General features: G+C 57.7%; 56 protein-coding genes and 1 riboswitch. Of the genes, 19 read left to right on the forward strand and 37 right to left on the reverse strand.

What is annotated here, in order from left to right; genetic code table 11:
* Positions 1 to 416 precede the first annotated feature (416 nt).
* The 5 genes from EV586_RS08345 to EV586_RS08365 form a co-directional block, all read right to left on the reverse strand.
* A complete protein-coding gene (locus tag EV586_RS08345) occupies positions 417 to 725 on the reverse strand; it encodes a hypothetical protein (protein ID WP_132944645.1) in 309 nt (102 codons plus the stop codon).
* 12 nt (positions 726 to 737) lie between these two features.
* Positions 738 to 1763 (reverse strand): spore photoproduct lyase, encoded by a 1026-nt coding sequence (gene splB / locus EV586_RS08350; protein WP_132944646.1) that lies wholly within the window; start codon positions 1761 to 1763, stop codon positions 738 to 740.
* Positions 1764 to 1781: 18 nt separating this feature from the next.
* Entirely contained in the window at positions 1782 to 2261 is a 480-nt protein-coding gene (locus EV586_RS08355; RefSeq protein WP_132945269.1) for a divergent PAP2 family protein, read from the reverse strand.
* A gap of 88 nt (positions 2262 to 2349) precedes the next feature.
* On the reverse strand, positions 2350 to 3426 hold the full coding sequence (locus EV586_RS08360) for a M42 family metallopeptidase (RefSeq protein ID WP_132944647.1): 1077 nt from the start codon (positions 3424 to 3426) through the stop codon (positions 2350 to 2352).
* A 156-nt stretch (positions 3427 to 3582) separates the two neighbouring features.
* Positions 3583 to 3816 carry a helix-turn-helix transcriptional regulator gene (locus tag EV586_RS08365; protein WP_132944648.1) on the reverse strand — a complete coding sequence of 78 codons (234 nt, stop codon included), beginning with the start codon at positions 3814 to 3816 and terminating at the stop codon, positions 3583 to 3585.
* A 172-nt stretch (positions 3817 to 3988) separates the two neighbouring features.
* Here EV586_RS08365 and EV586_RS08370 point away from each other — a divergent pair, with 172 nt between their 5' ends.
* Positions 3989 to 4399 carry a helix-turn-helix domain-containing protein gene (locus tag EV586_RS08370; protein WP_132944649.1) on the forward strand — a complete coding sequence of 137 codons (411 nt, stop codon included), beginning with the start codon at positions 3989 to 3991 and terminating at the stop codon, positions 4397 to 4399.
* Positions 4400 to 4421: 22 nt separating this feature from the next.
* On the opposite strand, the gene EV586_RS08375 is transcribed toward EV586_RS08370, so the two are convergent.
* Positions 4422 to 5057: a DUF2306 domain-containing protein gene (locus EV586_RS08375; protein WP_132944650.1), complete on the reverse strand. Its 636-nt coding sequence runs from the start codon at positions 5055 to 5057 to the stop codon at positions 4422 to 4424.
* Between the two features lie 89 nt (positions 5058 to 5146).
* Positions 5147 to 6931: a B12-binding domain-containing radical SAM protein gene (locus EV586_RS08380; RefSeq protein WP_132944651.1), complete on the reverse strand. Its 1785-nt coding sequence runs from the start codon at positions 6929 to 6931 to the stop codon at positions 5147 to 5149.
* Between the two features lie 81 nt (positions 6932 to 7012).
* Here EV586_RS08380 and EV586_RS08385 point away from each other — a divergent pair, with 81 nt between their 5' ends.
* Complete coding sequence (locus EV586_RS08385; RefSeq protein ID WP_132944652.1) at positions 7013 to 7345, forward strand: YunC family protein; 333 nt, start codon at positions 7013 to 7015, stop codon at positions 7343 to 7345.
* Positions 7346 to 7408: 63 nt separating this feature from the next.
* Here the strand turns inward: EV586_RS08385 and EV586_RS08390 are convergent, their stop codons facing one another.
* Entirely contained in the window at positions 7409 to 8656 is a 1248-nt protein-coding gene (locus EV586_RS08390) for a glycosyltransferase family 2 protein (RefSeq protein WP_132944653.1), read from the reverse strand.
* Between the two features lie 201 nt (positions 8657 to 8857).
* On the opposite strand from EV586_RS08390, the gene EV586_RS08395 reads away from it, so the two are divergent.
* Both EV586_RS08395 and EV586_RS08400 read left to right on the forward strand, forming a co-directional pair.
* Complete coding sequence (locus EV586_RS08395) at positions 8858 to 9856, forward strand: CotS family spore coat protein (protein ID WP_165898436.1); 999 nt, start codon at positions 8858 to 8860, stop codon at positions 9854 to 9856.
* 36 nt (positions 9857 to 9892) lie between these two features.
* Positions 9893 to 10513 carry a DedA family protein gene (locus EV586_RS08400; RefSeq protein ID WP_132944655.1) on the forward strand — a complete coding sequence of 207 codons (621 nt, stop codon included), beginning with the start codon at positions 9893 to 9895 and terminating at the stop codon, positions 10511 to 10513.
* Between the two features lie 55 nt (positions 10514 to 10568).
* Here EV586_RS08400 and EV586_RS08405 read toward each other — a convergent pair whose 3' ends face one another.
* From EV586_RS08405 to phnC, 5 genes are all read right to left on the reverse strand, one after another.
* A complete protein-coding gene (locus EV586_RS08405; RefSeq protein ID WP_132945270.1) occupies positions 10569 to 11702 on the reverse strand; it encodes an MFS transporter in 1134 nt (377 codons plus the stop codon).
* A 68-nt stretch (positions 11703 to 11770) separates the two neighbouring features.
* Positions 11771 to 12049 (reverse strand): hypothetical protein, encoded by a 279-nt coding sequence (locus EV586_RS08410; RefSeq protein ID WP_132944656.1) that lies wholly within the window; start codon positions 12047 to 12049, stop codon positions 11771 to 11773.
* A gap of 120 nt (positions 12050 to 12169) precedes the next feature.
* The gene (gene phnE / locus EV586_RS08415) at positions 12170 to 12982 is read right to left on the reverse strand and encodes a phosphonate ABC transporter, permease protein PhnE (RefSeq protein ID WP_132944657.1); all 813 of its coding nucleotides are present in this window, start codon (positions 12980 to 12982) and stop codon (positions 12170 to 12172) included.
* Positions 12979 to 13761, reverse strand: coding sequence for a phosphonate ABC transporter, permease protein PhnE (gene phnE, locus EV586_RS08420; RefSeq protein ID WP_132944658.1), 783 nt, complete (start codon positions 13759 to 13761; stop codon positions 12979 to 12981). Before phnE (EV586_RS08420) ends, phnE (EV586_RS08415) begins: the two co-directional genes overlap by 4 nt.
* Entirely contained in the window at positions 13758 to 14537 is a 780-nt protein-coding gene (phnC, locus tag EV586_RS08425) for a phosphonate ABC transporter ATP-binding protein (RefSeq protein WP_132944659.1), read from the reverse strand. The genes phnE (EV586_RS08420) and phnC overlap by 4 nt, the downstream gene beginning before the upstream one ends.
* Before the next feature lie 230 nt (positions 14538 to 14767).
* Here phnC and EV586_RS08430 point away from each other — a divergent pair, with 230 nt between their 5' ends.
* Positions 14768 to 15610: an HAD family hydrolase gene (locus EV586_RS08430; RefSeq protein ID WP_132944660.1), complete on the forward strand. Its 843-nt coding sequence runs from the start codon at positions 14768 to 14770 to the stop codon at positions 15608 to 15610.
* Between the two features lie 107 nt (positions 15611 to 15717).
* Here the strand turns inward: EV586_RS08430 and EV586_RS08435 are convergent, their stop codons facing one another.
* The 3 genes from EV586_RS08435 to EV586_RS08445 all read right to left on the reverse strand — a co-directional run bounded on the left by EV586_RS08435 (position 15718) and on the right by EV586_RS08445 (position 19905).
* A complete protein-coding gene (locus EV586_RS08435; RefSeq protein WP_132944661.1) occupies positions 15718 to 17700 on the reverse strand; it encodes a methyl-accepting chemotaxis protein in 1983 nt (660 codons plus the stop codon).
* Positions 17701 to 17792: 92 nt separating this feature from the next.
* Positions 17793 to 18620 carry a Cof-type HAD-IIB family hydrolase gene (locus tag EV586_RS08440; RefSeq protein ID WP_132944662.1) on the reverse strand — a complete coding sequence of 276 codons (828 nt, stop codon included), beginning with the start codon at positions 18618 to 18620 and terminating at the stop codon, positions 17793 to 17795.
* Between the two features lie 16 nt (positions 18621 to 18636).
* Positions 18637 to 19905: an HD domain-containing protein gene (locus tag EV586_RS08445; protein WP_132944663.1), complete on the reverse strand. Its 1269-nt coding sequence runs from the start codon at positions 19903 to 19905 to the stop codon at positions 18637 to 18639.
* 185 nt (positions 19906 to 20090) lie between these two features.
* Here EV586_RS08445 and EV586_RS08450 point away from each other — a divergent pair, with 185 nt between their 5' ends.
* Both EV586_RS08450 and bcp read left to right on the forward strand, forming a co-directional pair.
* A complete protein-coding gene (locus tag EV586_RS08450; protein WP_132944664.1) occupies positions 20091 to 20510 on the forward strand; it encodes a hypothetical protein in 420 nt (139 codons plus the stop codon).
* Between the two features lie 22 nt (positions 20511 to 20532).
* The gene (gene bcp, locus EV586_RS08455) at positions 20533 to 21003 is read left to right on the forward strand and encodes a thioredoxin-dependent thiol peroxidase (protein WP_132944665.1); all 471 of its coding nucleotides are present in this window, start codon (positions 20533 to 20535) and stop codon (positions 21001 to 21003) included.
* Between the two features lie 34 nt (positions 21004 to 21037).
* On the opposite strand, the gene EV586_RS21300 is transcribed toward bcp, so the two are convergent.
* Entirely contained in the window at positions 21038 to 21151 is a 114-nt protein-coding gene (locus EV586_RS21300) for an FDLD family class I lanthipeptide (RefSeq protein ID WP_207893875.1), read from the reverse strand.
* A 194-nt stretch (positions 21152 to 21345) separates the two neighbouring features.
* On the opposite strand from EV586_RS21300, the gene ytvI (EV586_RS08460) reads away from it, so the two are divergent.
* From ytvI (EV586_RS08460) to EV586_RS08470, 3 genes are all read left to right on the forward strand, one after another.
* A complete protein-coding gene (gene ytvI, locus EV586_RS08460; protein WP_132944666.1) occupies positions 21346 to 22440 on the forward strand; it encodes a sporulation integral membrane protein YtvI in 1095 nt (364 codons plus the stop codon).
* A 57-nt stretch (positions 22441 to 22497) separates the two neighbouring features.
* A complete protein-coding gene (gene ytvI, locus EV586_RS08465; protein ID WP_165898437.1) occupies positions 22498 to 23520 on the forward strand; it encodes a sporulation integral membrane protein YtvI in 1023 nt (340 codons plus the stop codon).
* Between the two features lie 88 nt (positions 23521 to 23608).
* Complete coding sequence (locus EV586_RS08470; protein ID WP_132944668.1) at positions 23609 to 24151, forward strand: hypothetical protein; 543 nt, start codon at positions 23609 to 23611, stop codon at positions 24149 to 24151.
* A gap of 15 nt (positions 24152 to 24166) precedes the next feature.
* Here the strand turns inward: EV586_RS08470 and EV586_RS08475 are convergent, their stop codons facing one another.
* Complete coding sequence (locus EV586_RS08475) at positions 24167 to 25393, reverse strand: MDR family MFS transporter (RefSeq protein ID WP_132944669.1); 1227 nt, start codon at positions 25391 to 25393, stop codon at positions 24167 to 24169.
* A 120-nt stretch (positions 25394 to 25513) separates the two neighbouring features.
* Between EV586_RS08475 and EV586_RS08480 the strand changes: the two genes are divergently transcribed.
* Both EV586_RS08480 and EV586_RS08485 read left to right on the forward strand, forming a co-directional pair.
* The gene (locus EV586_RS08480) at positions 25514 to 26380 is read left to right on the forward strand and encodes a LysR family transcriptional regulator (protein ID WP_132944670.1); all 867 of its coding nucleotides are present in this window, start codon (positions 25514 to 25516) and stop codon (positions 26378 to 26380) included.
* Between the two features lie 212 nt (positions 26381 to 26592).
* Positions 26593 to 27171 carry a C39 family peptidase gene (locus EV586_RS08485; RefSeq protein WP_165898438.1) on the forward strand — a complete coding sequence of 193 codons (579 nt, stop codon included), beginning with the start codon at positions 26593 to 26595 and terminating at the stop codon, positions 27169 to 27171.
* A gap of 107 nt (positions 27172 to 27278) precedes the next feature.
* Here the strand turns inward: EV586_RS08485 and EV586_RS08490 are convergent, their stop codons facing one another.
* From EV586_RS08490 to EV586_RS08530, 9 genes are all read right to left on the reverse strand, one after another.
* A complete protein-coding gene (locus EV586_RS08490; RefSeq protein WP_132944672.1) occupies positions 27279 to 28139 on the reverse strand; it encodes a 2-oxoacid:ferredoxin oxidoreductase subunit beta in 861 nt (286 codons plus the stop codon).
* 7 nt (positions 28140 to 28146) lie between these two features.
* Positions 28147 to 29877, reverse strand: a complete 1731-nt coding sequence (locus EV586_RS08495; protein WP_165898439.1) for a 2-oxoacid:acceptor oxidoreductase subunit alpha — start codon at positions 29875 to 29877, stop codon at positions 28147 to 28149.
* A gap of 5 nt (positions 29878 to 29882) precedes the next feature.
* The gene (locus EV586_RS08500; RefSeq protein WP_132944674.1) at positions 29883 to 32060 is read right to left on the reverse strand and encodes a hypothetical protein; all 2178 of its coding nucleotides are present in this window, start codon (positions 32058 to 32060) and stop codon (positions 29883 to 29885) included.
* Positions 32057 to 33193 (reverse strand): glycosyltransferase family 4 protein, encoded by a 1137-nt coding sequence (locus tag EV586_RS08505; RefSeq protein ID WP_132944675.1) that lies wholly within the window; start codon positions 33191 to 33193, stop codon positions 32057 to 32059. Before EV586_RS08505 ends, EV586_RS08500 begins: the two co-directional genes overlap by 4 nt.
* A gap of 103 nt (positions 33194 to 33296) precedes the next feature.
* Complete coding sequence (locus tag EV586_RS08510) at positions 33297 to 34214, reverse strand: LysM peptidoglycan-binding domain-containing protein (protein WP_132944676.1); 918 nt, start codon at positions 34212 to 34214, stop codon at positions 33297 to 33299.
* A gap of 7 nt (positions 34215 to 34221) precedes the next feature.
* A riboswitch (cyclic di-AMP (ydaO/yuaA leader) is annotated at positions 34222 to 34356 on the reverse strand.
* 193 nt (positions 34357 to 34549) lie between these two features.
* Positions 34550 to 36004, reverse strand: coding sequence for an aminotransferase class I/II-fold pyridoxal phosphate-dependent enzyme (locus tag EV586_RS08515; RefSeq protein WP_132944677.1), 1455 nt, complete (start codon positions 36002 to 36004; stop codon positions 34550 to 34552).
* Positions 36005 to 36181: 177 nt separating this feature from the next.
* On the reverse strand, positions 36182 to 36643 hold the full coding sequence (locus EV586_RS08520) for a YwhD family protein (protein ID WP_132944678.1): 462 nt from the start codon (positions 36641 to 36643) through the stop codon (positions 36182 to 36184).
* 60 nt (positions 36644 to 36703) lie between these two features.
* Positions 36704 to 37918 (reverse strand): MFS transporter, encoded by a 1215-nt coding sequence (locus EV586_RS08525; RefSeq protein ID WP_243652988.1) that lies wholly within the window; start codon positions 37916 to 37918, stop codon positions 36704 to 36706.
* Between the two features lie 365 nt (positions 37919 to 38283).
* A complete protein-coding gene (locus EV586_RS08530; protein ID WP_132944679.1) occupies positions 38284 to 38859 on the reverse strand; it encodes a dihydrofolate reductase family protein in 576 nt (191 codons plus the stop codon).
* A 168-nt stretch (positions 38860 to 39027) separates the two neighbouring features.
* Between EV586_RS08530 and EV586_RS08535 the strand changes: the two genes are divergently transcribed.
* Complete coding sequence (locus EV586_RS08535) at positions 39028 to 39453, forward strand: hypothetical protein (RefSeq protein ID WP_132944680.1); 426 nt, start codon at positions 39028 to 39030, stop codon at positions 39451 to 39453.
* A gap of 95 nt (positions 39454 to 39548) precedes the next feature.
* On the opposite strand, the gene EV586_RS08540 is transcribed toward EV586_RS08535, so the two are convergent.
* From EV586_RS08540 to EV586_RS08555, 4 genes are read right to left on the reverse strand one after another with little or no spacing between them, the layout of a single operon-like run.
* Positions 39549 to 40298 carry a cyanophycinase gene (locus EV586_RS08540; RefSeq protein ID WP_132944681.1) on the reverse strand — a complete coding sequence of 250 codons (750 nt, stop codon included), beginning with the start codon at positions 40296 to 40298 and terminating at the stop codon, positions 39549 to 39551.
* Positions 40299 to 40350: 52 nt separating this feature from the next.
* The gene (locus EV586_RS08545) at positions 40351 to 41076 is read right to left on the reverse strand and encodes an amino acid ABC transporter ATP-binding protein (protein WP_132944682.1); all 726 of its coding nucleotides are present in this window, start codon (positions 41074 to 41076) and stop codon (positions 40351 to 40353) included.
* Positions 41069 to 41728, reverse strand: a complete 660-nt coding sequence (locus EV586_RS08550) for an amino acid ABC transporter permease (protein ID WP_132944683.1) — start codon at positions 41726 to 41728, stop codon at positions 41069 to 41071. The genes EV586_RS08545 and EV586_RS08550 overlap by 8 nt, the downstream gene beginning before the upstream one ends.
* A 20-nt stretch (positions 41729 to 41748) precedes the next feature.
* Positions 41749 to 42528 carry a transporter substrate-binding domain-containing protein gene (locus tag EV586_RS08555; protein ID WP_132944684.1) on the reverse strand — a complete coding sequence of 260 codons (780 nt, stop codon included), beginning with the start codon at positions 42526 to 42528 and terminating at the stop codon, positions 41749 to 41751.
* Between the two features lie 192 nt (positions 42529 to 42720).
* Between EV586_RS08555 and EV586_RS08560 the strand changes: the two genes are divergently transcribed.
* Together EV586_RS08560 and EV586_RS08565 are read left to right on the forward strand one after the other, a co-directional pair.
* Positions 42721 to 43851, forward strand: coding sequence for a M20 family metallopeptidase (locus tag EV586_RS08560; RefSeq protein ID WP_132944685.1), 1131 nt, complete (start codon positions 42721 to 42723; stop codon positions 43849 to 43851).
* Between the two features lies 1 nt (position 43852).
* Entirely contained in the window at positions 43853 to 44389 is a 537-nt protein-coding gene (locus EV586_RS08565) for a hypothetical protein (RefSeq protein WP_132944686.1), read from the forward strand.
* A gap of 32 nt (positions 44390 to 44421) precedes the next feature.
* Here EV586_RS08565 and EV586_RS08570 read toward each other — a convergent pair whose 3' ends face one another.
* The 4 genes from EV586_RS08570 to EV586_RS08585 form a co-directional block, all read right to left on the reverse strand.
* Positions 44422 to 46233 (reverse strand): LTA synthase family protein, encoded by a 1812-nt coding sequence (locus EV586_RS08570; RefSeq protein ID WP_132944687.1) that lies wholly within the window; start codon positions 46231 to 46233, stop codon positions 44422 to 44424.
* 57 nt (positions 46234 to 46290) lie between these two features.
* Entirely contained in the window at positions 46291 to 47232 is a 942-nt protein-coding gene (locus EV586_RS08575; protein WP_132944688.1) for a DMT family transporter, read from the reverse strand.
* Between the two features lie 410 nt (positions 47233 to 47642).
* Complete coding sequence (locus tag EV586_RS08580; RefSeq protein ID WP_132944689.1) at positions 47643 to 48863, reverse strand: M16 family metallopeptidase; 1221 nt, start codon at positions 48861 to 48863, stop codon at positions 47643 to 47645.
* 15 nt (positions 48864 to 48878) lie between these two features.
* On the reverse strand, positions 48879 to 49238 hold the full coding sequence (locus EV586_RS08585; protein ID WP_132944690.1) for an arsenate reductase family protein: 360 nt from the start codon (positions 49236 to 49238) through the stop codon (positions 48879 to 48881).
* Between the two features lie 168 nt (positions 49239 to 49406).
* Here EV586_RS08585 and EV586_RS08590 point away from each other — a divergent pair, with 168 nt between their 5' ends.
* The 3 genes from EV586_RS08590 (at position 49407) to EV586_RS08600 (ending at position 51353) form a co-directional block, all read left to right on the forward strand.
* A complete protein-coding gene (locus tag EV586_RS08590) occupies positions 49407 to 49829 on the forward strand; it encodes a CoA-binding protein (RefSeq protein WP_132944691.1) in 423 nt (140 codons plus the stop codon).
* A complete protein-coding gene (locus EV586_RS08595) occupies positions 49829 to 50407 on the forward strand; it encodes a DsbA family oxidoreductase (RefSeq protein WP_165898441.1) in 579 nt (192 codons plus the stop codon). The genes EV586_RS08590 and EV586_RS08595 overlap by 1 nt, the downstream gene beginning before the upstream one ends.
* 211 nt (positions 50408 to 50618) lie before the next feature.
* Complete coding sequence (locus EV586_RS08600; RefSeq protein WP_132944693.1) at positions 50619 to 51353, forward strand: S1 RNA-binding domain-containing protein; 735 nt, start codon at positions 50619 to 50621, stop codon at positions 51351 to 51353.
* A gap of 22 nt (positions 51354 to 51375) precedes the next feature.
* Here EV586_RS08600 and EV586_RS08605 read toward each other — a convergent pair whose 3' ends face one another.
* Entirely contained in the window at positions 51376 to 52212 is an 837-nt protein-coding gene (locus tag EV586_RS08605; RefSeq protein ID WP_132944694.1) for a GTP pyrophosphokinase, read from the reverse strand.
* A gap of 162 nt (positions 52213 to 52374) precedes the next feature.
* Between EV586_RS08605 and EV586_RS08610 the strand changes: the two genes are divergently transcribed.
* On the forward strand, positions 52375 to 53166 hold the full coding sequence (locus EV586_RS08610) for an alpha/beta fold hydrolase (RefSeq protein WP_132944695.1): 792 nt from the start codon (positions 52375 to 52377) through the stop codon (positions 53164 to 53166).
* 79 nt (positions 53167 to 53245) lie between these two features.
* Here EV586_RS08610 and EV586_RS08615 read toward each other — a convergent pair whose 3' ends face one another.
* Complete coding sequence (locus EV586_RS08615; protein ID WP_132944696.1) at positions 53246 to 54346, reverse strand: M24 family metallopeptidase; 1101 nt, start codon at positions 54344 to 54346, stop codon at positions 53246 to 53248.
* Positions 54347 to 54370: the final 24 nt, after the last annotated feature.

Below are 54370 nucleotides of genomic sequence, written 5' to 3' on the forward strand. Positions count from 1 at the left end.
CATCCTCTCCAGTTTCACAAATAAAAAAGTATGGGGGTGACATTCATGGAGCGCAACATCAAAATCACCGTAACTATCGAATTCTAGAACTTATCCTCTCCAGTTTCACAAATAAAAAAGTATGGGGGTGACATTCATGGAGCGCAACATCAAAATCACCGTAACTATCGAATTCTAGAACTTATCCACTTCGGTTTACAAATAAAAAAGTACGGGGGTGACATTCATGGAGCGCAACGTTAAAATCACCATCACCATCGAGTTCTAATTTTCGAAGATCAAGCGTGCTAACATAACTCATCTGGAGGTGTTTACACATGGAACGCAACTGGTCCATCGGCATCACCATCACGTTCGAGTTCTAAGCACCATTAAAACGCCTTCTCCTTAGGAGAAGGCGTTTTTCGCATGAGCGCTTACACGTTGGAATTGTCGTCGTAGTCAGCGCGAAATCCGTCTTTGGCGGCGAGCGGCTGACCGTTGCCGTCCTCATCGCGGCGGCCGGTGTTCACGCCTTGCTGCAGCTGGCCTTCCAGCTCTTCCACCTTGTTTTGCATGCCCTCTTCCTGCGCAGCCTGGCGGGCTGCATCGAGCCCTTTTTCGATCGCATTTTGATTCTCTTCCACTTTGTCGTCCCCCCATCGGTTTTTATAGGTAAAACTCTCATCGGTCGCCGCTTCAAACTCTGCCATCAGGGCATTTCGGATGCCGTCTCGTTCTGCCATCGCTGCATCCTCCTAGGTAAAATACTCAATTTTGGCCTGTGGAAAGTATTCCTCAATCAGTCCGCGAAGATGCAGATTCAGCCGATCCGCATCACTCCCCTGATAGACCCACTTGCCACGTCCGTATTTCCCGTACTTGTATTTGCGCTGCTCTTCGTCCATCTCCAGCTTCGTCGCCGGGTAATTTTGCAAAATGATCCGCTTCGCCGCCGCCGTGAAGCGGTGCTGGATCAGCTCGAACGTCAAGTTTTGCTTCGCTTCCGGGATCAACTCCCGACTCAGGCGCTCAAACAGCTCCGCATACCCGGCTTCCCAGCCTTCGTAGATGATCAACGGGGCGACGATAAAGCCCAGCGGATAGCCCGCTTGCGCCACTTTGCCGGCCGCTGCGATCCGCGAATCAAAGGGGGCGACGCCCGGCTCAAAATTTTTGATCACATACCGCGAATTGATCGAAAAGCGGAAGCGCGTTTTGCCGTTGTGCTTGGCGTCGAGCAACTGCTCCACATCGTCGTATTTGGTGACAAAACGCAACTGGGCGAGCTCCTGCTCTCCCATGAATTCGATCATCCGCTTCAAATTGCCGGTCAGATGCTCCACCGCGATCGGATCGGACGTGCAGGCCGCTTCAAACGTCGTCGTCTCCGGCGCCCGCTCGTCGATATACGTTTGCGCGTTGTCGAGGATCTCGTCGATGTTCACATAGACCCGCACGTACGGCTTCTTGCCCATCGTCGTCTGCAGGTAGCAATAATGGCAATGTCCCGGACAGCCGGTCGACACCGGCAAGGCAAAGTCGGCCGACGGCTTTGAGGTGTCCAGCTTCATCGTGCGTTTGACGCCGACGACCAGCGTGCGTTTGGCGTTGGCATACGCTTGGGACGGCGTATCGCCCGGAATCCCGGTCACACGGTTGTGGGAAGAGGTGACTTTGATCGGGACGCCGCTGTCTTTCAAACGGCGGTACAGGCGGTCACCGACCGGGTAGTCCAGCGCCTTCGGTTCAAAGAAGACCAGATCAGGCTCAAAACGCGTCATCAATAAAACTCCTTTGCTCTAAAAATACAGCCCGTGCATGGCGATCCCGAGCGCGATGCCGTACGCCGCCCCGCCTGCCACTTCGATCGGATGGTGGCCGAGCAGCTCTTTGAGCTGCTTTTTCTTGCGCCGCAACTGCCGGCGGGAAAATTCCGGATCATCCGTTTCGATATGCTGGTCAAACGCCGTTTCCAGATCATTGATCGCGATCGCCTGCTCGCCGGCATGGCGGCGGATGCCCATCGCGTCGTACATCACGATCAAGCCTAAGATGATCGCCAAGGCGAAAAACGCCGAATCCAGCCCCTCCTGATAGCCCACCGCAGAGGCCAGCGCCGTCACCCCTGCGGAGTGCGAACTCGGCATGCCACCCGTGCCGACGACACGTTTCCAGTCCCATTCCCGGTGAAAGAGAAAATGCAGGGGAATCTTGATCAACTGAGCTGTCACGATCGCCGTGAGTGCCGCGAGGAGCGGATAATTGTTCAAAACGCCCAACGAGAACGTCACCCCTTTCCCCACGTAGTATGAGCAAAATAAAAAAAATCCCTCATCCGAACGGATCAGGGATTGGTGAGTCGTAAACTTACCAGTTATGAATCTCGTCGACCGTCTTGCGGTCGAGCTTCTTGATCACGGCGACAAGCAGGTCTGCCGCCTGCTCCCAGTCTTTTTTGGACAGGAGTGCCGTGTGCGAGTGAATGTAGCGGGTCGCAAAGCCCAGCGCGATCGTCGGCACGCCGTGGTTGGAGATGTGGAATTTGCCGCCGTCCTGGCCGCCGCCGGTCAGGGCATCGACTTGCAGGTTGATGCCGAGCTCTTTCGCCGTGTCGTGCACGAGGTCGCGCAGCGGCACGTTCGGGATCATCGAGGTGTCGTAGATGAAGCTGAGCGGGCCGTCGCCGAGGTTGCAGGACTGCTGGTAGCCTTCGAAGCCCGGCGTGTCGTACGCGACGCCAACGTCAAGCGCGAAAGCGATGTCCGGCTGGACGAGGTTGGCGAGCACGCCTGCGCCGCGCAGTTGGATCTCTTCCTGCACGGTCGCACCGCCAAACAGGATGTTCGGGTGGGACTCGTTCTGCAGACGGCGCAGCACTTCCACCGCCAAGCCGCAGCCTGCGCGGTTGTCGAGCGCTTTGCCGACCCAGACGTCGCCGCCCCGCATCGTGGTAAACTCGGAGATCGGCACGATCATGTCGCCCGGGCGGATGCCCATCTCTTCGACTTCCTCTTTGGAGGTCGCGCCGACGTCGATGAACATCTCCTTAAAGTCGAGCACGCGCTCGCGGTCTTTCGCAGCGAGGGTGTGCGGCGCTTTCGAGCCGACGATGCCGAGCACTTCACCGGTGCGGGTCTTGATCTTCACGCGCTGCGCCAGTACGACGTGCGCCCACCAGCCGCCCATCGGCTGGAAGCGCAGGAAGCCCTTCGGCGTGACATATGTAACCATCCAGCCGATTTCATCGAGGTGGCCGGCAAACATGATCTTCGGCCCGTTTGCATCCCCGGTCTTCTTGCCGACGATGCCGCCCAAGCGGTCGGTGATGATCTCATCGGAAACGGGAGTCAGCAGTTCGCGCATCTTGTTGCGCACTTCGCGCTCAAAGCCCGGAATGCCGTCCGCATCGCAGAGTTCTTTTATCATCTTGGTCTGTTCATCCATCTGAAAAAGCCCCCTTTTTCTTGTCTTTTCCCATGTAACGCACTACCTCATAGTATCATGTCCGAAATCGTTTCGGAAAGCAAAATTATAACCTGCGCGCCTTCTTTTTATGTTAAACTAGAAATCGTAGTTCTACTATTCTAAATTTGATAACATTTACATATTGTGCGTTTCCCGCACTCTATCTTCCAAAAAAAGATCTTCCAGCTTGCCGTCAAGCACCCGGGCCAGTTCAAACGCCACGCGAAGCGAAGGTGCGTGTTTCCCGCGTTCGATGTTGGCGAGGTAGGCACGTGTGATGCCAACCGCTTCTGCCAGTTGTTCCTGCGTCATCCGTTTTCCTTTCCGTGCATTGATCAGCCTCTGCCGTGCGCGCAATTCGGTCGTCATCGGAAAACACACCTCCAAAGTGTTGTGCTTATCTCGCACTTCTTACAAACTATCATACGTTTTCCGCTTAACTCCTGTCAATAAATAAGTGCGCAAGGCGCACGGTTTTTATTCCGCACAACGAATGATAAGATGAAAGACAGCACTCGATCAAGAGAAGGTGAACAGAGCCATGGGTTTTCCGCAGCGTTTGAAAGAGCTCCGCAAAAGCAGAAAGCTGTCCCAGGAAACGCTGGGCAGGGAGGTCGGCATCGACCGCACCTCGATCTCGCATTACGAAAACAGCGAAGAAAACGACGAGCGCATCCCGCGCCTTGACACCTTAAAGAAGATCGCCGATTTCTTCGACGTCACCTACGACTATCTCCTCGGCCGCACCGATGAGCCGCTGGTCAAAGAAGACCCCGCCCTGTACAAAGTCACACCGGCGGCGCAAGTCGAGTACCCGGAGGAGATCCGCCATTTCCTCCTCACCCTCCCGGACATGCTCCTGCAGGTCCCGAACGAGGAGCGCGAGGCTGTGATCCGCGAGCTCGAACAGACTGTACAACACCGCATCCCAAACAACAAGACGCGCTCCTGATGAGCGCGTCTTTGTTCGTTTCTTATGCAGCTTGTCCGTTTTTGCGGAACTTTAAATAGCTTTCTGCGAGGAACAGATTGACCATCCAGCAGGACCAGACAGCGATGACGTAGGCGGTGACGTATTCGAAGCCGAAGCCTTTTTCCAAGACGAGGTTGATCACATACAGCGAGTTGTTGGCCAGGGTGATCGCGTAACTGCGGATCATCCAGCGGCGGTGCGCTGCGACCTGGCGCTTACGGATCGTGGTGTACGCCTTCAGCGTCGTGTACAGCCAGACGGCGCTCAGCACGAAGAAGCCGGCCGTTGCCACGATTCCGCCGGTCGCATGCAGCGCGACGTACAGCGCGGGCAGGATGTTCAGCAGAATCGACCCGATGTACACCTTGCCGATCAGCCGGTGCAGCCCCGGACGCTTCACGCGGATCTTTTTCACGAAGCCTAAGGGGCCGGCCAGAATCGCCGTCACCGCCAGAATGATGTGCACACGGATCAGCACCGTCCACACATCCCGGTTGAAATCTTCCCCGATCGTCTTGTTCAATAGAAACTTTGAAAATTCCGGATCGGTCATAAAGTTTTTCGTCAACGTATGCAGCGCCCACATCAGCGCGATAAAAAACAGCGGATAAATCAGCCAGGAACCTTTTGTACGCATGCGGCGGGTCGTACCCCTTTCCCTAAAACTCCACCTTCATACATACCACTTTACAATGCGTTCTGGCAAGGCTCATGACCGAATTCTCCTCATTTCGTCACAGGAGCGAGCGCCGCCTGGCGGAGCGCACAGGTGAAAAACTGCGGCTCCTGCTTCTGCCCCGGCTCGTAATAGGTGACCAGCAAATGCGCTTCTCCCGGCTCAAACGCCATCCCCTTTTCGTCGAGCAACTGGAACGGCACCGTCTCGAGCAGGCAATGCTTATGCATCTCCTGCTCCGTAAGCCCGAGTTTCACCCACGACTCCCCGAGCAGCTCCGGCGCGCTGATCAGTGCCTGAATGTACTGCTGCGCATCCGCTTTTTCCAGCGTCCGCTCCCACCAGATGCCGCGCGGCTTGTTTTTGAAGCCGATCAGATAGTCGACCTTCATCAGGCCGAGCACCACGTCTTCCCGCTTCAGCCCGCGCACCTGCAAAAAGGCCAGCAGGCGGCGGAACAGGTCTTCCACCTGATGCCCGATGCGGTTCCAGCCCTGCTCTTCCCAGTAGTCGCCAAAGTCCTGGAAGAAATCGAACGCCGACGGAAACTCCTCCGCCACCAGATAGCGCACCGTGCGGTTGGTGCGATGCGCATTCCAATACTTCTCCAGCACATCTTCCACCCGCTTGATCCGAATCACATCGTCAAACGGCAGCACCTCGTTGCTCAAGATCTCATACGGCGCTTTCTCCATGAACTTGTAGCCGTACTTGTCCGCATCCAGCCGCACTCCGACCCCGCGCAGCATCTTCAAGAAGCCGAGCTGCAGCTCCTCGACCTCCAGCGCGAACACATCGTTGAACGTCTTCTTAAACGACGCATAGTCCTCCTGCGGGAGCCCTGCGATCAAGTCGAGATGCTGATCGATCTTGCCGGTCGCTTTCACGCCGAGCACCGTGCGGGTCAGTTTCTCCCAGTTTTGCTTGCGGTTGACGATCTCGTTGGTCACGTCGTTGGTCGACTGCACGCCGATTTCAAAACGGAACAGCCCCGGCGGCGCATGTTCAGCCAAAAATTCCACCACGCGCGGCTTCAAAATGTCGGCGGTGATCTCGAATTGGAACACCACGTCCGGGTGCGTCCGGTGCAGCTCGATCAGATACTCGAAGATCTGCAACGCATAGCGCATGTGGATGTTAAACGTCCGGTCGACAAACTTCACCGTCTTCACGCCGCCTTCGACCAGCCGCTGCAAGTCGCGCTTGGTGCGCTCGATGTCAAAATAGCGCACGCCCGTCTCGATCGAAGACAAGCAATAGGAACAGGAGAACGGACAGCCCCGCGATGCTTCAAAATAGACCACGCGATTGACCAGCGTCGGGATGTCTTCCTCCGAAAAAGGCGACGGGATTTCGTCCAGCTCCAATTTGTCACGGAAGAACGTACGCTTCGGTCTCCCTTCCCCGTCGCGGTAGACGATCCCCTGCACCGTCTCCAGATTGCCGTTGCTGCTGAACTCCTGCAGCAGGTGGTGGAACGTCTTCTCCCCTTCGCCGATGACGATCGCATCGGCCGCTTCGATCCGCTTCATCCACGCTTCCGTGTCGTAGGAGACTTCCGGACCGCCGAGCACAATTTTCACGTCGGGCAGCACTTTGCGCAGCATTTCGATGATCGGAATCGTCTCTTCGATGTTCCAGATATAGCACGAGAAGCCGATCACATCCGGCTTGCGCTTGTAAATGTCGGCGACCACGTTCATCGGCTGGTCTTTGATCGTGTATTCACACAGATCGAGATCCGGAAAATCCGGCTCTGCGTACGCCCGCAAGTAGCGCAGCGCGAGCGATGCATGTATGTATTTGGCGTTCAATGTAGCGAGTACGATTTTCATTTCTTGCCTCCGCGAACTCATAGTGTAACAACGCATATCATATCGTGATACAGAAATGCAGTTTTGACAAGGAGGAGTCTGATGATCAACGTCATCCCGATCCAATTTGGTGAACGCATCGCGCTTGGGATCTCGGTCACGCTGCCCAAAACCAATCTCGTGATGGTCACGACTGAAAAAGGGTATATCATGTGCGGCGCACTCGATGTCGGGCTGCTCAATGAAAAACTGGCCAGCCGCGGCATTATCGCCGGCCGTGCGGTCGGCGTGAAAACGCTCGACGAGCTGCTCGCAGCACCACTGGAATCGACCACGCTCAAAGCGCAGGAATTGGGCATCGTCCCCGGCACGGTCGGCCGGGATGCGATCACCCTCCTGCTCGAACTCGACGAGACACAGCATCCGGCGCCGTAATATATACCTTTCCCCACAAAGGATACACAGAAACACCCCCTGCTTTCGCGGGGGGTGTTGTTGTTAATTGCTCAGCTCATCCAGACGGATCGCCCGGTTATGCACCGTATGGCTCCACGTTTTGTTGTTTTTCGTAAAGAATGCAACAAGCGTGATCGGGAACCAGGAGATCAGGAAGATCGGATAGATGATCAAGGCGGCGTAGGCTCGCCAATTCGCCTTCTCCAGCCACATCGAAAGCGGCAATTGAGCATAGAGCAACGCATTGATCAGCACCCAATATTCGGTCGGCAGCAGAACGCGCTGCACATCGGTGACCGCCCACCAGGACGGCATGACCAGCTGCAGGTACAGGATGATCGAAGTGAGGAGAATGATCAACAGACGCATCGGCTGGAACAGGTAGAGCGCCGCATCGAGCATCGCCCAGTTGCGGTTCTTGATGCTCTTGCCAAGCAGCGGCCAGAAATAGCGGGATGCGCAGTCGAAGTGACCCTGCATCCAGCGCAGGCGCTGGTTCCATGATGCTTTCATCGTGTTCGGCTTCTCGTCGTATACTTTGGCGTCGTGCGCCCAGGTCGGGTAGATCCCGCGCTGTACGCAGCGAGCGGTAAACTCCACGTCTTCCGTCAAGGAGTGAGCGCCCCAGCCCATTTCCTTGAGCAGGTCGGTGTCGATGCAGATCCCCGTGCCGCCCAGAGCGTTGGACAGGCCGAGGTTGTAGCGCGCGAGTTGCCACATGCGGTTGGTGAAGTAGTAAGAGATCGCCATGGAGACAGAAATCCAAGAGTCATTCGGGTTCTTGGTGTCGAGGTAGCCTTGGATGACCCGGTCGCCGCGCATCAGCTTCTCGTTCATGTGAATCAAGAAGTCTTTGGCTGCCAGGTTGTCAGCGTCAAACATGACAACAGCATCGTATTGTTTCTCCTGCTCCCACAGACGCTCCAGCATCCACTCAATCGCAAAGCCTTTGCCGCGCTTCGTGTCGTCGAAGCGTTCAAAAGCGATGGCACCGGCATTTCGCACGATCTCCGCCGTGTTGTCGGTACAGTTGTCACAGATGACAAAGATATCGTAGAGCTCTTTCGGATAATCCAGACGCTGCAGGTTCTCGATCAGGGGTTCAATAACCTCTGCTTCGTTGTGCGCCGCGACGAAGATCGCAAAGGACTTCGCCGGAGCATGGGTAATCGTATCTTTCGGCTTGCGAATGCCGAAAAGGGACACGCCAACCTGATAAGCACTTAAAGCACCCGTCAAACCTTGAAGTGCAATAAACGCACCGTCCGTCAGAGTTCCTAATATGCTCATGTATGTTTCCCTCACTTTTTCTAGCTCTTGTACACAGACATGTAGCAAGCACATCTGAGTACACATGCTAACCTACTATAACAGATATGCCAGAGCAGGACAAGTATACGCAGATCATAATAATTTTCCTGTACAGTTCGCAATAAAATATATAAATTCCTGCAAAATTCTTGCAAAAACGAAGGAGGAGGTGAGCATCACTTGCTTCCTGTCAAACAACTGCTCGAAACCCACTGGCAGCTCGCCGTGGAAAAGGTGACGGCAGTCGGACCCGTCTGGCGCATCGAGACGGTGCAAGGCGATTTTTGCTTCAAGCGCGGCAAGCATGGGCTGGGCCGCCTGTTCTTCGATTATCATGCGATCGAATACCTCTGGAAGCAAGGTTTCACCGGCACGCCCCGGCTGATCCCCACCGTGTACGGCAACCCGATCATCGAGACCGAACACGGCCACTTCTTCCTGACCGCGTGGGTCGGCCGCCCGCTCGATGCCTCGGCGCATTCCGAGTGGAAGACGGCAGCAGCCGCGCTGGGCGGATTTCATCACGCTTCCAAAGGCGTCACCTTCCCGCCGGTCGCCAAACCCCAGTCCTTCTCTGGAAAATGGACCCGGCGCTTTGCAGAACGGACGGAGGAACTGCAGGCGTTTCTGGGCGGACTCTCGGCCTCCCGCAATGAATTCGAAGCAAGGATCAAGCAAGACAGCGCGCAGATTCTCGCTCAGGCGGCAGAAGCTGCCCAGCGGCTGCAAGCTTCCGCCTATGAGCGGCTGGTGCGCGAAGTGGAGGCCGTGCCGATGCTGGTGCACGGCAACATCAAGGCGGAAAACTTCTCCGTCGAGAACAGCGGCGCCGTCGCCCTCATAGATTTCGACAGCTTCCGGCTCGATGTGCCCGTGCAAGACCTCGCCAACCTGTTCCAAAGCGTCCTGCCTGCCTGCAGTTGGTCGCCCGATGCCGCGCTGGACGTGTTTCACGCGTATCAGACCGGGCGGCGTGTCGATCCGGCGGAGATCCCCGTGCTGCTCGCCTTCTTGTCGTTTCCGCACAGCGTGTACAAGGAAATCCACAAGTACACCACCCAGCCGGACCGGCCGCTCGCCAAATGCATGCGCAAATGGGAGCCCGCTGTACAGGAAATGTATCAGACTCGTGAATTTTTGCAAAAATGGGCAAATCCGCTTAAAAAGTGTGTACAATAGGGAGGAGACTGACAAGACAAGCGAGGTATTGTACACATGCTCCATGCATTGATCGAATGGCTTTCTGCCATTGCGACCGGGCTGATCGAAACCTTCGGACACTGGGGAATCTTCTGGGGGATGCTGATTGAAAGCGCTTGTATCCCGCTCCCGAGTGAAGTCATCATGCTGTACGGCGGCTTTATGGCAGAAAAGGGCCTGCTGTCGTTCTGGCCGGTCTTCTGGGCCGGTGTGTTCGGCAACTTGGTTGGCTCCGTGCTCACCTATTGGATCGGAGCAAGCGGTGGCCGCACCTTCCTGATGAAATACGGGAAATACATTTTGATCAACGAAAAGCACATCCACACCGCCGACCGCTGGTTTGCGAAGTATGGCGACTGGGCCGCGTTTTTCGGACGCAACCTGCCCGTCATCCGCACCTTCATCTCGCTGCCGGCCGGCATCGCGAAAATGAACTTCTGGAAATTTACCGTCTATACGTTCGTCGGCTGCCTGCCGTGGAACCTGGCTCTGACCTGGGCCGGCTTCAAGCTCGGCACGAACTGGCATGCGGTGGAACCGTACATCAAGCCGTTCTCCTACGGCATTTTGGGCCTGATCATCCTCGCTGTGCTCTGGTTCGTCTATAAGAATCTGCGCACCCGATTCGCACACTGATAGCAACAAGAAAACCCGCGCTCTGCCAGATGCAGAGCGCGGGTTTTCTTGTGATTTAGGAGTTGGCCGCTTGCGCTTCGCCTGCACGCGCCACATAGACGCGGTAGAGAATGAAGGCCAGCGCCGACAAGATGATGCCTGCGATGTACGGATAGCCGATCGACAGAGCGTAGACGGCGCCGCCGATTGGCGGACCGCCGATGCGGCCGAGCGATTCGAACGAGGAGAGCAGCCCGGTTGCCTGCCCCTGCCCGACCGTCGTGCGCTTGGTGATCAGCGCCGACACCGCCGGACGGATCAGACCGTTGCCGATGCCGAAGATCGACAGGAACAGAGCGGCCGTCCAAAACGAGCTGGTGAGCAGGATCAAGCCAAAGCCGATCGCCGAGACCACAAGCCCAATCTGGATGACCGCGCCTTCGCCGCGCTGCTTGATCAGACGTCCGACCAGTCCGCCTTGCACAAACGCGCCGCATAGCCCCATGATCATGAAGATGTAGCCGAGGTGCACCGTGTCCAGACCCGCTTTTTCCGCTGCGAAGTAGGCGAATGTGCCTTCCAGCGCCGCCAGCGAGAAGGAGACGACAAACATCAGCACATAGAGAATCGACAGCGAGCCGGAGAATGCGCTCCAGCGCGAGGCGGTCGCACTGCCCTTTTGCACGCGCTTCTCAGGCGGCAAGGACTCTTGGAGCACGAACATGACGAACAGGAACGTGATCGCCGAGACGATACCGGCGATGAGGAACGGCGTCGCATAGCTTTCGGCAGAGAAGATCCCGCCGATCGCCGGACCGAAGATAAAACCGAGGCCGACCGCTGCACCGATCATGCCCATGCCTTTCCCCCGGTTCTCAGGCGACGTGATGTCGGCGACATAAGCCATGACGGTCGGCATGTTGGCCGAGGACAGGAACCCGGCGAGAATCCGCGATGCGAACAGCATCCAGAGCTGGTCGGACATCGCAAAGAGGAAGAACGACAACGACAGACCGGAGATGCCGATCAGGATGACCGGCTTGCGGCCGATCCGGTCGGAGACGCCGCCCCAAAACGGTGCGAACAGGAACTGCATCACCGAGTAGGAAGCCATCAACAGCCCCAGCTGAAACGGTGAAGCGCCCAGCTCTTCCGCAAAGAACGGCATGACCGGGATGATGATGCCAAATCCCAGCATGACCAGGAACATGACCGCAAACAAGATGCCCAATGCTTTTTTGTTCACCCTCTAAACACCCTTTCTAGCCTGCTTGCAGGTTAGCGTCCGCGGCGGAACGCCTTTGCGAGGAATGCGCCCAGGAATGCGCCGACCAGCGCGAGGACGATGTCGGTCACAACCGGAGTCGCCGTGCCGCCGATGTCGACGATCGGCCCAAAATACAGGTGCAGCATATGGCCGCCTACAAACATCAAACCTTGCGCCAAGATGGCGCCTAAGATAATCGAAAGCACACGCGGTGCTTTTAGTGAAAACGTGGCGATCAGCGCCGAGACGATCGCAACGCTCCAAGTAAACAGCATAAACGTACCGGACACAGCGAAAAGCCCCCTTTATCATATATACCATCTTATTGTAGACTACTTGTCCCGCTCTTGCCACTCTCCACGGATGTAAAAAGCCTGGCCCGCCAAGGACCAGGCTTTTCTTTTCACAATTTAGACAAGACGTTTGCGGATCGAGCCGGACAGGTAGTCGATGAGCATGACGACGACGATGATCCCGATCAGGATCGCGCCGACACGTGCCCAGTCATGTCCGATCAGCGCGAACAAAAGCGGTGTACCGATACCGCCTGCGCCGACCATCCCGAGGACAGATGCGGCACGAACGTTGATCTCGAACTTGTACAACGCGTAGGACATGAACTCCGGCAATACTTGCGGCAGCACGGCGAACCACATGATCTGAATGCGGTTGGCGCCCGATGCGTTCATCGCTTCGATCGCGCCTTCGTCCATGTTTTCGATCGCTTCGGAGTACAGCTTCCCGATCATCCCGATCGAGTGGAAACCGATCGCCAAGACCCCGGCGAACGGGCCCGGGCCGACAGCCACGATGAAGATGATCGCGACGATCAGCTCCGGCAGCGTGCGGATGACGTTCAGGATGCGCTTGCCCACCGAAGAGACCCAGCGGTTCTTCTTGCTCATGTTCGTCGCGGCGAGGAAGCCGAACGGAATGGCGAGCGTCGCTGCGATCGTCGTGCCGAGCAGGGCGATCGCCAGCGTCATGAACATGTTGTCGATGACACCTTCATCTTCGGTGATGAACGGCCATTCGACATCAAAGATGCCGGAGATGATGTTGCCTGCTACCGGCAGGGATTCGCGAACTTTGGTAACATCGACTTCCATCCCGGAGAAGCACCAGGTGTAGAGCACGATGAAGAAGATGACATACAAAACGAGTTTGATTTTCTGACCGAGCGTCTTCGGCGGCGCTGCCAATGCTTTTTGTTGTTGGCTCATAGCAGTTTCTCCCGGATTCTAGTACTGATCGTATCGATGAGGATGACGATGATAAGCGTGAACAAGATGATCGAAGCGACGTGTGTGTACTGGTACATCGCCAGCGCCGTGTTCAGCACGTGACCGATCCCGCCAGCGCCGACGAGACCGAGGATTGCGGATGCGCGAACACAGACTTCAAACGTATAGAACAGGTAGGCCATGAATGCCGGCAATGCTTGCGGCACGACGGCAAAACCGATAAATTGCAGCTTGTTCGCGCCTACGGCGGTCATCGCTTCCAGCGGGCCCGGATCGATCGTTTCGACCGATTCATAAGCCAGCTTGGCGATGATGCCAAACGAGAACAGAGTCAAAGCGAGCACGCCCGCGAACGGACCCAGGCCGACGATCGCTACGAAAATACCCGCGAACAGCAGTTCCGGGATCGTACGCGCCACGTTCAGGAAGGTACGGGTGATCGTCGTCACGCGCTTGCCAAAGATGTTGTTCGAGGAGAGCAGGATGATTGGAATCGACAGGATCGCACCAAATGTCGTCCCGAGCACCGCCATCTGCACCGTCTCAAGCATCGGATCGAGGATTTCAATGAAATATTTGAAGTCGGGCGGCCAGAGCTGCGCCATCATGTTCCCGATGTTCGGCAGGCCAGCAATCAGCTCGCCGATGTCGGCGTCAACGCCGCGCCAAGAGAACACATACAGCACGGCGAGGATCAGAAAGATGACCGTATATTTCAGTTTCGATGGTGCTTTGATCGATTTTTGCTGCTTGCTCATACGCCTTCCTCCACAGCGCCAAGCAATTCATCTTTCTTGATCTTGCGGCCGTAGATGTCGGAGAACACCTCATCGGTCGCCTGTTCCACCGGGCCGTCAAATACGACTTTGCCGGCGCGCAGGCCGATGATGCGGGTGCCGTATTCGCGGGCGAGGTCGAGGAAGTGCAAGTTGACGATGGTGGTGATGCCGAGCTCGCGGTTGATGCGCTTCAGGTCGTCCATTACTTGACGGGTGGTCAGCGGGTCAAGGGATGCGACCGGCTCGTCCGCGAGAATGATCTTCGCTTCCTGCGCCAGGGCGCGGGCGATCGAGACGCGCTGCTGCTGGCCGCCGGACAGTTCGTCGGCGCGCGCATACGCTTTTTCTTTGATGTTGACGCGATCGAGTGCATCGAGTGCCAGTTCCACGTCGCGCTTCGGCCAGAGGCCGAGCAGCGTGCGCATCGTGCCGTGGTAGCCGACGCGACCGGAGAGGACGTTGCGGATGACAGACACGCGCTTGACGAGGTTGAAGCTCTGGAAGATCATGCCGATGTCACGGCGGAAGCGGCGCAGTTCCGCGCCTTTCGCTTTGGTGATCGACGCACCGTCGATCAAGATCTCGCCTTCGCTGATCTCGTGCAGACGGTTGATCGAGCGCAGCAGCGTCGATTTGCCCGCGCCGGAGAGCCCGACGATGATCACGAATTCACCCGGATGAATGGTCAAGTTGATATTATCCAGGCCGACAGTCCCATTGGGATACACTTTTTTCACGTTCTTAAATTCGATCATTCTCTTCCCAACTTTCATTTCGGTCTAAGGTTTTCTCAAGTGATGGATACCACGTAGTATGAGCCTCGGAAAGGGTATTGTATCCATGGAAAGGCAAGTACCATTGTATCTAAAAGCGCTTTCAAAAGAAAGACAAACTTTGTGGTTTTTCGACGTTTTTCTCAGCTGGCTGATTCTGATTCGACATTTGCGCTATAATAAGAGAACAGGAAAGGAAGGGATTTTGAAAAATGGATCTTTCTCGCGTTAACCTGATCGTCTATGATTTGGACGGCACTCTCTACGAAGATACTCACCATTTTGATTATTACGCAGGCGAGCTGAAGAAGCGGTTGCCGGAAGCGGTGCAGGCGCAGTTCCAAGCCGACTACGATGCGGCGCTGCAGGACAAGCATCCGCTGCGCATCGGACGTACATATGATGCCAACCGTGATCTGATTCTGGTGCAGCTGAAGGGCGATGTCTCCGAAGCATACCTGTGGGACGGCACGCCGCTTCCGAAAGAGGAAGTGGAGCGCCTGTATCCGGAGAAGGTCGCCGTCAACCTTGAAGACATGTTCTCGATCGGCGATATGTGGTGGGTGCCGGGCTGTATGGCGCGCCATTACGGGCTGAACGATGCGGGCACCAGCGAAGCGTTCCTCGCAACGCGTGAGTTTATGATGGGCCCGGATTTCCACATGAACCGCATCCCGGGGCTGATCGAAGCGATCACCGAGTCCCGCGCGGGCGGCGTGAAACAGGTGCTGGTCACCAACTCGCCGGAGGTGGATTCGACCAAGATTCTCGAGAAGCTGGGGCTGCTCGACTCATTCGATCTGAAAGTGTTCACCGCCCGCAAACCGTCCGGCACCAAAGGCGTTTTTGCGCGGATCAAAGAGCAGTTTGACCTGCCGTACGAAGGTTTCCTCTCCGTTGGCGACAACTGGGTCAACGAGATTCTGCCGGCGCACGAACTCGGCTGCCAGACCGTCTACATCGACCCGCACGGCATCGGCAAAGGCTGGGAGTGCGACGAGCGCGTTACTTCGATGCAAGAAGCGCTGGCGTTTATCACGAACGCGGGCAAATAACGTATAACGTCAAAAGACACAAGGGCATATCCGCCCTTGTGTCTTTTTGCATGCCCGCAGATGATCGTAGCCCGCAAGAGGCAGAGGAGACCGTGCCTTTCGCTTGGCTACATCTTGAACTTGCCGGCGTCCTCTTGCAGCTCTTCAGCCAGGTTGGCGAGGCTGTTCGAGTTCTCGGCGATGGTGTGGACCATGGCGACCATCTCTTCGGTGGCCGCGGTGGTCTCTTCGACGCTGGCGACCATCTCCGAGGCCATCTCTTTGACGCCGAACACCGCTTCCGCTCCCGTCTCGGTGATCGCTTCCTGCTTGCCCGCTTCCCGGCGGATCTGGGAGATCTGCCCTTCGACCGCGCCGATGTGGCGCAGGATCTCCACAAACGCCGAACCGGTCGCCTGCACCGCTTCCGCCCCGTCCTCCAGACGATGGCGCAGCAGTCCGGTCGTCTCGCAGACGTCCAGTACGCTGTGCTTGATCCGCTCGACCAGCACTTCGATCTCCTCGGTCGTCAGGCGCGTCTGGTCGGACAGCTTGCCCACTTCGCTCGCCACGATGACGAACCCGCGACCGTGCTCCCCGGCCCGCGCCGCTTCGATCGAGGCGTTCAGCGCCAGCATTCCCGTCTGTTTGGAGATCGCTTTGATCTGGTCGACCATCGCGATGATCTCCTCGGCGACCGTCTGCAACGCCAGTACCTTCTGCTCGCTCTCCTGCGAAGACTGGGAGATCACCTGCATCGTCCCGATCGAACGGTCGACCTGCAACTGCCCGTCTCCCGCCGCCGCCTTCATCTGGCCGGCCGCTTGCACCGCCGCTTCGGCATGGCCGGAGATCGTCTGCGCCTGCTCGGACAGCGTGTCGAGGTGCCCCGCCGCTTCGCCGACCCGCTCAAACGTGCGGTCGACCAGCGACCGGATGTCTTCGGCCGACGCGGCGATCATCTGCAATGACCCGCGCGCCTCTTCGGTCGACGCGGCAAATTCCCGCGAGTTTTCCGACAGATGATAGGAGCCTTCATGCACCCCTTTGGCCAGCGTGCGCAGCCCTTCGTTCATCGCCAGGAAAGCCTGCGTGATCTCGCCGATCTCATCCTGGCGCTTGCTTCCGGCCAGCAGCTCCGTCCCTTTGCTGTCGGTCAGATCGCCGGACGCCACGCGCGCCATCTCGCCACCGAGGCGGCGCAACGGACGGGACAGCGAGTTGTAGAACAGCGCCGCGAGCAGTCCGCCGATCAAGAGCAGCAGCACTCCGGCCACCGCTGCTGTGAACAACAGCTTCTCCCGCAGCTGCGCCCCGGTCTGCGATACTGTCTCCGTCGCCAAAAATCCGATCGGCTGTCCATAGATGTCCACGAGCGTGTCGGCGCTTTCCGTCTGCTGGCCTGCATTCGATGTGGTCGAGAGCACCTGCGGTTCGGCCGACGCTTTGACTTGCAGCCCCAGCGCAGCCGCTTTGCTCTGATCGTAGCTTTTGTTCGTCGAGACGACCTGCTCTCCGTCGTAGACGGTGACATCGGTCTTGTTGACCTCCTGCACCGTTTCAAGGAACTTCTCGTTCACATCGCGCGTGAAGATCAGCACCCCGTTCGGCTGAGCCGTCCCCTCCTCGTTGGTGACTTTGGACAGCGTCACCATCTGCAGGCCGCGCTCCGAGCGCACCAGCCCGGTCAGGCTCATCTCGTTGCCCATTTGATCGACCATCTGCGGCAGTTGGCCGTCCAGATTGAGCGGCTGATGCTCCCGCTTGGCCAGCACATCGCCGTCCAGATCGGCCACATAGACGGAAGACAAGGAAACGACCACATCGATCACCGACAGCACGCTGTCTTCGAGAAAATCGGTGTCCCCTTTGGCGATCGCTTCGTGATGCTCCGCCCAATAGGCATTCGTCTTCGCAGTGGAAGCCAGCTGCGTGCCGACGAAATCGAACATCTCATGGGCAGCTTTCAAGTTGCTGACCCCGCGCTCCGCTTCGATCGTCGTCAAACTTTTTTGCAAATCATAATAAAACCAGAACCCCGCAATTGACAGCGGGACGATGAGTGTCGATAAGATCGTAACTAAAATTTTGGCAGTGATTGATTGTCTCATGATGGTACGCCCCTTTTGCACCACGACTTTAGTCCCATCAATTAATTCTACACATGCCAAACGTAACCTTCTTACCTCTCTCAAATTTTTACTTATAACAGCCGTTCGCGGATCAGATAGGCGACACCGTCTTCATCGTTGCTTTTCGTCGTCCAGTCGGACGCCTGCTTCAGCTCGTCCACGCCTTGGCCCATCGCCACGCCAAGCCCGGCATAGCGGATCATCTCCAGATCGTTCAGGTTGTCCCCGACGGCGGCTACTTCCGACTGCCCAATGCCAAACGCCTGAGCCAGATGGTCGATGCCCGACGCTTTGCTCGACGCGTGATCGAACATTTCCAGGAACACATAGCCCGGAAAATCATAGGTCGAGACAAACATGTTGAACTTGTGGTCGTCGATCTTGCGCAAGTCTTCGATCAGCGGATACACTTTTTCCGGCTTGTCGATCAACAGCACTTTCAGCGGGTCGACCCCGGTCACGGTGCGGAAATCGTCGACCTGCTGCGAGATCTGCGGGTCGCGGTTGACGAACAGATAGGCCGCGTCAAAGCCGGGGTCGCGGTCATAATACGTGTCGATCCCCTCAAACGTGTGGACAAAAACGCTCGACCACAAGCCGTGTCCGCGGATCACGTCGATCAGCTTGTGCGCCGTCTCTTTCGGCAGCGGCCGGTGCAAGAGCGTCTCCCGCTTCAGCGGGTCGGCGATCACCGTGCCGTTGCCGAGGATGACCGGGACGCTGACGCCCAGCTCCTCGATCAGCGGCAGCACGCCGCGCAGGTTGCGCCCGGTGGCCAGCGTGACGATCACGCCATTCTCGTGCAGATCGCGCACCGCCTGTTTCACTCCATCGGTCAGGCGCCCCTGCGAGTTGAGCAGCGTTCCGTCGATATCCGATACCAGCATTTTGTAGGTCATGATGTCGTTCCCCTCTCTAGTCCCTCATCGCATCGAGCCAGCCGCGGATCGGCTTGTACGATCCTTCGCCGCGCAGCACTTCCTTCGGGCAGAAGATGCGAAATTTCGATTCCGGCTGCAAAGAGCGCACCAGCCCGGAGTACTTGGAGATGTCGTCCAGCAGGCGGCCGCTCTCATCGACCAGCTTAATGCCTTGTTTGTACATGTGGTAACCGCCTGTCGTCGCCGTCTGGAACGACAGGTAATAGTCCGGATTCAAGCCGTGCGTGCGAAACATTTCGCGGATCGTCTCGCGTTCGACCTCTTTGAGCTCCCGCGTATCGACCCCGCCAAACAGGCGGCGGTTGACAAATCGGTCGGACAGGTCGCGCAGGATCGGGTCTTCGGCGCGGGTCCAGCGCTGCAAGGTGTAATTCATCACGCTTTCATCGAGCTCGAGGTATTCCGCCACCGAGATCTCGTCCGCCTTGCGCGACAGAAACGGCTTTAGCTCGTCGACCAAAAACACGTCATCGCCGCGGTCCCACAGCTTTTTCACCCGGGACACCACATGGCGCAAGAGCACGTCGCTGCCGACGGTGACCGGGTGCAGGTAGACTTGGGAATACATAAAGTAGCGGGCGAGGATGTACTGTTCGACCGTTTTCATGCCCGACTTCTTGACCACGACGTCATCGCCGACCGGGCGCATGACGCGGATCAGCCGCTCCAGTTCAAACGCGCCGTACGTGACGCCGGTGTTCAGCGCGTCGCGGAGCAGATAGTCCATCCGGTCGACGTCGAGCTGTGACGAGATCAGCTTGACGACCAGCGGAAACTTGTCCTTCTTGGCGATCACATCGGCCACATCCTGCGGGAACTCGTCGTCGATCCGCTTCAGAATCCGGCTGACCTCCGGGTCTTCGATCAGGATGCGCTGCGTCCACGTCTCGTGATGGAACTGAAACACCCTTTCCACCGTATGCGAAAACGGCCCGTGCCCGATGTCGTGCAGCAGCGCTGCGCACAAGGCGAGCATCCGCACGCGGTCATCGCCCGGCCAGCCGAAGTTGCGCTCAAAATGGGACAGCACCTTGCGCATCGTCTCATAGGTGCCCAAGGAATGCGTAAAGCGGCTGTGCTCAGCACCGTGGTAGGTCAAAAACGACGTACCGAGCTGCTTGACGCGGCGCAGGCGCTGAAACGCGCGCGTGTTGATCAGATCCCAGATCAGGCTGTCTTTCACATAGATGTAGTCGTGCACCGGATCTTTAAACACTTTTTCTTTATCGACCCATTCGATCATAAAATCCTCCCGTAGCAGAACTGCCGTATGTAGGAAAGAATATCATAAGTCTTTGGAAATCACATAATCTAAAGGTAGGCTTTTCCGATAGTCTTTTCCGAGAGGCATGGTTTTTTTCACTAAACTTTTCTATAATGAAATTTGACTTGTCCAAACTACTTCCGTTCAAAGGGGTCCTAAGAACGATGAATAAACACGACCGACTGATCTACCTGTATGATCGTCTGAATCAAGAACAACAGCAAGACCTGCTCAACCTGATGGAAACTTGGAACAGCATGCCCCGCCCGGCGGAAGGCACCGGCGAGACCACGCTCAACCCGGCGCTTGAAGAGACGCTCGGCCGCGAGTGGATGTGCCTGAACGCGCTGAAGAAAGTGGTGGCGACTCATTTCCTGCCCCGCCTCGAACTCGGCTATGTCGCGTTCCATCCGCACCTCGATTCTGTCTCCAACGCCAAGACGCGCCAGGCGGCAGAAAAAATGTACACGCTCGAAGCAGCTTATGAGCTGAAGCGCATCTTGGAAGCGGAGCCCGACTCCGACCTGCTCCAAGGCGAAGTGGCCGATCTGCTGCACGGGCTGCTGCATCATAACGAACGTTAATTTTGCGACTGGAGGAGATATCATGGCAGAGATCACACCCGGCACCCAAGCACCCGACTTCACGCTCCCGGCGAGCAACGGCGAACCTGTTGCCTTAAGCGACTTGCGCGGCAAAAACGTCGTGCTGTACTTTTACCCGAAGGATATGACTCCAGGGTGTACGACCCAGGCATGCGACTTCCGCGACGCCCATCAGCTGTTCGAAGCGGCCGACACGGTGATCGTCGGCGTTTCGCCCGACCCGGTCAAGCGCCACCTGAAATTTATCGAAAAAGAAAACCTGCCCTTCCTGCTGCTCGCCGACGAGAACCACGAAGCGAGCGAGCTGTATGGCGTCTGGAAAGAAAAAAGCATGTACGGCAAAAAGTTCTGGGGCATCGAGCGCACCACGTTCCTGATCGACAAGGCAGGCAACATCGCCAAGGTCTACCCGAAAGTAAAAGTCAAAGGCCACATCGAAGCGGTGCTGGCCGACGCCAAAGCCCTGACATAACGAATAAGGACCCCTCGCGGGGTCCTTTTTGCTACTACTTGATGGTCATGCACGCAAATCCGACCGAAATCGGGATGCCCGTACCTTCACGGGTGGTCACTTCGTTCGACTCAACCTGCACATCCAGATCGAACAGATTCTTTTCCATAACATTCCCCTCCTCTTCAGTTATTTAAATAATCTGACACTTATATTATGCCATATGTATATCTTCAAATCAATTTGTTAATAGAAAATTTTTCAATTCTTTTGCACAGCAGTTTTTGCGCTGCATAGCACGGGGCTTTGTTTTTTGGTATCCTTTACTTAGTGAGATTTTTCGAACAGAAAAGGAGCGGATGTATGCTTTCATTTGTAATGAAACACCGCTTTGCCCTGATCAACCTGGCTTTGTGGATCGTGTTTGGCTGGCTGGTCTGGGTGGGGCTGCGCTTTGCATTGCCGTTTTTCCTGCCGCTGGTGTTCGGGCTGTTGATCGCCGTGCTGATCGAACCTGCGGTCAAACTGCTGATTCGCCTGAAACTGCCGCGCTGGATCGCCTCCTTCTCCACGCTGATCCTGCTCTTCGGCGGCGGCGCCGCCTTGTTGCTCCTGCTCGCCGCCAAGCTGATGATCGAGCTTGCCCAGTTTTCCGAACGGGTGCCCGGCATGGCGAAAGGCTTGGTCGGCAAAGGTGAAGAACTGCTGCACCAGGCGGTCGCCTTTTACACCACCCTGTCCCCTGAGATGAGCGAAAAAGTCCGCGACAATCTCGGCAAGCTTGGCACTGTGCTCGGCAACATCGGCAAGGGTATCTCCGAAAATGTCCTGCACTGGCTGGGACAAGTCCCCAGCGCCGTGACGATCTTCCTGCTGTCGCTATTGATCGCTTATTTTCTCTCCAAAGACTTCCCGCTCTGGCAGCGCCGCGTCTTCCGCCTCATCAACCCGAGCGTCCGCGAAAAAGGCGACGTCGTCCTCGACGACCTCGGCAAAGCGACGTTCGGCTATATCCGCGCCCAGGCGATCCTCATTTTGATCACATTCTGCCAAGTGCTGGTCGGGCTCCTGATCTTGGGCGTCGACTACGCGTTCTCCCTGTCGCTGTTAGCGGCGTTTCTCGACATCCTGCCCCTGCTTGGGACAGGCTCACTGTTCGTGCCATGGGCGATCTACATGTTCATCACCGGCAATGTGCAGCTCGGCATCGGTCTCCTGGTCGTCTATGGACTGATCGTCGCCGTCCGCCAACTGCTCGAACCGAAAGTCCTCGCCTCGTCGATCGGCCTCGACCCGCTGGTCACGCTCGTCGTGATGTATGCCGGCTATCAGGCGATCGGATTTGTCGGCGTGCTGCTCGCCCCGTTCCTGATCATCGCCTTTACCTCGCTGTTGAAGGTGCGGGCGTTCGACTTCCTCGTCGAAGATGATTTTTCGGACAAGAACAAATCACAATAGCCATATAGTGATAGAGAGACACGCACCTCAGAAAGGGAGACCGCGATGAATCCTTACATGAAAGCTCTCTGGATCCTGCTGCTGATCGTCGCCGGGTACTTCATCCTGCCGCACAGCATGCCGATATTGCTCGCACTGGTCACCGCGATCATCTTGGAACCGGTCGTGAAACTGCTGCAGCGCGGGCTGCGGATGAAGCGCATCTATGCGGTGATCCTGTCATTTACCAGCTTTCTGCTGGTCTTTGGCGGGCTGTTGTTCTTCATCACGACACGCATCGTGATCGAAGTGGTGGAACTGTCGCAGTGGCTGCCCCGCGTTGTCATCGACATGGCCGACCCGGTGCGGGAATGGGTGGCGCAGATGCAGGCGTATTTCGCTGCCCTGCCCCCCTCATCCGCCCAGAACTTGCAGGCCACGCTGAACAAAACGTTCGCTTCTTTGAACGACCTGACGATCACCCTGCTCAACGGGCTGGTCGGGCTGATCTCTTCCCTGCCCAACCTGATGGTCGTCACCGTCGTCTACATCGTCGCCCTGTTCCTCTTTTCGCTCGACTTGCCGGCTCTGGCCAAAAAGTTTCTCGAACTGTTCACCGCCGAGACCCAGCCGAAGATCCGCATTGTGCTGGAGAATCTCAACCGGGCGATCATCGGCTTCTTGCAGGCGCAGATCCTGATCTCGTTCTTGACTTATGACCTCGTGCTGATCGGGCTGTGGGTGCTCGGGGTGAAATACGCGCTCGCCGTCGCCTTGTTCATCATCATCGTCGACGTGCTGCCGGTGCTCGGCACCGGAGCGGTGATCGTGCCATGGGCCGGCTATGCCTTTGTGACCGGCAACAACTCGCTTGGCGTCGGCCTGTTGATCCTCTATGTCGTGATCATCGTCTTCCGCCGCATCATCGAGCCGAAGATCCTCGGCAACTCGCTTGGCATCTCGGCGCTGGCGACTTTGATCTCGATGTACTTGGGCTTCATGGTGCTCGGCTTCGTCGGTCTGATCGCGGGACCGGCGCTCGTCATCTTGTACCAGGCGTTTCGCGATGCCGGATTCTTTAAGATCCGGATCAAGCTGTAGGCTCGCTCTAAGCGATCTCTAAGCGAGCGTTCGCTTGCTCTCCCCCCGTCTGATATGATAACTTGGACAAAGGGAAGGAGCAGATCAAATGATGAAAAAAGCACTGTCTACACTTCTGATCACCGCCATGTGCGTCACTGCCCTGACTGGATGCGGTGACAAAAAAACCGAAGAAAACAATGCACCGAACGATAAACCGCAAACGACGACGCCGGATCTGAACGGCAATCAAGGGAATCAAGGAAACCAAGGGAATGGAGGCGGCACCGGGACGACCGGCGAGGGAGTGCCGGAGTCGACCGAAGCGTCGCACAAAGAGATCAAGGAAGCGTTTGGCCTGACCGGCTTCAAAATGGTCTCGCCGCTGCACTTGAGCGCCATCGCGCTCGGCAAGTTCGATCTGGGGATCGACGAGCCGCATCGCCTCGCGCTGGCAACGGCGATCTCGGCCGCGATGGCCGAGATCAACTGGCAGCAGGACGACCTGCCGCCGGGTATCTTCCTGAGCGGCGACGCATCCGAATTCGCGATCGGCGCCAAGCACAAGAACGGTGAACTGCTGCTCAACCGCTACAAGCTGGAAGGCGAACAGTGGAAGAAGATCAGTTCCGAAACCAAACAAGGCAAGTAACGCCAAACACCCTCTCTACAGAGAGGGTGTTTTTGGTGTCGGGCTGACCAGCAGTTGCCCCGCCCGGCGCTGGCCCAGCCAGTAAAACAACGTGCCGATCTGCGCCACCAGCGCTGTGCCGAGAAACAAAGCCTCCGCTCCCGAACCGACCAGCACCACGCCGCCGAGCCACGGGCCGATCGACGTGCCGAGGTATTTGAAGCTCTGCGTGCCAAAATACGTCCCGCGCATCCCGTCCGGCGCCAGACGGTCGAGCAGGACGCTCCCCGCCGGGAAGCAGAGCACCTCCCCGATCGTAAACACCGCCATCGAAAGAATCATGCCCGTCCAGCTGTCCGCATAGGCAAAGCCGGCAAAACCGGCCGCGTAAAACAGATTGCCGATCCAGATCGTCTGCAGCGGCGTCCGTTTTTCCGCCCACGAAGACAATGGCAGTTGCAGCAGCACGACGACCGAAGCGTTGACCGTCAGCAGCACGCCGAACAAGGTAACGCCCCCAGCAAGCCCCCCGACGTGCTGCGACAAGTTGGTCGTGATCTGCGAGTAGCACAGCGTGCCCATGATGCTCCCGAGGATGAACAGCAGCAACGCTTTGTCCCCCCAGACGGTCGCCGCCGCCTTGCGGAAGGTGACGACCTCCTTGCCCGCCCCCTGCAGCTTGGTGATCGCAAAGCGCGAGAACATCCCCTGCATGATCAGCGCAAAGACGAGATAAACGCCGCCGGTGATCAGAAAGGCTCCAGCGCCGGCCGACATGCCGAGCAGCGCGCCGATGATCGGCCCGATCGCCCAGCCGAGGTTGTTGAAGGTGTAGCGCAGCGTGAACACGCGGTACCGCTGCTCCGGCGTCGTCAGGTCGCTGAGCAGCGCCTGGCCGACCGGCTCATAAAACGCACGGCTCAAGCCCTGCAGGGCGGTGAGCAGCAGAAACATCCAGAGCTCGGTGGCAAACGCATAGCAGGTGAAGACCAGCGTCCACAGATAGAGCGCCGTCATCATGATCCGCTGGCGTCCGAAGCGGTCGGACAGCGTCCCGCCGATGAAGCCGCCGATCATTTCGCAAAACATGCCAAGCCCGATCGTCAGCCCGATCAGCGCCGGGCTCAGCTCCAGTTCCCGCGCCAGATACAAGGCCAGAAACGGCATGCTCATGCCGGATGCCAAACGTGCCATACAAGTGCCAAACAAGATCGAATGCACAATCGGATGATAAGCTTGAAAATAGGATCTGAGACGATGCATGTGATTCCCTCCCTGCTCGCTTGCCTTTGCTATGAATGGTACTCTACATTTTAGATGCCGTGTTATAGAATACTGATAACGAGCCATGCAAAATTTCGATAACAAGAAGGAACTCCTGCCATGAATCTTGAAAATCTTGAAATGTTTCTGATGATCGCCCGCTTCCGTTCGATCAACAAGGCGGCAGAAACGCTGTTTTTGGCGCAGTCGACCGTCACGCATCGCTTGAAACAGCTTGAAAAGCAGCTCAGTGTGACGCTGTTCGTCCGCACGGCCGGCGGTGTCACGCTGACTCCGGAAGGGCGGAGCTTCGTCCCTGTCGCCACCGGGATCGTCGAGCAGATCCGTGCTTTCACTCAGGATACCTCGACGCGCAAACCGCTGACGATCGCCGCCGGCAAAGCGTTCGCCTCCTATGAACTGCCCCGGCTGCTCGGGGAATACCGTAAAAATCATCCCGAACTGCGTTGCTACGTCAAATCGACGCTGTATGAAGAATCGATCACCGCACTGCTGACCGGGATGGCCGATCTGGCGATGCTCGGCAGCGAAGTCTATCATCCGCAGCTGTTGCAGCTCGACCTGCCCTCCGACCGGATCGTGCTGATCGCCTCGCCCGAACACCGCTGGGGCAGGACGTTTGGCGGATTTGCCGACTGGGGTGCGCAGGAGATGATCATGTTCGGCGATTCCTCTGCGCCGTTTCGCCAGCGTGTCGACCGCTTTTTGCTGGAGCGCGGCGTGTTCCCGAACGTGATCATGGAACTCGACTCCTTCAGCGCCGTCAAACAGATGGTGATGCAAAATCTCGGCGTCGCCATGCTTCCGGAACGGGTGATCCGCGAAGAAATGGCAGCCGGACAGCTCACCGCTCATGACATCGCGGAAGGTGCCCTGACGCGGCCGACCTTGATCGCCTATCCGAAACACAAAGCAAACGACGCTGACTTCCAACAATTTTTGACTTGGATCGTCAGGCATTTTTAGAGGAAACCGCTCAGATGGGCGGTTTTTTTGTTGTTTTTACATAATTCCTAAAACAACTAAAAAAGTTATCCATTTTTATCCTGTTTACTTATTTCTTTTATGAAAATCCAGTAAAATATAATCATATTCATTGACATCAATCTAGCTTTCATGATACTCTCTCATTAAGAGATAACTCTACTATATTACTTTTGTTTGGAGGTTAAATGAAAATGTTCAAGAAAATGATCACTTCGATCGCACTGTCTGCTGCTGTAATGACAGCAACCGTTGTTACCCCGGCGCTGGTCGCTCCGCAAACTGCGGAAGCTTCTTTCTCCGCACCGCTGTTCAAGCAATATGATGCTGCATGGGGCACCGACCTGATGGGCGGCGGCGACACCATGACCAAATCCGGCTGCGCTGTTTCTTCCGTCGCGATGGCGCTGCGCCACAAGAGCATCACCGTGTCCGGCTCTGCTGCTGACCCGGGCAAACTGAACACCTGGCTGAAATCGAACGCTGGCTACTCCGGCAACTCGATCGTATGGGGTTCCGTAACGAAGCTGTCTTCCCGCATCTCCTTCGATGGCCGTTACACCTCCGGCACTTCCCTTTCTGCTGCTACCCTGCGCACCTACCTCGACGGCGGCAACAAGGCGATCATCGCAAACGTTCGCTCCGGCGGCCACTGGGTACTGCTGACCGACCACAACGGCGGCACCGTATTTAACGTCAACGACCCGGGCTACTCGCAATCCACGTACAACTACTCCGACATCGTCGGCTACGCAGTTTACACCATCAACTAATCGCAGCTTCTCATGCGAACAGGCGAGCTCCCATTGTGAGCTCGCCTTTTTATTCATCAAACGATAGAGCACAAAAAGACCACCGGATCGGTGGTCTTTTTGTCTGCTTAGCGGCGGAACTGATTGAGCAGGGCAGACGTCTGCTCGTGTGACAGCTCCAGTTTTTCACGAACGGTGCCGTGCTCGGTGGCGCCGAGCACCACTTCGTGGAAGGCCGGGCGGTCTTCTTTGTAGATGATCCCGGTGCAGACGCCTTCCGCTTCATGCACGCGGCGCATCGCTTCGTACTTGTCGGAGCGGTCGTAGTCCATTTCATCAAAATTGACGATGTGCTCTTTGAACCACTCGTAGGTGTTGACCCGGTTGAACGTCACGCACGGCGAGAAGATGTTGACCAGCGAGAAGCCCTTATGCTGCATCGCTGCGACCAAAATGCTGGTCATCTGCTTCAAGTCGCCGGAAAACGCCTGTGCCACAAACGAAGCGCCTGCCGTCATCGCCAGCTCCAGCGGCTTGACCGGCTCCTCGGCCACGCCGGCCGGGGTGGTTTTCGTCTTGAAGCCCTTTTTCGAGGTCGGTGAAGACTGACCGGTGGTCAGGCCGTAGATGTGGTTGTCCATCACCACATAGGTGATGTCAACATTGCGACGGCAGGCGTGGATAAAGTGCCCCATGCCGATCCCGTAACCATCCCCGTCGCCGCCCGCCGCGATGACGGTCAGTTCCTGGTTGGCCATCTTGATGCCTTGCGCCGTCGGGAGCGAACGCCCGTGCAGCGTGTGGAACCCGTAGGAGCCAAAATGCTGCGAGATCTTGCCCGAGCAGCCGATGCCCGACACGCAGCAGACATCTTCCGGTTCCAGCTCCATTTTGACACATGCCTGCTGCAGGGATGCCAGCACGGTGAAGTCACCGCAGCCCGGGCACCAGGTCGCTTTTTCATACCTGAAATCTGCTAAAGTCGCCATTGTACGCTCACCCCTTCACATAGGAAACAATCTCGCCTACGGTAAACGGATTGCCGTCGTATTTCTTCAAGGTTTCGATCTTGTCATGGAAGCCGATCTCGCGGTTGATCAGCCCGGTCAGCTGGCCGGTAAAGTTCTGGTCGATGACCACGACGCGTCGGGCCGCTTCGATGCGCGGTCTGACCGCATCGGCAGGGAACGGCATCATGCAGCGCAGTTGCAGGTGGCCGACCGACTGGCCTTCCAGCGTCTTGAGCGCTTCGGAGATCTGCGCTTTTGTCGAGCCAAAGCCGATGAGCAGCACATCAGGCGCGTCCGCGCCGGTATACTCCACGCCCCACTCGTTCACTTCGCGCTCCAACGGCTCCATTTTGCGGAAGCGCTTGTTCATCTGCGCCTGACGCATCGGCACGTCTTCGATCTCAAGGCCGGTCTCTTCGTGCTCGTTGGTCAAAGCGCAATAGCGGCCGTTTTTCATGCCCGGGAACGAGCGCGGGGAAATGCCGGAATCGGTGATCGCATAGCGCTTGAAGGCGCCTTTTTCCAACTGGTCGAGCGTCTCCTGTGTCACGATCTCGCCGCGGTCGACTTGGAAGCGGGTCAGGTCGATGTCGTCGAGCGTCATCTTGTTCATGCCGATGAACAGGTCGCTCAGCACGATGACCACACACTGGAATTTCTCGGCGATGTTGAAAGCGTTAAAGGTCTGGTAGTAGCAGTCTTCGATCGACGTCGGCGCCAGCACGACGCGGGGAATCTCGCCGTGCGAGCCCCACAGGGCGCCGTTCAGGTCGGACTGCTCCGGCTTGGTCGGCAGGCCCGTCGAAGGACCGCCGCGCTGGACGTCGACGATGACGAGCGGCGTCTCGGAGATCCCCGCCATGCCGATCGCTTCCATCATCAGCGACAGGCCGGGGCCGGAGGTCGAGGTCATCGAGCGCACGCCGGCATAGTTCGCGCCGATCGCCATGATGCAGGCGGCGATCTCGTCTTCCGCCTGCAGCACTTTGCCGCCAAAATCTTTCATGTTGCCGAGCAGCCAATACATGATCTCCGTCGCCGGGGTGATCGGATAGGCGGCGAGGATGCGGCAGCCGGCAGCGAGTGCACCGACGCCGGTCGTCTCGTTGCCCGACATCAGCAGGCGCGGGGCGGACGGCTTGGTCGCCTGCGGCACCGGGCGGCGCACGTCCGGGTAGTTTTCTTTCACAAAGTCGAAGCCTTTGTTGAACGCAGTCTTGTTCAGCTCGACCAGCTCCGCACCCTTTTTGCCAAACTGCGATTCGATCTGCTCATAAAAATTCGTCGGGTCGATGTCGAGCACATAGCAGGAAGCGCCGGCTGCGACCATGTTTTTGATGATCACGTTGCCAAGGTCTTTCGCCATCTGGGACATCGGCACGGAGCAGACCTGCAGGCCGCCGCGCTTCGATTGGCCTTCGAACTTGGCGTCATGCAGGATGATGCCGCCTTCGATCAGTTCATCTTCGTTTTCGTCGATCGTCGTTTGGTCGAACGCGATCAGAATATCGAGCGTGTCGCCTTGGTAATCGACTTGCTCCACGTTGTTCGCTCTGATTTTGTAGTTGGTGTGGCCGCCTTTGACCAGCGACATGAAGTGGCGGTAGGCGAATATGTAATACCCCATGCGTGTGAGGACCGTCGCCAGAATCTCGCCTGTTGAGTCGATCCCTTCGCCTTGGGCCCCGCCCACTTTCCAGGTGAATTCGTTCGTCATGTATGTCACCTCGTAGTCCATTCTTGTGGAGCTTGTTCAGTCGGTAGTATGTCCAACTTCGGCTCCCTGATGCTCAGCAGCGGCACCACCGCAAACAGCAGGATGATCGCCGCCGCCACCACGCCGGAGTCGTTGACGAGGAACGCTGCCGCCGCTGTGACGAGCTGTGTCTTGAAATTGTGCAGCAAGAACGGCGACCCGGCGCGCTTCAGGCGCCAGACGAGCAGCGTGGCGATGAAGAGGAGCAGCAGTTTTCCCCACGCCGAGACGCGCAGCAGGTGCAGGTTGAGCTCGACCTTGCGCTGGAGGATCTGCCAGACCTCGGCGAAGTTGCCGCCGAGCAGCAGCGTCGCCGCCCGGCCGATGTGCGTCTGTTCGCCGCCGAGGTTTAGCGCAAACAAGAGTCCGAGCCCGACCGCCGCCCCGCCGCCGATCCACAGCCAGTTGCGCAGCGTCATCCTCACGTTGCAGACTTGCAGGAAAGCGTACGACCCGCCGATCGCCGCCGCCATCGCGCCGCCTGCGTTGGTGCCGAACGACGGGGCGGCGAACAGGAGGACGATGGCGAAAAAGAGCACCAGCGTGCCGAGCTTCCCTTTCCCCGGATACAAGGCGAGCAGCACGTTCAAGAGCAATAAAGCCGCCCCGAGCAGCAGGCCCATGTATTCGTTGCCGATGCCGTAGTAGCGCGCGCCGACCACCGGGTCGTAGGAAAAGACCGACTCTTTCATCAGCGGTGCGCCAAGCAGCATGTCGCCAAGCAGCGTGAGCACCGTCAGCCCGGCCAGCGCGCCGTAGCGCTGCAAGGGCTGGCGGATCAGTTGCAGCCCGCCCCAAGCGGCGAGGGCGAGCAGTATCGTGTACAAGGTGATGTCCTGCCCGGTCAATGGATGGAACAGCGGCACGTACAGCCAGACCAACGGGAAGATCAGCAGCAGCTCTGCCACCGGGGTGACGTAGCGCAGCCAGGCCTGGCGAAAGATCGTACCAAACAGAATCAGCGCCGCCGCCCCGATCCAGATGTTCAGCCACGGGCGGACGAGCAGGCGGCGCATGCCGCTCGGGAGCAGCATGTTTTCCACGATGCGGTCCAACTGGTCCGCCGCCGCGAGCGTCCCGGACACCGGCTGTGCGCTGACCGGCTGCCCGAGGAACGGATAGTCCTGCGCGTCGCCGCCCAGCGCCTGCACGAATGTCGGTGCCAAGTCATAGTTGGCGATCAGGCCGTCCCGCTTCGTCGTCCCCGAGGTGAGCAGGCTGCCTGGCGAAATGGCGCCGCCGGCGAGGATGACCGGGGACAAGGTCGGCGCCTCAGGCAGCGGGTTGGCGGCCGGCGAGACCACGGCGAGCAGCAGCTGCGGGCCGACAGCTGGCAACAGCTTGCCGATCAGCCCGTCCGCCTCCCGGATCGCCTGCCGGTACGCGCGCTCCGCCTGCTCATCGGTCATCTGGTCGCGCATCGCACGCACCCGCCCGGCGTCCCCCGTCTCCAGCACGATCAGGGCAGCCTCCCTGCGAGCCTGCAGAAACTGCCGTTCCAGCGCCGCGTAATCGGTACGCACCCCAAACGGGCGCGTACCGTCTGGCAGCAAGCCGTCTGGCAGTGATCCCAGATCGACCGTGCCACCGCTGTCCATCGCGATCAGCGCAGCCGGACGGTGCGTCGCTGCGCCGTGGTCGGTGTTGCCAAACACGGCCGTCCGGCCTCCGAGATCATGCACCGCATCTCCGAGCTGGCCCGGCAGGAGCTTGTAGTTTGCGCTTTCGGCAGCCGCCCGGATCTGGGGAATCTGCGGCACGACGATCTCCCCTTGCGGTTCCCGGCCCAGATGGCGCAAATACAGGTCGCGCCCCGTCGCCGGTCGCTGTTCTTCCTTCACCGGCTCGGTGAGGCCGTACGCGCGCACATGTCCAATCGGCGCGCTCGCTTTCGAGCCCGCCCCGATCGTCAGGTACGTGTTCACATCATTTTGTTTGCTCAGCGTGTTGTGGTTCATCACGCCGACCGCGCCCATCTGCTGCAGGCGTATCAGGTTGGGCGTTTCCTCCTCCGAGATCGCGCCTTGCCACAGCCCGTCGATGACGACGATCACCACTTGCCTTGCAGGAGCGGCGTGAACCGTTCCCGGCAACCCGAGCAACGTACACAGCAACAGCAGCATCAAGATCAAGTTCCGTTTCATAAAAAGACCCCTTGGCGCTTGGCGATCACCGCGCGGTATTCTCGCAGCGTCGCTTCGATCATCGCCCCTCTGGTGAAATGTTCCTCCGCCCGGCGCTGTCCGGCCCGTCCGAGCCGCAGCCGCCAGTCCTCTTTTTGCAGCAGCAGTTGCAGGGCATCGGCCAGCGCCACCGCTTCCTGCGGCGGGACGAGCAGACCGGTCTTGCCGTGCACCACCACTTCCGGGAGCCCGCCGACGTCGCTGGCGATCACCGGGCAGCCGGCGAGCATCGCCTCGATCGGCACGAGGCCGAGCCCTTCGGCGTGCGAAGGCTGGACGACGATGTCGAGCCCGGAGAGCAGCCGGCGCGCCTGCGGGACCTCGCCTAAGAAGCGCACCCGCGCCGGGCCGATCTTGCCGGCCTGATGCTGGTAGTCGGACAGGAGCGGGCCGTCGCCGATCAGCACCAGCTCCGCATCGACGCCGCGGGCGAGCAGAATCGTAAACGCTTCGAGCAGCGTCGAGAACCCTTTTTCCGCCACCATGCGCCCGATCGAACCGATGACAAGGCGGTCGCTGTCCTCACAGCCCAGCACCTGCCGGGCGTGCTCGCGCGGCAGCATCGCCGCCTGCTCGACCCCGTTGTGGATCGTCACCGCCCTCCAAGGCGGGATGCCATGGCGCGCCACCACATCCTGCTCCAGGCGGCGCGAGACGGTGATCACGCGGTCGGTCTCGGGAGCGAGCCTGCGCTCCAGCGTGTTCAGCACGCGCTTGACCAGCCCGCCGCGCGGCAAGACTTGATTATGTACGGTATAGACGCAGGGCGGCGGCGTCGGCAGGCTGCGCAGGGCGAGGCGGCCGACGAGACCTGCTTTCGCCCCGTGCAGGTGCACGAGATCGAACGGCTGCTCGCGAAGCAGTTTGCCCAGCTGGCGCACGGCGAGCATATCTTTCATCGGGGAGACGCTGTCGACGATCTCCACAGGCAAGCAAGGCACCGATTGCAGTACCTGTTCCCCGCACAGCTCCGACGGGCAGGCGACCGTCACGGCGAGCCCGACTTCCTGCAAACCATGGATCAGATCCAGCACATGCCGGCGCATGCCGCCCTGCATCGGGCGTACCACCTGCAGCACGCGAAACACATCCACACACGTTCACCTCTTTTCTCTTCTTTCCAGCGTTTCCAATTTGAAATACAAAAAAACCACCTGCCGATGAAAGGCAGATGGTTCTTGGCACTGCTGCTTGGATCTACTTGAGGATATAGATTTTAACGTCTTGCTTGCCGAACTGGCGAAGCTGCGCCTGGGTACCGTCGATGTAGATGTCGATGCGGTTGCCCTTGATCGCGCCGCCGGTGTCCTCGGCAGTCGCCACGAAGCCGCCCGCCGGAAGCAGCGGGGAGTTGTAGCCGGTCACGTAGACTTTGGAGCCGAGCGGAACCACTTTCGGGTCCACTGCGATCACGCCTTCACGCACTTTGGTGCCGGTGAAAGTCTGGCCGCCCCATTGCCACATGATGTTGCCCGGGCCGTATGCGGTCGCGTCCATGTTCAGCGTCTTGGTGTACGCCATGCCGGCGACAGTCGGGACGGCCGGCTTCGGCGCCGGTGCCGGTTTTTCCACCGGAGCTGGTGCCGGAGTCGGCGCTACGCGGGTCGGTACGACCGGCTGTTTCACCGGTTGCAGCGCCTGGCGGTCGGCCGACTTTTCTTCGGTCTGCGGCGCTTTCGCTTGCGGAGCTTGCGCCGGAGCTGCTGTAGCCGGAGTTACCGCTTTGTAGAAGCCGTTGGTGCCGGACGGGATCAGGATGGTGTTGCCTGCGATCAGCCGATCCGAGTCCATGCCGTTGAGGTTTTTAATCTCTGCAGCGGTGGTGTCGTACTTGTTGGCGAGGTATGCCAACTGGTCGCCTGTGATCACTTTGTACGGGAAGACGATGTGCAGCTTTTGGCCCGCGTAGATCGTGTCGGACGCCAGATGGTTGGCCGTCTTCCACGCTTGTGCGGTCGTGCCGTAGCTGGCTGCCAGCTGGGACAAAGTCTGGCCCGGTTGCACGATGATCGCATCGGTGAGACCTGCTGCCTCGACGTTGACTTGCGATACGGTCAGAACGCTTGCTGCAACAATTGTTGCAAAAGCCCATTTTTTCAGGTTGAATTTTTTCATTTTCTAGCACTCTCCTTCTAAAAGCCGCCGGAGTTAGCTGACGGGTTCGGGTGAAGGATACCCGCTCGCCTGCTGCGCGAGTTCACCCCAGATATGGTTCCTCCGTTCCTCATCAGATTTGAGGATTAGGCTTGTCATGTGGTCGAGTGCTAGAATAACGCAGATCAGGCCTCCGTTTCACTAGTCGATAACTGGAAATGGACTGGAAGAATCTCCGCGAGCCGCCCGCATCCGGCGCGGGTACAGGGATCGCGTCGTGCCGCAGTCGGCGAATGGAAAAAAGTCCCCTTCCGAAGAAGAGGACTTTTTGCTTGACTGCAAGGTCTGTCTGTGATCTATTTCAACACTTTGATGAACTCGATGTTCGGGTCATCCGGGCCTTGCACGGGGAGTCCCGCTTTGACGTTTTCCATGATGTACTCGATGTTGTCCTGCGTGATCACTTCGCCCGGCATGATGATCGGGATGCCCGGCGGGTAGACCATCACCGACTCGGCCATGATCCGGCCGGCCGCTTCTGTCAGTGGCACGACTTCGGTCTGTTTATTATAGAAAGCGTCGCGCGGCGAAACGGCGAGCAGCGGCATCGACGGGATGTGCACCTGCGGCAGGTCTTTTTTCTCCTGCACGCCGAATCGTTTCGAGATCTCGCGCAGCGCGTGGATCAGCGAGGCGATCGTTTCGTCGGTGTCGCCGAAGGTGACGATGCAGAGGATGTTGTACAGGTCGGACATTTCCACCTCGATGTTGAAATCGGTGCGGAGGATCTTCTCCACTTCCCAGCCGGTCAAGCCGAGCTCCTTGACGGAGATGTTCAGCTTCAGCGGGTCGTGGGCGAAGGTGGCCGACGTTTTCAGGATCTCGTCGCCGAAGCAGTACATGCCCGGGATCTCTTCATTGATCGTGCGGCGGGCATTTCGAGCGAGACGGAGCACTTTTTCGATCAGCTCGTGCCCGTAGACCGCAAGGTTCTTGCGAGCGACGTCAAGCGACGCCAGGAGCAGGTAGGACGTCGACGTGGTGTGCAGCATCGAGAGCACCGCCTGCACGTGCGCCGGAGAGACGAATCCTTCACGGACGTTGAGCACCGAGCTTTGCGTCATCGAGCCGCCGAGCTTGTGCACGGAGGTCGCCGCCATGTCCGCGCCGGCCTGCATCGCGGAGAGCGGCAGGTCTTCGTGGAAGGAGAACAGGACGCCGTGCGCTTCGTCGACGATGACAGGCACGCCGCGCTCATGGCTCAGTTCGACGATCGATTTCAGGTCGCAGGAGACGCCGAAGTAGGTCGGGTTGATCAGCAGCACGCCTTTTGCATCCGGGTGTGCGTCAAGCGTGACACGGACCGTATCGACCGAGATGCCGTGCATGATGCCGATCTCAGCGTCCACTTCCGGGTGCATGAACACCGGATGCGCGCCGGAGAGGATGATCGCCGCCATGATCGATTTATGCGCGTTGCGCGGCACGAGGATCTTCTCGCCAGGACCTACGACCGACATGATCATCGTCATGATCGCGCCGGACGTGCCCTGCACCGAGAAGAACGTGTGGTCGGCGCCATACGCCTGCGCGGCCAACTCCTGGGCTTCTTTGATGATGCCTTTCGGTGAATGCAGATCGTCCAAGGGTGCGATGTTGATCAAATCTATGGACAAAGCGTTCGGGCCAATGAACTCGCTGAATTCGCTCGGCATACCAAAGCCTTTTTTGTGTGCGGGAATGTGGAACTGAATCGGGTTCCGGCTCGCGTGCTCGACGAGCTTCGTGAACAGAGGAGTAAGGTTTTGCATCGCGTTCAATTCCTTTCATCAAGAGCATAACGAAAACATAACGAATGCAATTATAGCACTCTTCTTCTGTATGAGAAACAAATTTTTTGGATAAGTATGCTGTTAGGTTTCACCGTGTAGTGTGGTCTTTTTCGCACGTAAAAAACCCACCAAAAAGGTGGGTTTTGCAAGGTTGTTTTAGGCAAGTTCCGCCTTGACTTCCTCCGGGGTGTTTTCCCAAAGGTCGGCTCGCAGCTGCTGCAGGAAAGCAGCCAGTTTCGCCTTCTGTTCGGCGGTCAGGTTCGACACGTCCACACGGCCTTTCACCGCGCGGTCCATCTGGTTGACCAGTGGGCCCATCGCCTTGTAGCCGATGCCGTGTGCGAAGTCGATCACAAGTTCTGCCGACGCGATACCGCTGAAGCCGCGTCCCTTTTCGTACGTTTTCAAGGTCACCCAGACCACAGCGACCTTCTCCCCGTTCGGCACATCCTCCGCCGAGCGTGCCGCCCGGAAGTCGATGCCCCGCTCCAGGCGGCTCTTGCCGTGGATCGCCCCTTGGTCGACGAAGATCTCGTCGCCGTGAATCATCACAGCGGACAGGTTCTGCAGCTCATCTGGCGTGCTGTGTTTATCGCGTCCGGTCAGGTTCAGTTCCATTGGTGATCATCCTTCCTATGGTCATCTTTGGCTATATTGTAACCGCTGGCCAAGGAAAAGTCACCCTGCCCGCCCCTCCGGCTCGATCACTTTCATCCGCACCCAGATCATGTTCAGCAGGTAGAGCACACAAGTCAGCCCAAGCATCACCCGAATGCCGAAGTAGGCCGAGCCCAAGCCGCCCAAGAGCGGCCCTGCAAAGGAGCCTAAGAGCATCGCCGACGCGGAGAACCCGTAGACCTTCCCCCGGTGCTCTTTCGGCGCCAGACGCCCGACCAGCGCGTTTGCGGTCGGCATGATCCCACCGATGAAGAGCCCGAGGCCGAAGCGGGCGGCGATGAAGACCCAGACGTTCGGAGCGAGCGCTTGCGGAAGGTACATCAGGGCGGCCCCGGTCATGCAGATGGTCAGGACTTTGCGGTAGCCGATCTTGTCGCTGCGCTTGCCGAGGAACGGCGAGGCGATCAGATCGGCAAGTCCCGTTGCCGCCGTCGCGAACCCGGCGATGATGCCGAGGTATTCGAGCCCGGTGAGTTCCTTCATATAGACAGGCAGCACCGGCAGCACACTCATCACCGAAAACTGGGCCAGGAACAGCACGACAAACATCGTGCGAACGCCTTTCATCTCCTTCACGGCGCGGAACTGCTCCAAGATCGCCCCCTTCTTCATCTCATCCTTCGCGGGCGGCTCAAAGCGCTCCTTGACCAAACACAGCGTCACCAAAAAGGCGAGCAGCGAGAACCCGCCGGTCAGGAAAAATGCGACCCGGTAGCTGTGCAGCAAATCGACCATCAGCCCGCCCACCAGCGGCCCGATCAGCGTGCCGAACATCCCCGCCGAGGCCAGCCAGCCCAGCGCATAGCCAAGGCGCTCCTCCGGGATCACCGTCGCCACCAGCGCGTTCGCCGACGCCGTAAAACCGCTGAAGATGCCTTGAATCGTGCGGGTGATCAGCAGATGCCAGACGTTCTGCGCCAGTCCCATCAGGAACATGAAGAACGAGATCGCAAACGTCGTCCGCATCACCATCAGCTTGCGCCCTTTGCGATCGCCGAGCGAGCCCCACAAGGGCGACACGATCGCCGCCAGCAAAAAGTTGCACGACGAGATGATCCCCGCCCAGATCGCCACCTGACCCCAATCTTCCACTCCAAGTTCGTTTATGTATAACGCCAAAAAGGGCCCGCTCGACGTAAACGCCATCATCATGATGCACTGCACCGCCGCCATCACCCACAAGGTGCGCTGCCAAGACGAACCTTCCTGTTTCATCGGTTCTCACATCCCATCCACTTTTAGTAATTGATCCTGTTGTCGTAATTCTATCAAGAATATGGCATTTCGTTTCTCGAATCTTTTTACTCGTACAGCTCAAACATCTTAAAAAGATATACAGTAACTGAAAATATAACTGGAGCACCGCCTATATTTTAACGAAAATATACGCTAAGCCCTGAATTGCGTCCGACTTGGCGTTTCTCCTTACTCTAAGCTCAAACGACACGATCCCCCGACAAACTGAATGAGACTGACTCTAAAAAAAGCAGTGACGGACTAGGAACTCGAAAGACCTAGACTGCCGCTGCTTTTATTGTGCTAACGTAATTCGTTAGCGTAATCTACTTTAGGAGACAAGGTCACCTAACCGTCTGGTAAACGAGGCCTATGGCTCCAGAATCAAATGTCTTGTTTTCGATAAGTTTAAGATTGATCTTCTCCTTGATACCTTGGAATAACGGCAACCCGCTGCCGATCAGGACGGGAGAAATCGTAATTTTATACTCATCTATTAAATCAAGCTGCATAAGGTAGTGTGCGAACCTAGGACTGCCGAGGATGACCATATCCTTGCCTGGCTGCTGTTTGAGGTTCTTGATCGCTTCCTCGACATCTTCTTTCACCAGTCTGGAATTGTTCCATTCGACTTTCTCCAGCGTCGTGGAAAAAACGATTTTGGCTGTCTTTTCGATCCACTCGGCATGATTCCGTTCATGCTGCGAAGCTGATGGGTTCGAAGGCACAGATGGCCAGTAACTGTGCATCATCTGATAAGTCCCACGTCCCCAAATGACAGTGTCCGCAGTACTCAGAATTTCTTTCGCGTGTTTCTCCAAATCAGCATCGTAGGAAACCCAGCCAATGTCCATTTCACCGTTCGGCCCTTCTACAAAACCGTCAAGCGATGCGTGCAGAAATAGAACAAGTTTTCTCATTTTCAATTCTCCTTTGTTCATGTGGGGTATTTACATTATACATTTTCACGGATGATCATAATCCTCGGCTATAAATCAGGCGAGCTCCTGGCAAAAAATGATTGACCAAACTCCTGAATTCATTTATTATTTAAGTGTATAATAAAATATATAAGGGGGGTCAATCAAATGAAACTGCGCAACAAAGCACTGCTCATCCTCGCAACGGCCGCCATCCTCGCCACCGGCGCACAGACGGCAAGCGCTGCCAGCCCCGAAAACGAACCGAGCAACGGCTCGGGCGCCAACGACATCTATGCAACGGCGGAGGCGTACGCCATCGGCAACGCTGTGTCCGGCTACATTGGCACTTATCAGGATGTGGACGTCTTCGCTTTTACCGCACAGAATTCCTTATATGCAGAGCTGTCCCTGCTAACAACAGGCAACTACAGCTTCACCGTCACCAACCCAATCACCGGCGAGCATTACAGCGACGACGGCACCGGCCTGATCGACATGCCGCTCACCTATGGCCAGACTTACTATGTGAGCGTTTTCGGCCTCGGCGACATGGGCAAACCTTACCGCCTCTCCTCCTTCCATTACTTTTAAACAACACCAAGACGACCGCCCTGCGCGGTCGTCTTTATTTTCGGCATCACGCCAATCCCTTGCCCACTGCCGCCCTGCTCCTCCGTCTCGCGCGGTCATCCTGATGCGTTCAGCTCCAGCCGCTCTCCGCCTGCATACAGCCGCACAGCTCCCCCGTCTCTCAGATCGGCCACGACCAACCGGTTCGCTCCCAGCACCGTTCCCTGCCCCTCCTGAACGACCAGCGCGGTATCCTCATCGATCCCGTACACCCGCTGCCACCCCGTCGCTTCTGCCAGGTGCAACATTCGCGCCAAGCGCCTGCGCTCGCTGAAATGCGAATCGAGCAGCCCATACGGAAACAGCCCCAGCCCGCCGCGGGGATTCCACGTCACATCGTCCGACCCTGCGCCGCCCGTCACCATCGGACCAACCGACTGGACGACCGCTCCCGCCGAGGTGCCGGCGACCAAGGCGCCTTTTGCAAAACGGGCGCGGATCACCGCCATCGCCCGGCTGTCCGTGTGATCCTCATGCAGAAGACAGGCCACGATCTTCGACTGGTCGCCTCCGCCGAAAAAATATCCCGTACGTGTCTGCACCAATTCCAGCAGCGCCGCATCGTCCCGCCTCCCAATCTGCCCCGCATGCAGCGGAATCCATTCTGCCTCCCGCACGCCGTAGCGCGCACAGAACAGCTCTTGGTAATACGCCCCGTTGGCTTCTGCTTCCTCAGGCTCTGACGCAGCCGTTACGATACCGATCTTCGCCCGTCCGACGCCCCCGGCCAGCTCGACGATCTTGCCGTACACCTCCGCGTTGTCCTCGCGCAAGGCGCCGCCTGCCAGCACCAGTTTTCCGTTCATAAAAAAACACCCCCATACCCGTCTTTTATGAGCGGGTGCTGAGGGTGAGAACTTACAGCATCTTTTGCAAAAACTGTTTCGCGCGTTCGCTTTGCGGATTGGCGAAAAATTCGTCCGGCGTGCGGTCTTCCACCAGGCGGCCTTCGTCGAGGAACAGGATGCGGTTGGCCACTTCGCGGGCGAACCCCATCTCGTGCGTGACGATCGCCATCGTGATCCCGGTGTGGGCGAGCGCCTTCATCACGTCGAGCACCTCTTTGACCATCTCCGGGTCGAGCGCCGAAGTCGGCTCGTCGAACAGCAGAGCTTCCGGCTCCATCGCCAGCGACCGGGCGATCGCCACGCGCTGCTTCTGCCCGCCGGACAGCTTGGTCGGGTAGACGTCCGCTTTGTCGACAAGTCCCACGCGCATGAGCAGCTCGCGCGCCTTTTCCCGCGCCTTGTCTTTGGACATGCCTTTGACTTTGATCGGCGCGTAGGTCATGTTGTCGAGCACCGTCATGTGCGGGAAGAGGTGAAAATGCTGAAACACCATCCCGACATTCTGCCTGACTTTCATGATCTCGTTTTTGCCGGCGGTGGTGATGTCCTGGCCGTCGATGTAGATCTTGCCTGACGACGGCATCTCCAGCAGGTTGAGGCAGCGCAGGAAAGTCGATTTCCCCGACCCGGACGGACCGATGACGGCGACGACCTCCCCCTTCTTGATCTCTGTGGAGATGTCTTTTAACACGTCCAGTTTGCCAAACGATTTGTAGAGCTGCTCCACCTTAATCACTGCGCCGCAACCTCCTCTCCAAGAGCCTTGCGCCAAACGTCAGCGCCATCACCATCACGTAGTAGATGATCCCGGCCACGATCAGCGGTTCGAAATAGATGTACTTCTCCGCCCCGACGATCGTCGCCCGGCGCAGCACGTCGGCCGCCCCGATCGTCGAGACCAGCGCCGACTCCTTGAGCAACGCGATGCTCTCGTTGACCAGCGCCGGCAAGATGTTCTTCAACGCTTGCGGCAAGATGATGTCGAGCATCATCCGCCGGTAGGGCACGCCCAGCGCCAGCGCCGCTTCGCGCTGCCCCTTGTCCACCGCCAAGATCCCGGCGCGGATCGTCTCCGAAATGTACGCCGCCGAGTTCAGCGAGAAGGCCAAGACCCCCGCTTCCAGCGCGGTGATCTGATAGCCGGTCAACTGCGGTGTCGCAAAATAGACGAGCGTCAGTTGCAGGATCAACGGCGTGCCGCGAAAGACGGACGTGTAGGCGATGCCGAACCAGCGCAGCACTTTGATGTTCGAAATCTTGAATAAGGACAGCACCGTCCCCCACAAAAAACCGAAAAACGCGGAGAGAAGGGTAAATTGCAGCGTGACCTTGATCCCTTCCAGCATGTAAGGGATCGAGGGCACGATGCGGTCAAAATTGAGATCCATGCCCGGCCACCGCCCTCCGATTATTCTGCTGCATCAAACCAATTTTTCGCAAAGGTATCGATCTGGCCACTGTCTTTCATGCCTTGCAGCGCTTTGTTGAAATCGGCGGTGATCTTCGAGTTTTTCGGGAAGGCGATCGCCGAGCCTGCTTCGTCGGTGTTCGGGATCGTGTTGAATTCCAGATCCGGATTGGCTTTGACAAAACCTTTCGCCACCGTGTCTTCGATGATCGCAGCATCCACGCGGCCCGCTTTGATCTCCTGAATGATCTCGCCCGTCTTGTTCAGCGGCACGATGTTCAGGCCTTTCATGTCTTTGGCTGCCGTCTCTTGGATCGAGCCGAGCTGCACGGCGACTTTTTTGCCGGAGAGGGTGTCGGCCGTCTTCAGGTTGGCGCCTTTCTTCGCGACGATCGTGTTTTTCGCTTCATAGTAGATGTCGGAGAAGTCGACGCTCTGCTTGCGCTCTGCGGTCGGGGTCATGCCCGCCATGACAAAATCGACGGTGCCTGCCTGCAGCGCAGGAATCAGGCCGTTGAAGTCCATGTCTTTGATCTCCAGTTGGTAGCCGAGCTGATCGGCGATGCTTTTCGCGATGTCGACGTCAAATCCGGCAACTTCGCCGCCCTTGGCAGTATCGTGGAATTCGTACGGCTTGTAGTCGGCCGAGGTGCCCATCACAATTTTCTTCTTCCCGGTGTCACCGCCGGTGTTGGTGTTGTCATCGGTGCCGCAGGCGACGGTGCCCAGGGCAAGCACTGCGGTCAGTGCGATCGTGCAGAGTGTTTTGAACCGTTTCATCGTATGTTACCTCCTGGTATCAGTGCTGTATTTTAATATGCGATACGAATGGGCATTTCATGAATAACGTTTTGTATCATACACCCATTTTGCATATTCATGCAATAGGTTCGATTTATATAAAACTTTTCTGATAGTTTGGCACAGGGTATGATAAAGGTATCCAGAACGAGGAAAGAAGGTCGCGACAACATGGAACAGAAGTGGACGCAGTATTTTTCCGGGCAGCTCGAAGCGGTGCTGGCCGAGTTGAAAACCTACGTGGAGCTGGAGACGCCGTCCGACGACAAGGCGCGGATCGACGAGTTGGGGGAGTTGATCGCCGCGCGGTTCGCTGCGCTTGGCTGCACGGTGGAGAAGATTCCACAGGCGGTGCAGGGCGATCAACTGCGCGTGACCTACGGCGAAGGTGAAGAGCAGATTCTCGTGCTCGGCCATTTTGACACGGTCAAAGAAGTCGGGACGCTCGCGGCAGAACCGTGGCGCATCGAAGACGGCAAAGCGTACGGCCCCGGCACGTATGACATGAAGTCGGGCATCGTGTTTTCCTATTTTGCCTTGAAGGCGATGATCGAGCAGGGGATCAAGCCGCAGAAAAAGCTCGTCTTCTTCTGGAACACCGACGAAGAGATCGGCTCCCCGTCCGGCACGGCGCCGATCGTGGAAGAGGCGAACAAAAGCGCCTTGGCGCTGGTCATCGAGCCTTGCTACGGGGACGGCTACCTGAAGACTTCGCGCAAGGGCGGCGGCGTGTTTACCGTCCGCGCCAAAGGCCGGGCCGCGCATGCCGGCAATGAGCACAAGATCGGCATCAATGCGATCGCCGAACTGGCCCATCAGATCGTGACGATCCAAGGCTGGACCGACTATGAAGCGGGCACGACGCTGTCGGTCGGCAAGATCATCGGCGGCACGACGTTCAACGTCGTACCGGAACATGCGGAGATGGTCGTCGATGTGCGCGTGCAGACGGCCGCCGAGTCGGAGCGGGTGACAAAGTTGTTCGCCGACCTGCAGCCGGTGCTGCCGGGCGCAGAGCTGCACGTCAGCGGCGAGGTCGACAAGTTCCCGATGGAGCGCACGGCGGGCACGGAGCGGCTGTATCTGCATGCGCAGGAGCAGGCGAAGCTGGAAGGCTTCGAGCTGAAGGAGATCGGCGTCGGCGGGGTCAGCGACGGCAACGTGGCCGCTCTGGCCGGCATCCCGATCCTCGACGGGCTCGGCCCGGTCGGCGACGGTGCGCACGCCTCGCATGAACATATCGTCGTCGACGAAATCCCGCGCCGCATCGCGCTCCTGTTGCGGCTGTTGGCGACGCTGTAAGATGCGCAAACTGCCGACACAGGAACTCTTGGCGATCTTGAGCGTCTATGACTTCTACAGCTGGGACGAGCGGGAGGCGCCCCGCCAGTTTTGGTTTGTGCAAGACTTGGGCCAGCCCGATTTTTACAAAGGCTGGGGTCTGGACGCCGTGGAAAATCCGCAGGCTGAGCGGCCGCTGACGGTCGAGGAATGGCTGGAGTATGAAGAGCGCTTCTTCAGTTGGCTGAAGAGCCGGGAACAGCTGCTGCTCCCGGCGATCGTCACGCCGGAGCTGACCAACTGGTGGGAGCCGAACCTGCTCCGCGACTGGATGCTGCCCGACGCCGAGCGCTGCCGGGACCTGCTCGCCGAAACAGGCGTGATTCACCTCTCGCCGAGCCTCGACCCCGACCTGCGCGGGGCGCTGGTTGAGACGTGGGAAGAGCTGGTCATTTTAGGCAAGATGGCGGTGCGCGGTCTGCCGCTCCTGTTCTTCAGCGGCGGGAAGCGCGTGTACCGGCTGACCGAATACCTGACCGTGCTGTTGGAAGAGAAATAAAAAGAGCAGCCTCTGTGGCTGCTCTTTTGTGTTTAGTTCTGACGCTCCGGCAGAGAGCGCATGTATCCGTCGCTCAGCCTCAAGAGCTCCAGCGCCCGCGTAAACTGCGCCTCGTAGTCGGACACTTTCTCCGTCTCCTCCTGCGTGGCCAGCGAAACCGCTTTTCCGTCATAGTAGTTGAGGCCCGGCACAAACAAAATCTCGTTGTTCAAAAACGACCCGGACGGCAAATAAAACCGCTCCGGCAGCACGTTTTTGCTGTAGTTGAACAAGTCTTGCCCGAAGTGAATCTGATCGTCCAGCTTCACGCCGAGCAGGTTGGCGATCGTCGGCATCATGTCGACCTGCCCGCCGGTGGTGGGCACTTCCTGCGCTTTCAGACCCGGCGCTTTGATGAACAGCGGCACGTTAAACGACTCCAGCGAGGTGTAGTCGGTCTGCAGCCAGTCGGCCATGAACGCCGCTTCCGTCTCGTTCAGCGCGCTGCCGCCCATGCCAAAATGGTCGCCGTACAGCATGAGCACCGTGTCATCATACAGTCCGTTCGCTTTCAACAGGGAGATGAAGTGGCCGATCTGCGCATCGACGTACGCCGCCGATTCGATGTAACCGCCAAGCGGCGTGCCTTCCAGTTCCGGCGGAATGGTGAACACGTTCAATTCCTTCGGCAGTTTGAACGGATGGTGGCTCGACATCGCGATCAGGTTGGCGTAGATATGCTTGCCGCTCGCCTTCATCTTCTTCAGCTCCGGCACCGTTTTCTCGTACAGAATGCGGTCGGACGCGCCAAACGCGACTTTCTCCTCTTCGCCAAAGAACTGTTTGTCGAACGTCTTGTCAAAGCCCAGCGCTTCGTACAACTGGTCGCGGTTCCAGAACTCGATGTCGTTCGTGTGGAACGTTGCGCTTTCGTAGTTGTACGGCTTGAGCAGTTTGGCCATGCTCGGGATGTCCTTGTTGCCAAAGCGCTGTGACATCGCATAATCGCCGACCGGATAGATCGACGTGTTCAGCATAAACTCGGCGTCCGAAGTGTTGCCCTTGCCGACCTGCTGATAGAAGTTCGGGAAATAGGCGCTTTCCTTGCGCAGCTTGTTCAGGTTCGGCGTGACTTCCTTCCCGTCGATCTCAAGGCCGATCAGGAAGTTCTGGAACGATTCGAGCTGCACGACGACCACGTCTTTGTTCTTGGCGACGCCGAAATACTGCGGCTTTGCCACCGGATCGAGGCCTTTCAGTTCGAAGATGCGCTCCTGCGTAATCTCGCCGATCTGCTCTTCCTCCTGCACCACGCCGCCGACGGCGAGCGCGAACTGGTAGTTGAAGACGCCCATCTGCTCCGCCTTTTTCATCTCGTTGACGATCTCCTTCTGATCAACCTGCCAGATCGACACGATGACCGCCACCAGCGACAACAGCGAGACAGCCGCGTAGTTCAGGCGGCCGATCTTCTTGTTTTTCGGCTGGAATTTCTTGTAGAGGAACAAGAAGGCCAGATCGGTGAAGAACAGCAGGTACCACGGATTGAAGATCTCTTTGATGCTTTCCGCAACTTCCCCGACCTGTCCTGCCTGCCCCAGCGCCTGGTAGGTCAGGAGCGTGCCGTAAAAATCATGGTAGATCGCGATGCTTAAAAACGCGAACGAGAAGATCCCGCTCGCCAAAAAGTACACGGGCAGCCTGCGCTTCCCGGCGATCAGTTCGATCAAAAAATGGACGAGCAACACAAACGGCAGCTCGCGCAAGAGCAGAATCTTGACGTTGATCTCGCCAAACACCAAGTTCTGAAACACGGCGATCTTGGCCAAAAATGCAACAGTAAAGATCATAAACGGATTCATCATCAGCAGCCCGTCTGCCTCCCCTCTTGAAAAGCGGCAACCAACCGGCAAAAGAGCAACCTATGCCGGCTGCCCTTTTGCGATTTCCCCTTGTTGTCGTTTCATGTTGACTTTCCCTTGTGATGTCCCAAGGTAGATCGCAAAAAATGCCATCAGAAAACCAATGCCATGCACCCAGGTAATCGACTCGCCGAGCAGCAGGACGGAGAACAGCAGGCTCATGATCGGCATCCCGTTCAAAAACATCGCCGTCCGCCCCGCTCCGATCAGGCGAATCCCGGAGTTCCACCAGATCGCACCCAATGCTGTCGCGACCCAGCCGGAGAAGATCAGCACGCCCCAGACGAACCAATCGGCCGGCAGTGCGGCAACTTCCCCCGTGATGAAGCTCTTTCCCCCGGTGAAGCACAGCAACAGCACCGTCGCCAGCACGTGGCTGTAGCCGGTCACGACCATCACCGGAACGGTCTGGGTTGCTTTTTTGATGATCAGCCCGGAGATCACGTAGACCAGCATCGACAGGAAGATCAGCAGCTCGCCCGTTCCGAACGCCAGCGACGCCGTCTGTTCCCAGGAATCGCCGAAGATGACGAGCGCCACCCCGAGCAGCCCGAGCACGAGTCCGCTGATCTTGCGCCACGTCAACGCTTCACGGAAAATTGCAAACGCAAGCAGCGAGGTCATCAGCGGATTGAGGCCGAGGATCAGCGACGATGTGGACGCATCGGTCGTCTGGATCCCCGCGCCAAGCAGGATCTGATGCAAGAAGATCCCGCTGACCGCGATACCTGCGATGTACAGCCATTCTTTTAACGAAAGCTTTACAAAACCGTACATCTTCCATACTACCACACCGAGCAGCACTGCGGCTGCTCCAATTCGATACGTGGCAAGCTCCAGCGGCGGAAAGAAGCCGGACAGGTATTTCACCATCACGACATTCAGGCCCCAGATGATGACAACAAATAATAGCAGTGACTTGGCCTTTTTTTCCTCGTGCACCTTGTGTCCACTCTCCCAGCAAACGTTCCTTCGCAATCCGAAACATTTTCTAATAGAGCATATTATACACGTCGCCAGAGCGAACGCAACAGCATTTTCTTGGCAAGTCGTGTTCGCATGGCAATCACAAAAAAAGGGGGAATTTTCATGCAACGGTTGGTGCAACAGACGATGATCGCGGTGCCGCCCGAGTAGCTCTGGCGGGCGTGGACGCAAGAGTCGAGCCTGAAATCGGCTCTGGAAGCAGGCGAAGGCATGCTCTGCTGCGCGCCGGAGAGATCATAGAGCGCCGCGCTGCCAGCTATCAGGCGTCAAAAGCGCATCTCCCGCTGACAGCTTGTCTTGGTTACTACGAAGAAGAACCCTCGCCAGCGATGACCGGAGAGGGTTCTTTCGATAGATAGATCGAATCAGTTCGAAGGTTGGTGCGGCCCGACGGTGACTTGAGTCATCTTGTCTGTGTCGAGCACTTCGTGGGCGAGGCGCAGCGCTTCTTCCACCGTCACCGCGTCGAGCTCGGCGATGTCCTGCTCGTACTGGCGGTAGGTGCCGAACAGCAGTTCATCGTCGATCAGCTTGTGGACTTTGTTGCCGAGCTGGTCGCTGCTCATCAGCAGGCTCGATTTGAGCATCGCTTTCGAGCGGAGCAGTTCGTCGGCGGTAATGTCCGCTTTTAATTTGAACAGTTCGGACTGGATCTCGGCGAGCACGCGGTCCGTCTCGGACGGCTGGCAGCCGGCGTAGATCATGTAGCTGCCGACGTGCGGCCAGCCGGAGTAGGAGCCGTCGACCTGATAGACCAGTCCCAGCTCGTTGCGCAGGCGCTGGAACAGGCGCGACCAGGAGTCGCCGCCGAGGATCGTCATCGCCACGTCAAACGCGGGCAAGTCTTTGCGCGTCACTTCCGGCGCCCGGAAGCCGAGGAAGACCTGCTCTTGTTCACAGTCCTCTTCCTCATGGCGGACCTTGATCTGCGTGAGCGGGACTTCGTGCGGTGCCTTGCGGGTGCGGGTCTCGCTGCCAAAATGCTTGCCGATCACTTCGACCACCTGCTCGTGCTCGACATTGCCGACGACGCCGACGATCAGGTTGTCAGGCGTATAATGCTCTTTGGCGAATTCCAGCACGGTGCTGCGCGTCAAGCCGTCGAGCGAATCGGGCGTGCCGATCGTCGGATGGGCGAAGTCGCCGAGCAGCGCATGATAGGCGAGGTCTTCCCCCCACGCGGACGGGTCGTCCTGGATCATCTTGTATTCTTCTTGGATCACGTCTTTTTCTTTGTCGAACTCCTCGGGCGGGACATGGAAATTGGCGATGACGCCGGCAAACACATCCAGTCCCTGCAGCACCGTCTCCGCCGGTCCGTCCAGCTCATAGGTGGTCGACTCGAAGCCGGTCGACGCGTTGGTCGAGCAGCCGAGCCGGGCAATCTCGTTGCCAAATGCCACCTGATCGAGCTCCGGCGTCCCTTTGAACACCATGTGTTCGAGGACGTGCGCCACCCCTTGGATCTTCGTCGGCTCCTGGCCGGAGCCGATCCCAAAGCGCAGATGCGCCACGGCGCCGCGCAGGTAGGGTGTGCGCTCCGTCACGATCTTCAGCCCGTTCGGTAACACTGTCTTGCGAATCAAAGGGAGATCACGCTCCTAACTGAGCACTTTTGTAAATTCTTCTTCTTTAAAACCGACCGTCGCCTTCCCGCCGTGCACGAAGATCGGGCGCTTGACCAGCATGCCATCCGTTGCCAGCAAGTCGAGCATCTCCTCTTCGCTCATCGTCTTCAGCTTGTCCTTCAAGCCGAGTTCACGGTACTTCTGCCCGCTCGTGTTAAACAGCTTCTTGATGTCGAGACCGCTCTTGGCGAGCACTTCGCGCAGCTCTTCCTTGCTCGGAGGCTGTTCTACGATATGACGGTCCGCAAAGGATACGCCGCGCGCTTCCAGCCATTTTTTCGCATTGCGGCAGGTGCTGCATTTGGGATATTGAAGAAAAAGGGACTCTGCCATTTTTCGTCGCCTCCTTATGTATATGACTGACAATGCCCCCAATGTATCATGTTTGTCCCGGTTTGTCTAAATGTACGTCCTGTGAACGTGACGGGGGCAACAGTTTTTTCGCAGATTTCAGGGTATGCTGGAAGCATACACCATACTACGGCAAAGGATGATGAAACGATGTACCAAGAACCGACTCATGACGAGCTGCGCAACTGGCTGACCGAGACGAAGATCATTGCTGTCGTCGGCCTGTCCGACAAGCCGGAGCGCACTTCTTACCTGATCGCCGAAACGATGCAGCAGCGCGGCTACCGCATCATTCCGGTCAACCCGATGGTGGAAGAGGTATTAGGTGAGACTTCTTATCCCACACTGGAAGATGTGCCGGAAGGAATCGACCTCGTCAACGTCTTCCGCAGAAGCGAGGAGCTGTACAGTGTGGTGGAAGCGGCGATCAAGGCAGGGGCAAAACGCATCTGGGCGCAATCGGGCGTCTATGATGAGCAGGCGGCCGAGCTCGCCAAGCAAAACGGCGTGGAGATCGTGATGGACCAATGCATCGCCGTCGCGCACACACAACTGGTAGGAGGAAAATTCTGATGGCCAAACTCGATTTTTACTTCGACTATAACTGCCCGTGGTGCTACCTCGCAGCGTTCACCGTGCGCGAGCTGGCAGCAGAGGGCGTTGCGATCGACTACCATGTCTGGAAGATGCCCGAAGACGCCACCCCGCCGCCGAAGCCGGAAGGGTATATGGAAGCGGCCGGTCTGAAGCTGCGCGAACTGCGTGAACAGCTAAACGTCAAGCTGTCCTCCCCGATCCAAAAAGAGACGATCCCGGCACTGACCGCCACCAAGGTCGCCTCCGCGATGGGCAAGGCGGAAGCGTTCGTCGAAGCGGCGTTCCGCGCGCACTGGGGCGACAAGCAGGACATCTCCGAGGAGTCCCTGCTCGTGCAAATCGCTGCCGAGATCGGCCTCGACGCTGACAAGTTCCAGAGCGCTCTGCGCGACGGCAGCGGCCGCGCGGCAATGGAAGCAGATCTGCAAAAGGCGAGAGAGCTGAACATCGACACGATTCCGTCCTATTTGAACGGCGGCATGCGCCTGTTGATCCACCATTTTGAAGACATGCCGACCCTCGAACAGCTCCGCCAATTGGCACAAACCGAATAAACTGCACATGAAGAGACGTTTTCCGAAAAACGTCTCTTTGTTGTAAAATGTTAGAAATTCCTTAATGCTTTTGAAAGCTTGACATTATTCTGGCAAGTTGTAAACTTGAAATATGAAACCGATTGGAAAATCTAAATTTTTCCAGTCGGTAATTGGGCTTTGATTCAGGCTTCGCATACGCTTCGTAGAGGGGAAGGTAACACACAACTATATGGATACTTTGCGTTATGTTCAACAGTTTGGACGTTCGAAAAAAGACAATTTGAAACCCAGCTTGCTCAGCAAGTATCATGTGGGTTCCATTATTGAAGTTTATCCCTTTCGCATCATGGATTTCGGTTGCTTTGCGTCCACTTCAGACGGGCTGAGCGGTTTGATTCATAACAGTGAGATGTCGTCGGTGATGCAAAACAACTTGCAAGAGATGATCGACAAGCAAGTGCCGATCACCGTCCGCATTAATAAATTCGACCGCCGCACCGGAGAGATCGCCTTCTCGCTGGAGAATAAAGAAAAGACTTCCGTTCATATTGAATCCGCCCTGCAGCATGAGACGTCCGCGATCGAAGAGCGCCCGGCAACAAGCGACGCTCCGGAGACTGTCGTCGCTTCTGCCGAGCCGGAAACGGAAGTGGAAGGCGAACTGCAGCCGCACCAGTTCAAGATCAACCAGCCGGTGCATCCGGAACCTGCTCCGCAAAAGTCGATCGCCTCCGACCTGTCCGCCCGCCTCGATCAGGAGACGGCCGACATTCAGAAGTTTTTGGAAGGCGTGCTCAAGCAAGAGCTCTCCCCGGTGGCCCGCAAGATGCTGCGCGACTTGCTGCAAAACACGTCCACCTTCCGCTTCACCTATGCAATGCAGACCGCCGTCGATGCGTTTGAGCCTGATGTCGGCGTTCAACTGATGACTTCGATCGAGCGCACACTGCGCGAGAAAGCATAAAAGAGACCTTGCGGTCTCTTTTTTATTTCATCATTTTCAAGCGCGAGCCGAGCAGGTCGTCGATCATCTTCAGCTTCGGGTCGTGAGTAAAATCGTGCCCGTCACCAAAATAGTGGCGGTAGAGTTCTTGGGCGCGCTTGTAGTCTTTTTTCACATAGAGCGAGAAGATCTCTTCGAGCTTCACTTCGTTCGACATCGCGTATTGGACGTTTAACTCGTGCGCGTCGCGAATTTCACGGCGGAACTCGCCCATCTGCATGTCGAGCTCATGCGCGGTATCGGCGGCGCGGCGCAGGGCGGCCCGCATGTCCACCGGAATCTTCTCGTCGTATTTGTAGCGCAGTTCGTGCTCGTTCGTCGCCCAGAAGTTCATCGCCAGCGTGCGCAACTGGATCTCGCAGAACGCTTCCTTTTTCAAGGGTCCGTGATAGGTCGGGTAGCGCACGATGATGTGGATCGAGCGGTAACCTGAATCTTTCGGATGCGCGATATAGTCCTTCACTTCTTCGACGACAAAGTCTTCGCGCTGGTTGAGGATCTCCTGCACTTCCCGGATATCTTCGATATAGCGGGAGACGAGGCGCAGGCCGGCAATGTCTTTCACGTTTTGCTCCACTTCGTCGATCCAGTTGCCGACGCCGATCTGCACGCCTTTCTTCTCCGCCTTTTTCAGCATCGACTCGGTCGATTTGACGCGGCCGACGACGTATTCGATCGGCGAGTAACCGTTTTCCTGCAGACAGCCGTATTTGATGCCTTTGAGTTTGACTTTCAGTTCATCTATCGTTTGCTGGTACGGTGCTTTCATCCGGGCCAGTTTTTCTAAATCGCCTTTACTCGGCATGTAATTCTTGATCATTGTTTCCCCCACCGATATTGAAAATCTTTGACACTATAGAAATTCAATCCCTTGTACCATTTTCCTCCCTGCCCGGCACCTTTTGTCACGAAATGTTTGGTATTGTCACCCCGCGTTGTATGCTACGCTTTAAGTACCTTTTTAGGGAGGTACAAATGACGAATGAACCATTACGTAAGTGAACACGGGACGGGCGTTCCGGTCATTTTTATACACGGATTTGCCGGCAACTCACGGACGTGGCTGCCGCAGGTGCGGATGTTTCAAAAGAAGTTTCGCGTCTTGCTGTATGATCTGCGCGGACACGGCAAGACGGGTGGTTCCAAGGTTGAATCGTATGACGCAGAGCTCTACGCGGACGACCTTGCCGCGATGATGAAATCGAAAGGCATCACGTCGGCGCACATCTGCTCGCTGTCGATGGGTGCCTTGGTGGCGCAGGCGTTTGCCGGCAAATATCCGCAGATGGTGCGGACGCTGACGCTCGCCGGGGGCTTTTACCGGCTGCCGTGGTACTTCCGCGCCGTGATCGCGCCGCTCAATCGGACGCTGACCCGCATTCTGCCGCCGAGCATGATCGTGCGGATCGGCTCGAAAGTGTTGATGCCGCGCCGCCGCGAGCAGGTCGGGCGCCAGGCGTTCATCAAAGCGTCCCGCGACTTGTGTCCAAGGGAGTTCGAGAAGATCATCTCCTTCTTGACCAGCGCTGACGGGGGCAGTTTGTGCCGCAAGCTGAAAGTGCCGACACACCTGATCTCCGGCGAGGCCGACTACTGGTTCATCAGCCAGGTCAAGAAGATGAAAGAATGGATCCACGGCGCCAAGATCCACCTGCTGAAAGGCTGTGCGCACGTGGTGACGATCGAGCGCTTTGCCGAGTTCAACACGCTGTATCTGGAGATCTTGGAGCGCTTCGAACAGCAGCACCAGCAACCGAAAGCATTGACTACGTAAGAAAAGCCATCCTGTTCCACAGCAGGATGGCTTTTTGTGTGCAGAGAGTTGCGAAATCGCTTCAGCAGGTATACCGGTGTTAGACCGGAATGATCTGCAGGTCTTTCGGATAGGAGGTGAGGATTTCCACACCGTCTTCCGTCACGATCACATCGTCCTCGATGCGCACGCCGCCCACGCCTGGGACGTAGATGCCAGGCTCGATGGTGAACGCCATGCCGGGCACCATCTCCTGTTCGTTGTTGCCGTGCATCGACGGAAACTCGTGGATCTCGATGCCGAGGCCGTGCCCGACGCGGTGCGTGAAGAATTCACCGTATCCGGCCGCTTCGATCACCTGGCGCGCCGCCTGGTCGACCTCTTTTGCCGGACGGCCCGCTTGGGTCGCGGCGATGCCGGCGAGGTTAGCTGCAAGCACCGTCTCGTAGATCTTGCGCTGCTCATCGCTCACAACACCCACGACCACCGTGCGGGTGATGTCGGAGCAGTAGCCTTCGTAGAGCGCCCCGAGGTCGAACAGCACGAAGTCGCCTTTTTGAATCGTGCGTCCGCCCGGCGACCCGTGCGGCAGAGCGCTTTTCTCACCGGCCAGCACGATCGTCGTAAACGACGGGCCCGAGGCGCCCAGCGCCATCATCGTCGATTCGACGACGGCGACCAGCTCCTGCTCCGTCTTGCCGATTGCGATCGCCGCAATGCCCGCTTCGACCGCCTTGTCGGCGATCTCCGCCGCCTTTCTCATGATCGCAGCTTCGGCGCGGTCTTTGCGCAGGCGCATGCCGAGCAGCAGGTCTTCCGCCGCTGCCGCCTTGCCGTCGCCAAACAGGGTCTGCAACTGCTCATAGCGCGCCACCGTCATATGTTGCTTCTCCACCGCCAGCGTCCCGTACGGCCCGTCGCCGAGCGTTTCGCGCAGCTTCTGCATCGGGTCGTCCGTATCGGAGACGGTCACGATGTTCGCAAAGCCCGTTTTCTGCGCTTCCTCTTTCTCCAGCTTCGGCACGAACAGCGCCTGTTCCCCTTTATCGGTCAAGCACAGCGCCATAAAGCGCTCGTGCGGATGGCAGTCAAAGCCGGTCAGATAATAGACGTTCGGCGGCGATGTCACCAACAGCACACCTACGTTCTCCACCTGCATCCATTCGCGAATCCGCGCCAATCGCGCTTCATAAATCGACATCCCGCATACCTCCCAGTTCGGTAG

Source organism: Tumebacillus sp. BK434 (assembly GCF_004340785.1).
In the GTDB taxonomy this organism is placed as follows: Bacteria; Bacillota; Bacilli; order Tumebacillales; family Tumebacillaceae; genus Tumebacillus_A.

What these genes read in the sequence shown, in the direction of transcription:
- EV586_RS08345 (WP_132944645.1), bottom strand. Translation starts at nt 725, where the DNA reads ATGGCAGAACGAGACGGCATCCGAAATGCCCTGATGGCAGAGTTTGAA.
- splB (WP_132944646.1), bottom strand. Translation starts at nt 1,763, where the DNA reads ATGACGCGTTTTGAGCCTGATCTGGTCTTCTTTGAACCGAAGGCGCTG.
- EV586_RS08360 (WP_132944647.1), bottom strand. Translation starts at nt 3,426, where the DNA reads ATGGATGAACAGACCAAGATGATAAAAGAACTCTGCGATGCGGACGGC.
- EV586_RS08365 (WP_132944648.1), bottom strand. Translation starts at nt 3,816, where the DNA reads ATGACGACCGAATTGCGCGCACGGCAGAGGCTGATCAATGCACGGAAA.
- EV586_RS08370 (WP_132944649.1), top strand. Translation starts at nt 3,989, where the DNA reads ATGGGTTTTCCGCAGCGTTTGAAAGAGCTCCGCAAAAGCAGAAAGCTG.
- EV586_RS08375 (WP_132944650.1), bottom strand. Translation starts at nt 5,057, where the DNA reads ATGCGTACAAAAGGTTCCTGGCTGATTTATCCGCTGTTTTTTATCGCG.
- EV586_RS08380 (WP_132944651.1), bottom strand. Translation starts at nt 6,931, where the DNA reads ATGAAAATCGTACTCGCTACATTGAACGCCAAATACATACATGCATCG.
- EV586_RS08385 (WP_132944652.1), top strand. Translation starts at nt 7,013, where the DNA reads ATGATCAACGTCATCCCGATCCAATTTGGTGAACGCATCGCGCTTGGG.
- EV586_RS08390 (WP_132944653.1), bottom strand. Translation starts at nt 8,656, where the DNA reads ATGAGCATATTAGGAACTCTGACGGACGGTGCGTTTATTGCACTTCAA.
- EV586_RS08400 (WP_132944655.1), top strand. Translation starts at nt 9,893, where the DNA reads ATGCTCCATGCATTGATCGAATGGCTTTCTGCCATTGCGACCGGGCTG.
- EV586_RS08405 (WP_132945270.1), bottom strand. Translation starts at nt 11,702, where the DNA reads ATGTTCCTGGTCATGCTGGGATTTGGCATCATCATCCCGGTCATGCCG.
- phnE (WP_132944657.1), bottom strand. Translation starts at nt 12,982, where the DNA reads ATGAGCCAACAACAAAAAGCATTGGCAGCGCCGCCGAAGACGCTCGGT.
- phnE (WP_132944658.1), bottom strand. Translation starts at nt 13,761, where the DNA reads ATGAGCAAGCAGCAAAAATCGATCAAAGCACCATCGAAACTGAAATAT.
- phnC (WP_132944659.1), bottom strand. Translation starts at nt 14,537, where the DNA reads ATGATCGAATTTAAGAACGTGAAAAAAGTGTATCCCAATGGGACTGTC.
- EV586_RS08430 (WP_132944660.1), top strand. Translation starts at nt 14,768, where the DNA reads ATGGATCTTTCTCGCGTTAACCTGATCGTCTATGATTTGGACGGCACT.
- EV586_RS08435 (WP_132944661.1), bottom strand. Translation starts at nt 17,700, where the DNA reads ATGAGACAATCAATCACTGCCAAAATTTTAGTTACGATCTTATCGACA.
- EV586_RS08440 (WP_132944662.1), bottom strand. Translation starts at nt 18,620, where the DNA reads ATGACCTACAAAATGCTGGTATCGGATATCGACGGAACGCTGCTCAAC.
- EV586_RS08445 (WP_132944663.1), bottom strand. Translation starts at nt 19,905, where the DNA reads ATGATCGAATGGGTCGATAAAGAAAAAGTGTTTAAAGATCCGGTGCAC.
- EV586_RS08450 (WP_132944664.1), top strand. Translation starts at nt 20,091, where the DNA reads ATGAATAAACACGACCGACTGATCTACCTGTATGATCGTCTGAATCAA.
- bcp (WP_132944665.1), top strand. Translation starts at nt 20,533, where the DNA reads ATGGCAGAGATCACACCCGGCACCCAAGCACCCGACTTCACGCTCCCG.
- EV586_RS21300 (WP_207893875.1), bottom strand. Translation starts at nt 21,151, where the DNA reads ATGGAAAAGAATCTGTTCGATCTGGATGTGCAGGTTGAGTCGAACGAA.
- ytvI (WP_132944666.1), top strand. Translation starts at nt 21,346, where the DNA reads ATGCTTTCATTTGTAATGAAACACCGCTTTGCCCTGATCAACCTGGCT.
- ytvI (WP_165898437.1), top strand. Translation starts at nt 22,498, where the DNA reads ATGAAAGCTCTCTGGATCCTGCTGCTGATCGTCGCCGGGTACTTCATC.
- EV586_RS08470 (WP_132944668.1), top strand. Translation starts at nt 23,609, where the DNA reads ATGATGAAAAAAGCACTGTCTACACTTCTGATCACCGCCATGTGCGTC.
- EV586_RS08475 (WP_132944669.1), bottom strand. Translation starts at nt 25,393, where the DNA reads ATGCATCGTCTCAGATCCTATTTTCAAGCTTATCATCCGATTGTGCAT.
- EV586_RS08480 (WP_132944670.1), top strand. Translation starts at nt 25,514, where the DNA reads ATGAATCTTGAAAATCTTGAAATGTTTCTGATGATCGCCCGCTTCCGT.
- EV586_RS08485 (WP_165898438.1), top strand. Translation starts at nt 26,593, where the DNA reads ATGTTCAAGAAAATGATCACTTCGATCGCACTGTCTGCTGCTGTAATG.
- EV586_RS08490 (WP_132944672.1), bottom strand. Translation starts at nt 28,139, where the DNA reads ATGGCGACTTTAGCAGATTTCAGGTATGAAAAAGCGACCTGGTGCCCG.
- EV586_RS08495 (WP_165898439.1), bottom strand. Translation starts at nt 29,877, where the DNA reads ATGACGAACGAATTCACCTGGAAAGTGGGCGGGGCCCAAGGCGAAGGG.
- EV586_RS08500 (WP_132944674.1), bottom strand. Translation starts at nt 32,060, where the DNA reads ATGAAACGGAACTTGATCTTGATGCTGCTGTTGCTGTGTACGTTGCTC.
- EV586_RS08510 (WP_132944676.1), bottom strand. Translation starts at nt 34,214, where the DNA reads ATGAAAAAATTCAACCTGAAAAAATGGGCTTTTGCAACAATTGTTGCA.
- EV586_RS08515 (WP_132944677.1), bottom strand. Translation starts at nt 36,004, where the DNA reads ATGCAAAACCTTACTCCTCTGTTCACGAAGCTCGTCGAGCACGCGAGC.
- EV586_RS08520 (WP_132944678.1), bottom strand. Translation starts at nt 36,643, where the DNA reads ATGGAACTGAACCTGACCGGACGCGATAAACACAGCACGCCAGATGAG.
- EV586_RS08525 (WP_243652988.1), bottom strand. Translation starts at nt 37,918, where the DNA reads ATGAAACAGGAAGGTTCGTCTTGGCAGCGCACCTTGTGGGTGATGGCG.
- EV586_RS08530 (WP_132944679.1), bottom strand. Translation starts at nt 38,859, where the DNA reads ATGAGAAAACTTGTTCTATTTCTGCACGCATCGCTTGACGGTTTTGTA.
- EV586_RS08535 (WP_132944680.1), top strand. Translation starts at nt 39,028, where the DNA reads ATGAAACTGCGCAACAAAGCACTGCTCATCCTCGCAACGGCCGCCATC.
- EV586_RS08540 (WP_132944681.1), bottom strand. Translation starts at nt 40,298, where the DNA reads ATGAACGGAAAACTGGTGCTGGCAGGCGGCGCCTTGCGCGAGGACAAC.
- EV586_RS08550 (WP_132944683.1), bottom strand. Translation starts at nt 41,728, where the DNA reads ATGGATCTCAATTTTGACCGCATCGTGCCCTCGATCCCTTACATGCTG.
- EV586_RS08555 (WP_132944684.1), bottom strand. Translation starts at nt 42,528, where the DNA reads ATGAAACGGTTCAAAACACTCTGCACGATCGCACTGACCGCAGTGCTT.
- EV586_RS08560 (WP_132944685.1), top strand. Translation starts at nt 42,721, where the DNA reads ATGGAACAGAAGTGGACGCAGTATTTTTCCGGGCAGCTCGAAGCGGTG.
- EV586_RS08565 (WP_132944686.1), top strand. Translation starts at nt 43,853, where the DNA reads ATGCGCAAACTGCCGACACAGGAACTCTTGGCGATCTTGAGCGTCTAT.
- EV586_RS08570 (WP_132944687.1), bottom strand. Translation starts at nt 46,233, where the DNA reads ATGATGAATCCGTTTATGATCTTTACTGTTGCATTTTTGGCCAAGATC.
- EV586_RS08585 (WP_132944690.1), bottom strand. Translation starts at nt 49,238, where the DNA reads ATGGCAGAGTCCCTTTTTCTTCAATATCCCAAATGCAGCACCTGCCGC.
- EV586_RS08590 (WP_132944691.1), top strand. Translation starts at nt 49,407, where the DNA reads ATGTACCAAGAACCGACTCATGACGAGCTGCGCAACTGGCTGACCGAG.
- EV586_RS08595 (WP_165898441.1), top strand. Translation starts at nt 49,829, where the DNA reads ATGGCCAAACTCGATTTTTACTTCGACTATAACTGCCCGTGGTGCTAC.
- EV586_RS08600 (WP_132944693.1), top strand. Translation starts at nt 50,619, where the DNA reads ATGGATACTTTGCGTTATGTTCAACAGTTTGGACGTTCGAAAAAAGAC.
- EV586_RS08605 (WP_132944694.1), bottom strand. Translation starts at nt 52,212, where the DNA reads ATGATCAAGAATTACATGCCGAGTAAAGGCGATTTAGAAAAACTGGCC.
- EV586_RS08610 (WP_132944695.1), top strand. Translation starts at nt 52,375, where the DNA reads ATGAACCATTACGTAAGTGAACACGGGACGGGCGTTCCGGTCATTTTT.
- EV586_RS08615 (WP_132944696.1), bottom strand. Translation starts at nt 54,346, where the DNA reads ATGTCGATTTATGAAGCGCGATTGGCGCGGATTCGCGAATGGATGCAG.